The organism is Mycobacterium persicum (genome assembly GCF_002086915.1).
GTDB classification, from domain to species: domain Bacteria; phylum Actinomycetota; class Actinomycetes; order Mycobacteriales; family Mycobacteriaceae; genus Mycobacterium; species Mycobacterium persicum.
The window spans coordinates 3,679,892-3,737,562 of the sequence record NZ_MWQA01000001.1 but is presented as its reverse complement, the minus strand read 5'-3'; the positions used below and the strand labels follow the sequence as shown (position 1 = coordinate 3,737,562).

Annotated in this window: 47 protein-coding genes and 3 pseudogenes (1 of these 50 cut by a window edge); 25 read left to right on the top strand and 25 right to left on the bottom strand. The window is 66.0% G+C overall.

Features of this window, described 5'->3' with window-relative positions:
• Positions 1-10 carry the start of a trehalose monomycolate transport factor TtfA gene (gene ttfA, locus B4U45_RS17035; protein WP_075546387.1) on the bottom strand. 848 nt of this gene lie to the left of the window's left edge, so only the first 10 of its 858 coding nucleotides appear in the window; it begins with the start codon at positions 8-10; its stop codon lies off the left edge, out of view.
• A 177-nt stretch (positions 11-187) separates the two neighbouring features.
• Here ttfA and B4U45_RS17030 point away from each other — a divergent pair, with 177 nt between their 5' ends.
• Both B4U45_RS17030 and B4U45_RS17025 read left to right on the top strand, forming a co-directional pair.
• Positions 188-628 carry a DsrE family protein gene (locus B4U45_RS17030; protein WP_075546409.1) on the top strand — a complete coding sequence of 147 codons (441 nt, stop codon included), beginning with the start codon at positions 188-190 and terminating at the stop codon, positions 626-628.
• Positions 629-781: 153 nt separating this feature from the next.
• Complete coding sequence (locus B4U45_RS17025) at positions 782-1,204, top strand: enoyl-CoA hydratase/isomerase family protein (protein ID WP_241780204.1); 423 nt, start codon at positions 782-784, stop codon at positions 1,202-1,204.
• Here B4U45_RS17025 and clpB read toward each other — a convergent pair.
• Positions 1,170-3,716, bottom strand: a complete 2,547-nt coding sequence (gene clpB, locus B4U45_RS17020; RefSeq protein WP_075546386.1) for an ATP-dependent chaperone ClpB — start codon at positions 3,714-3,716, stop codon at positions 1,170-1,172. The two genes, B4U45_RS17025 and clpB, sit on opposite strands and share 35 nt — an antisense overlap.
• Positions 3,717-3,966: 250 nt before the next feature.
• On the opposite strand from clpB, the gene B4U45_RS17015 reads away from it, so the two are divergent.
• The 6 genes and pseudogenes from B4U45_RS17015 (at position 3,967) to B4U45_RS16995 (ending at position 9,532) form a co-directional block, all read left to right on the top strand.
• Positions 3,967-4,614: a GAP family protein gene (locus B4U45_RS17015; RefSeq protein WP_075546385.1), complete on the top strand. Its 648-nt coding sequence runs from the start codon at positions 3,967-3,969 to the stop codon at positions 4,612-4,614.
• Positions 4,615-4,741: 127 nt separating this feature from the next.
• The gene (locus B4U45_RS17010; RefSeq protein ID WP_075546384.1) at positions 4,742-5,908 is read left to right on the top strand and encodes an FAD-binding oxidoreductase; all 1,167 of its coding nucleotides are present in this window, start codon (positions 4,742-4,744) and stop codon (positions 5,906-5,908) included.
• Positions 5,909-5,998: 90 nt separating this feature from the next.
• Positions 5,999-6,889, top strand: coding sequence for an aldose 1-epimerase (locus B4U45_RS17005; protein ID WP_075546383.1), 891 nt, complete (start codon positions 5,999-6,001; stop codon positions 6,887-6,889).
• Between the two features lie 177 nt (positions 6,890-7,066).
• A pseudogene (locus B4U45_RS30705) lies at positions 7,067-7,810 on the top strand (PPE family protein); the annotation flags it as partial.
• Positions 7,736-8,922 (top strand): annotated as a pseudogene (locus tag B4U45_RS30700) (hypothetical protein); the annotation flags it as partial. The pseudogenes B4U45_RS30705 and B4U45_RS30700, both read left to right, overlap by 75 nt.
• Before the next feature lie 163 nt (positions 8,923-9,085).
• Entirely contained in the window at positions 9,086-9,532 is a 447-nt protein-coding gene (locus B4U45_RS16995) for a hypothetical protein (protein ID WP_075546380.1), read from the top strand.
• A gap of 202 nt (positions 9,533-9,734) precedes the next feature.
• Here B4U45_RS16995 and B4U45_RS29915 read toward each other — a convergent pair whose 3' ends face one another.
• From B4U45_RS29915 to dnaK, 5 genes are read right to left on the bottom strand one after another with little or no spacing between them, the layout of a single operon-like run.
• Complete coding sequence (locus tag B4U45_RS29915) at positions 9,735-9,866, bottom strand: hypothetical protein (RefSeq protein ID WP_258174359.1); 132 nt, start codon at positions 9,864-9,866, stop codon at positions 9,735-9,737.
• Positions 9,867-9,877: 11 nt separating this feature from the next.
• Positions 9,878-10,249, bottom strand: coding sequence for a heat shock protein transcriptional repressor HspR (locus B4U45_RS16990; protein WP_075546379.1), 372 nt, complete (start codon positions 10,247-10,249; stop codon positions 9,878-9,880).
• A complete protein-coding gene (gene dnaJ / locus B4U45_RS16985; RefSeq protein ID WP_083156147.1) occupies positions 10,249-11,436 on the bottom strand; it encodes a molecular chaperone DnaJ in 1,188 nt (395 codons plus the stop codon). The genes B4U45_RS16990 and dnaJ overlap by 1 nt, the downstream gene beginning before the upstream one ends.
• A 58-nt stretch (positions 11,437-11,494) precedes the next feature.
• The gene (grpE, locus tag B4U45_RS16980) at positions 11,495-12,160 is read right to left on the bottom strand and encodes a nucleotide exchange factor GrpE (protein ID WP_075546377.1); all 666 of its coding nucleotides are present in this window, start codon (positions 12,158-12,160) and stop codon (positions 11,495-11,497) included.
• Positions 12,157-14,022, bottom strand: coding sequence for a molecular chaperone DnaK (dnaK, locus tag B4U45_RS16975; protein WP_075546376.1), 1,866 nt, complete (start codon positions 14,020-14,022; stop codon positions 12,157-12,159). The genes grpE and dnaK overlap by 4 nt, the downstream gene beginning before the upstream one ends.
• Positions 14,023-14,538: 516 nt before the next feature.
• On the opposite strand from dnaK, the gene B4U45_RS16970 reads away from it, so the two are divergent.
• On the top strand, positions 14,539-15,969 hold the full coding sequence (locus B4U45_RS16970; RefSeq protein WP_075546375.1) for an amino acid permease: 1,431 nt from the start codon (positions 14,539-14,541) through the stop codon (positions 15,967-15,969).
• A gap of 12 nt (positions 15,970-15,981) precedes the next feature.
• Here B4U45_RS16970 and B4U45_RS16965 read toward each other — a convergent pair whose 3' ends face one another.
• Positions 15,982-16,533 (bottom strand): nucleotidyltransferase family protein, encoded by a 552-nt coding sequence (locus tag B4U45_RS16965; protein ID WP_075546374.1) that lies wholly within the window; start codon positions 16,531-16,533, stop codon positions 15,982-15,984.
• A 52-nt stretch (positions 16,534-16,585) separates the two neighbouring features.
• On the opposite strand from B4U45_RS16965, the gene B4U45_RS16960 reads away from it, so the two are divergent.
• The 7 genes from B4U45_RS16960 (at position 16,586) to B4U45_RS16930 (ending at position 23,902) form a co-directional block, all read left to right on the top strand.
• Complete coding sequence (locus B4U45_RS16960) at positions 16,586-18,925, top strand: xanthine dehydrogenase family protein molybdopterin-binding subunit (protein ID WP_075546373.1); 2,340 nt, start codon at positions 16,586-16,588, stop codon at positions 18,923-18,925.
• Positions 18,922-19,809 carry an FAD binding domain-containing protein gene (locus B4U45_RS16955; RefSeq protein ID WP_075546408.1) on the top strand — a complete coding sequence of 296 codons (888 nt, stop codon included), beginning with the start codon at positions 18,922-18,924 and terminating at the stop codon, positions 19,807-19,809. The genes B4U45_RS16960 and B4U45_RS16955 overlap by 4 nt, the downstream gene beginning before the upstream one ends.
• On the top strand, positions 19,802-20,305 hold the full coding sequence (locus B4U45_RS16950) for a (2Fe-2S)-binding protein (protein WP_075546372.1): 504 nt from the start codon (positions 19,802-19,804) through the stop codon (positions 20,303-20,305). The genes B4U45_RS16955 and B4U45_RS16950 overlap by 8 nt, the downstream gene beginning before the upstream one ends.
• A 58-nt stretch (positions 20,306-20,363) precedes the next feature.
• Entirely contained in the window at positions 20,364-20,912 is a 549-nt protein-coding gene (locus B4U45_RS16945) for a hypothetical protein (protein ID WP_075546371.1), read from the top strand.
• Positions 20,913-20,948: 36 nt separating this feature from the next.
• Positions 20,949-21,509, top strand: coding sequence for a hypothetical protein (locus tag B4U45_RS16940; RefSeq protein ID WP_219859466.1), 561 nt, complete (start codon positions 20,949-20,951; stop codon positions 21,507-21,509).
• 70 nt (positions 21,510-21,579) lie between these two features.
• Positions 21,580-22,065 (top strand): oligopeptide transporter substrate-binding protein, encoded by a 486-nt coding sequence (locus B4U45_RS30460; protein ID WP_371686752.1) that lies wholly within the window; start codon positions 21,580-21,582, stop codon positions 22,063-22,065.
• 88 nt (positions 22,066-22,153) lie between these two features.
• On the top strand, positions 22,154-23,902 hold the full coding sequence (locus B4U45_RS16930; protein ID WP_075546368.1) for an Hsp70 family protein: 1,749 nt from the start codon (positions 22,154-22,156) through the stop codon (positions 23,900-23,902).
• Between the two features lie 4 nt (positions 23,903-23,906).
• Here B4U45_RS16930 and iniC read toward each other — a convergent pair whose 3' ends face one another.
• From iniC to B4U45_RS16910, 4 genes are all read right to left on the bottom strand, one after another.
• Positions 23,907-25,388 (bottom strand): isoniazid-induced dynamin-like GTPase IniC, encoded by a 1,482-nt coding sequence (gene iniC, locus B4U45_RS16925; RefSeq protein WP_075546367.1) that lies wholly within the window; start codon positions 25,386-25,388, stop codon positions 23,907-23,909.
• 16 nt (positions 25,389-25,404) lie between these two features.
• Positions 25,405-27,228, bottom strand: coding sequence for an isoniazid-induced dynamin-like GTPase IniA (gene iniA, locus B4U45_RS16920; protein WP_075546366.1), 1,824 nt, complete (start codon positions 27,226-27,228; stop codon positions 25,405-25,407).
• Positions 27,229-27,330: 102 nt separating this feature from the next.
• The gene (locus B4U45_RS30455) at positions 27,331-29,694 is read right to left on the bottom strand and encodes an IniB N-terminal domain-containing protein (protein ID WP_219859465.1); all 2,364 of its coding nucleotides are present in this window, start codon (positions 29,692-29,694) and stop codon (positions 27,331-27,333) included.
• 271 nt (positions 29,695-29,965) lie between these two features.
• Positions 29,966-30,514, bottom strand: a complete 549-nt coding sequence (locus B4U45_RS16910) for an Rv0340 family IniB-related protein (RefSeq protein ID WP_075546362.1) — start codon at positions 30,512-30,514, stop codon at positions 29,966-29,968.
• 254 nt (positions 30,515-30,768) lie between these two features.
• On the opposite strand from B4U45_RS16910, the gene iniR reads away from it, so the two are divergent.
• From iniR to B4U45_RS16885, 5 genes are all read left to right on the top strand, one after another.
• Positions 30,769-33,177 carry an isoniazid response ATPase/transcriptional regulator IniR gene (gene iniR / locus B4U45_RS16905; protein ID WP_122526362.1) on the top strand — a complete coding sequence of 803 codons (2,409 nt, stop codon included), beginning with the start codon at positions 30,769-30,771 and terminating at the stop codon, positions 33,175-33,177.
• 150 nt (positions 33,178-33,327) lie between these two features.
• Complete coding sequence (locus tag B4U45_RS16900; RefSeq protein ID WP_099184514.1) at positions 33,328-36,132, top strand: heterodisulfide reductase-related iron-sulfur binding cluster; 2,805 nt, start codon at positions 33,328-33,330, stop codon at positions 36,130-36,132.
• Between the two features lie 30 nt (positions 36,133-36,162).
• A complete protein-coding gene (locus tag B4U45_RS16895; protein ID WP_036394632.1) occupies positions 36,163-37,452 on the top strand; it encodes a pyridoxal phosphate-dependent aminotransferase in 1,290 nt (429 codons plus the stop codon).
• Positions 37,453-37,635: 183 nt separating this feature from the next.
• Complete coding sequence (locus B4U45_RS16890; RefSeq protein ID WP_176357881.1) at positions 37,636-39,303, top strand: PE family protein; 1,668 nt, start codon at positions 37,636-37,638, stop codon at positions 39,301-39,303.
• 717 nt (positions 39,304-40,020) lie between these two features.
• On the top strand, positions 40,021-41,397 hold the full coding sequence (locus B4U45_RS16885) for a PE family protein (RefSeq protein WP_075546359.1): 1,377 nt from the start codon (positions 40,021-40,023) through the stop codon (positions 41,395-41,397).
• 121 nt (positions 41,398-41,518) lie between these two features.
• Here B4U45_RS16885 and B4U45_RS16880 read toward each other — a convergent pair.
• Positions 41,519-41,900: pseudogene (locus B4U45_RS16880) on the bottom strand (hemerythrin domain-containing protein).
• 68 nt (positions 41,901-41,968) lie between these two features.
• Positions 41,969-42,952, bottom strand: a complete 984-nt coding sequence (locus B4U45_RS16875; RefSeq protein WP_075546358.1) for an Acg family FMN-binding oxidoreductase — start codon at positions 42,950-42,952, stop codon at positions 41,969-41,971.
• 129 nt (positions 42,953-43,081) lie between these two features.
• On the opposite strand from B4U45_RS16875, the gene B4U45_RS16870 reads away from it, so the two are divergent.
• Entirely contained in the window at positions 43,082-43,831 is a 750-nt protein-coding gene (locus tag B4U45_RS16870; protein WP_083153933.1) for a helix-turn-helix transcriptional regulator, read from the top strand.
• On the top strand, positions 43,824-44,270 hold the full coding sequence (locus tag B4U45_RS16865) for a group III truncated hemoglobin (protein ID WP_075546356.1): 447 nt from the start codon (positions 43,824-43,826) through the stop codon (positions 44,268-44,270). Before B4U45_RS16870 ends, B4U45_RS16865 begins: the two co-directional genes overlap by 8 nt.
• 19 nt (positions 44,271-44,289) lie before the next feature.
• On the opposite strand, the gene B4U45_RS16860 is transcribed toward B4U45_RS16865, so the two are convergent.
• From B4U45_RS16860 to B4U45_RS16825, 8 genes are all read right to left on the bottom strand, one after another.
• Positions 44,290-46,131 (bottom strand): molybdopterin-dependent oxidoreductase, encoded by a 1,842-nt coding sequence (locus tag B4U45_RS16860; protein WP_082275328.1) that lies wholly within the window; start codon positions 46,129-46,131, stop codon positions 44,290-44,292.
• Between the two features lie 691 nt (positions 46,132-46,822).
• Positions 46,823-47,689, bottom strand: coding sequence for a glucose-1-phosphate thymidylyltransferase RfbA (rfbA, locus tag B4U45_RS16855; RefSeq protein WP_075546355.1), 867 nt, complete (start codon positions 47,687-47,689; stop codon positions 46,823-46,825).
• A gap of 10 nt (positions 47,690-47,699) precedes the next feature.
• Positions 47,700-48,074 carry a nuclear transport factor 2 family protein gene (locus tag B4U45_RS16850; protein ID WP_075546354.1) on the bottom strand — a complete coding sequence of 125 codons (375 nt, stop codon included), beginning with the start codon at positions 48,072-48,074 and terminating at the stop codon, positions 47,700-47,702.
• 11 nt (positions 48,075-48,085) lie between these two features.
• Entirely contained in the window at positions 48,086-48,841 is a 756-nt protein-coding gene (locus B4U45_RS16845) for a maleylpyruvate isomerase family mycothiol-dependent enzyme (RefSeq protein ID WP_075546405.1), read from the bottom strand.
• A gap of 88 nt (positions 48,842-48,929) precedes the next feature.
• A complete protein-coding gene (locus B4U45_RS16840; protein ID WP_075546353.1) occupies positions 48,930-49,220 on the bottom strand; it encodes a DUF4190 domain-containing protein in 291 nt (96 codons plus the stop codon).
• A 146-nt stretch (positions 49,221-49,366) separates the two neighbouring features.
• Positions 49,367-50,170 carry a nucleoside phosphorylase gene (locus B4U45_RS16835; RefSeq protein WP_075546352.1) on the bottom strand — a complete coding sequence of 268 codons (804 nt, stop codon included), beginning with the start codon at positions 50,168-50,170 and terminating at the stop codon, positions 49,367-49,369.
• On the bottom strand, positions 50,167-51,348 hold the full coding sequence (locus tag B4U45_RS16830) for an NAD(P)/FAD-dependent oxidoreductase (RefSeq protein WP_083153932.1): 1,182 nt from the start codon (positions 51,346-51,348) through the stop codon (positions 50,167-50,169). Before B4U45_RS16830 ends, B4U45_RS16835 begins: the two co-directional genes overlap by 4 nt.
• A gap of 180 nt (positions 51,349-51,528) precedes the next feature.
• Positions 51,529-52,128 carry a TetR/AcrR family transcriptional regulator gene (locus B4U45_RS16825; protein WP_075546350.1) on the bottom strand — a complete coding sequence of 200 codons (600 nt, stop codon included), beginning with the start codon at positions 52,126-52,128 and terminating at the stop codon, positions 51,529-51,531.
• A gap of 90 nt (positions 52,129-52,218) precedes the next feature.
• Here B4U45_RS16825 and B4U45_RS16820 point away from each other — a divergent pair, with 90 nt between their 5' ends.
• Complete coding sequence (locus B4U45_RS16820) at positions 52,219-53,562, top strand: cytochrome P450 (RefSeq protein WP_219859573.1); 1,344 nt, start codon at positions 52,219-52,221, stop codon at positions 53,560-53,562.
• A 9-nt stretch (positions 53,563-53,571) separates the two neighbouring features.
• Here B4U45_RS16820 and B4U45_RS16815 read toward each other — a convergent pair whose 3' ends face one another.
• Positions 53,572-54,240 carry a class I SAM-dependent methyltransferase gene (locus B4U45_RS16815; protein WP_075546348.1) on the bottom strand — a complete coding sequence of 223 codons (669 nt, stop codon included), beginning with the start codon at positions 54,238-54,240 and terminating at the stop codon, positions 53,572-53,574.
• A gap of 240 nt (positions 54,241-54,480) precedes the next feature.
• Between B4U45_RS16815 and mddA the strand changes: the two genes are divergently transcribed.
• A complete protein-coding gene (mddA, locus tag B4U45_RS16810; RefSeq protein WP_075546347.1) occupies positions 54,481-55,245 on the top strand; it encodes a methanethiol S-methyltransferase in 765 nt (254 codons plus the stop codon).
• A 23-nt stretch (positions 55,246-55,268) separates the two neighbouring features.
• Here mddA and B4U45_RS16805 read toward each other — a convergent pair whose 3' ends face one another.
• Positions 55,269-55,946 (bottom strand): Rv0324 family HTH-type transcriptional regulator, encoded by a 678-nt coding sequence (locus tag B4U45_RS16805; RefSeq protein ID WP_075546346.1) that lies wholly within the window; start codon positions 55,944-55,946, stop codon positions 55,269-55,271.
• A gap of 125 nt (positions 55,947-56,071) precedes the next feature.
• Positions 56,072-57,421 carry a UDP-glucose dehydrogenase family protein gene (locus B4U45_RS16800; protein WP_075546345.1) on the bottom strand — a complete coding sequence of 450 codons (1,350 nt, stop codon included), beginning with the start codon at positions 57,419-57,421 and terminating at the stop codon, positions 56,072-56,074.
• Between the last annotated feature and the right edge of the window lie 250 nt (positions 57,422-57,671).

The following is a 57,671-nucleotide window of genomic DNA, read 5'->3' as shown; positions in this document are numbered from 1 at the left end:
GCGGGACCACGGGAGACAGCCTATCTGCTGATGGGCCCGAATAAAGAATCCGAGCAGGTCACAACCGAATCACAGGAGTCAATACCAGGCGCGTCGGATGTCCGGCCGCATGGGGCGGCAAACGCATTTCACTGTCGGGTGGATCATTGCCGACATCGAATCCGCACTTTCGAGACGGGAGTCATCTGTGTCCCCTGCAGACGAGACGCTGCATATCGACGTTCCGGTCGAACTCGAGGAGGTGAAGGTCGTATTCAGCGTGGCATCGCTCACCTTCGAAGGCGACATGCCGGCCGTCCTGTTCCACCTCGGAATCGTCGCGGCCGACGCCACCGCCTGGCAGGCCAGCTCGCACGTCGTCGCCGTGTTCCACACGAATGCCGGACACGTGACACTCGACGACCAGGCCTACAACGCCAACCGGCACGTCAGCACCGGCAATCCGTACAAGCCGGTGCTGGCCGACCTGATAGCCAAGGGCGTGCACGTCGAGTTGTGCGGAGCCACCGCCAGGGCCAACGGTTGGCGCAATGCCGACCTCATCCCCGGGACCAGGATCAACAGGAATGCCATGGCCCGACTGACCCAGCTGGTGCAGCAGGGGTACGTGAAGATCTCGGAGGCTTAGACGTATGAGGGATTACCGGCTCATCCGCAGCTCCAGGGCGAACGGTGTCTGCCGGGCGACGATCGGTCATCCACCGATCAACTTGCTGGACATGCCCCTGCTGACTGAGATCGACCGGCTCTTGGGGAAGTCGCCGGCGACGACGGGGTGCGGGTGCTGATCGTCGACTCGGCCGATCCGGAGTTCTTCATCGCGCATGCGGACGTCTCGCTGCTCGGCGACTTGCATGGCCGTCCCGAAACTGCGGACACCGCACTGCACGACGAACTGTCGTTCTTCCACGCGATGACGGAGCGGATCCGAACCCTGCCGAAGGCAACCATCGCGGTCATCGAGGGAATCTGCCGTGGTGGTGGCTGCGAGTTCGCGATGGCTTTCGACATACGTTTTGCCGCGCTCGGCACGACCGTGCTGGGCCATCCCGAGGTTTCGGTGGGAATCATTCCCGGTGCGCGGCGCGCCGGCTGCTCCGGGCGGTCATCGACGCCGGCGCCCAGACCCGAGACTTCGAGCGGGGCGCCGCGCCGAAACCGCCCCCGTCTTAGCCCAGGATCAGTGCGTCGCCGTCAGCGCTGACATTGACCGGCACCACGTCGCCGTCGTGCACCTCGCCGGCCAGCAGCATCTTGGCAAGCTGGTCACCGATGGCCTGCTGGACCAGCCGCCGCAACGGACGCGCGCCGTACACCGGGTCGAATCCGCGATGCGCCAGCCACTGCTTGGCTTGCAGCGACACCTCGAGCTGCAACCGCCGTTGCGCCAGCCGTTTCTGCAGCTGCGCCAACTGGATGTCGACGATCTGCACCAACTCCTCGGGGTTGAGGCCCTCGAAGATCAGCACGTCGTCCAGCCGGTTGATGAACTCCGGCTTGAACGTCGCGCGCACCGCGGCCATCACCTGCTCCTCGCTGCCGCCCGATCCCAGGTTGGACGTCAGGATCAAGATGGTGTTGCGGAAGTCGACGGTGCGGCCATGGCCGTCGGTGAGCCGGCCTTCGTCGAGCACCTGCAGCAGCACGTCGAACACGTCCGGGTGGGCCTTCTCGACCTCGTCGAACAGCACCACGGTGTAGGGACGGCGGCGCACCGATTCGGTCAGCTGACCACCGGCCTCGTAGCCGACGTACCCGGGCGGGGCGCCGATCAGGCGGGCCACGGTGTGCTTTTCGCCGTACTCGCTCATGTCGATGCGGACCATCGCCCGCTCGTCATCGAATAGGAAGTCGGCCAGCGCCTTGGCGAGCTCGGTCTTACCGACACCGGTCGGTCCGAGGAACATGAACGCCCCGGTCGGCCGGTTGGGGTCGGACACGCCGGCCCGGCTGCGGCGCACCGCATCCGAAACGGCTTGCACCGCCTTCTTCTGCCCGACGACGCGCTTGCCCAGCTCGTCTTCCATCCGCAGCAGCTTGGCGGTCTCGCCTTCCAGTAGCCGCCCGGCCGGGATCCCGGTCCAGGCCGATACCACGTCGGCGATGTCGTCGGGACCGACCTCTTCTTTGAGCATCACTTGCTCGCGGGCCGTCGCCTGGGGCAGCGCCGCGTCGAGTTTCTTCTCCATTTCCGGGATGCGCCCATAGCGCAGCTCGGCGGCCTTGGCCAGGTCGCCGTCGCGCTCGGCGCGCTCGGATTCCCCGCGCAGGGCTTCCAGCTGCTCCTTGAGCTCACGGACGATCTCGATGGCGTTCTTCTCGTTCTGCCATCTCGTAGTCAGTTCGGCGAGCTTCTCTTTCTGGTCGGCCAGCTCGGCACGCAGCTTTTCCAGCCGCTCCTTGGACGCCTCGTCCTCCTCCTTAGCCAGCGCCATCTCCTCGATCTCCAGTCGGCGCACCAGCCGCTCGACTTCGTCGATCTCGACGGGCCGGGAGTCGATCTCCATCCGCAGCCGGCTGGCGGACTCGTCGACCAGGTCGATGGCCTTGTCCGGCAGGAAGCGGGCGGTGATGTACCGGTCGGACAGGGTGGCCGCGGCCACCAACGCCGAGTCGGTGATCCGCACGCCGTGGTGCACCTCGTAGCGGTCTTTGAGCCCGCGCAGGATGCCGATGGTGTCCTCCACCGATGGCTCGCCGACGAACACCTGCTGGAAACGGCGCTCCAGCGCGGCGTCCTTCTCGATGTACTTGCGGTACTCGTCCAGGGTGGTGGCACCGACCAGCCGCAGCTCGCCGCGCGCCAGCATCGGCTTGATCATGTTGCCGGCGTCCATCGCACCCTCACCGGTCGCGCCGGCGCCCACGATGGTGTGCAGCTCGTCAATGAACGTGATGATCTGCCCGGCCGAGTTCTTGATGTCGTCGAGGACGGCCTTGAGCCGTTCCTCGAACTCGCCGCGGTACTTCGAGCCGGCGACCATTGAGCCCATGTCGAGCGCGATGATCGTCTTGTCGCGCAGACTTTCCGGTACATCGCCGTCGATGATGCGTTGGGCCAGACCCTCCACGATCGCGGTCTTGCCGACGCCGGGCTCGCCGATCAGCACCGGGTTGTTCTTGGTGCGACGGGAGAGCACCTGAATGACGCGGCGGATTTCGTTGTCCCGCCCGATGACTGGGTCGAGCTTGCCTTCACGAGCCCGCGCGGTCAGGTCGGTCGAGTACTTCTCCAGCGCCTGATAGGTCGCCTCAGGTTCGGGGCTGGTAACGCGCGCGCTGCCGCGCACCTTGACGAACGCCTCTCGTAAGGCTTGCGGCGAGGCACCGTGCCCGTTGAGCAGCTTGGCGACGTCTGAATCACCGGTGGCCAAGCCGACCATCACGTGCTCGGTGGAGACGTACTCGTCATCCAGCTCGGTGGCCAGCTGCTGGGCGGCGGTGATCGCCGCCAGCGACTCGCGCGACAGCTGCGGTTGCGAACTGGCGCCGCTGATCTGCGGCAATCGATCGAGCAGACGCTGCGCTTCGGCGCGGACCGCGGCGGGCTCCACGCCGACGGCCTCGAGCAGCGGCGCGGCGATGCCGTCGGCCTGCGTCAACAGGGCCATCAGCAGGTGTGCAGGCCGGATCTCGGGATTGCCGGCAGCCGATGCCGCTTGCAGGGCCGACGTCAGCGCCGCCTGCGTCTTGGTGGTCGGGTTGAAAGAGTCCACGACAACTCCGTTCGGGATTTACGTTCGGTGAAAAATGCCTGTCGGGTTGTGCAACGCCGTCAATGTTGAGTCTGTTCCGCTCAAGGTTAGGTTGTTGGCGAACGCCGCGCCCATATGTCTGATACCACTGAGCTCAGCTTGGTAACAAGAGACCGCCGAATTCTGGGAACCCGGCGGTAGCAACGACGGCGGGTGCAACACCACGACGTCAGCTACCGTTCTTCGCGTGACGGTCGGAGAGCCTTCGTAAATGGTTGAAGTGGTACCGCTCGCCCTGGTGATCACGGTTTCGCCGCTATCGATCATCCCGGGAGTGCTCGTCTTGCACGCGCAACATCCGCGGGAGAGCGGTCTGGCCTATCTCGCCGGCTGGCTGCTGGGGCTGGCAGGGCTGACCTCGCTTGCCATCAGCATCTCCAACCTGCTGGGCGGTCTGCGCGAGACGCCCCCCGCATGGGCGTCCTGGCTGCGGATCGTCCTGGGCATAGCGCTGATCGTGTTCGGCGTCATCCGCTGGCTAACCCGCCGCGGTCACGACCACATACCGGCCTGGATGCGAACGCTCACCTCGGTCACCCCAACGCGGGCGGCGCTGACCGCAGCGGCACTGACGGTGCTCAATCCCAAGGTGTTATTCATCTGCGCGGCAGCCGGATTGGCAATCGGCACCGATGCACTGGGTAACAGCGGGACGGTGATATCGGCCACGCTCTTCGTGGCTGTCGCCGGCTCGTCGGTCGCGCTTCCGGTGTTGGCCTATACCGTCGCCGGGGAGCGCCTCGACGCTCCGCTGGAGCGACTGAAGAATTGGATGGAAAAACACAACACCGCAGTAGTGGCAGCGATCTTGGTGGTGATCGGGTTAGCGGTGCTGTACAAGGGAATTCACGCCCTGTAAGGCGTGGCGGGTTGCGCTCGCCGCTGGTTTCCCCGGCTCAGGGCGGTGTTGCCCGCAGTCAGCTTCGATGTTCGAGGATGTTCGAGATCGCTGAGCACCACGCCCGGCGAGCCTAGAATCGGGGTCCGTGGGCCTCGAGGACCGAGATGCATTGCGGGTGCTGCGCGACGCGTTCGCCCCTTCCGAGGGCCCCAACGAACTCGTCCGCCGGTTCTACACCACCTGGTTTGCCCTCGACGTTTCGGTGCGCGACCTGTTCCCTCCCGAAATGGACAGTCAACGAGCAGCTTTCGCGCACGCGCTGCACTGGGTGTATGGCGAACTCGTCGACCAGCACGCCGAAGAACCGGTGGCCTTCCTGGCCCAACTCGGCCGGGACCACCGCAAACACGGCGTGCTCCCAACCCAATACGACACCTTGCGCCGCGCCCTGTATCAGACACTGCGCGGCTATTTGGGCAGCTCCTGGACTGACAACGTCGAGCGGGCCGCCGACCAGTCGCTGAACCTGATCACCGGGGTGATGAGCGGCGCCGCCGACGCCGAGCAGGGGCCCGCGTGGTGGAACGGAACGGTCGTCGAACACGCCCGGGTGTCGCGTGACCTCGCGGTCGTCCGCCTGCGTCTGGACCAGCCGCTGGACTACCACCCCGGCCAGTACGTCAATGTCCATGTCCCGCAATGCCCCCGCCGCTGGCGATACCTCAGCCCCGCCATTCCCGCCGACCCCGACGGCCGGATCGAGTTTCACGTCCGCGTGGTGCCCGGCGGCCTGGTGAGCAACGCCATCGTCAACGAGACCCGGCCCGGTGACCGGTGGCGATTGTCCAGCCCGCACGGCGGCTTTCACGTGACCCGCGACGACGGCGATGTGCTCATGGTCGCCGGCAGCACCGGCCTGGCACCGCTACGGGCGCTGATCATGGACCTCAGCCGGTTTGCGGAGAACCCGCGAGTCCACCTGTTTTTCGGGGCTCGCTATTCCTGTGAGCTCTATGACCTGCCCATGCTGTGGCAGATTGCCGCACACAACCCGTGGCTCTCCGTCTCGCCGGTCTCTGAGTACTCCCGCGACCCGTCGTGGGCCGCGGAATACCCCGACGTGTCGCCGCCTCGCGGCCTGCATGTGCGTCAGACCGGGCGGTTGGCCGACGTGGTCACCAGGTATGGCGGTTGGGGCGACCGGCAGATCCTGATCTGCGGCGGCCCGAACATGGTCCGCGCCACCAAGGCCGCCCTCATCGCGAAAGGCGCTCCGCCGGAACGTATTCAGCACGACCCGCTGTCGCGGTAGGGCAGCGCCGGGCCGCGTTGCCGACCCACACCAGAAACGCCGGCAGCAGAAGCCGCCGAGCAGGCCGGGCCGGCCGATTAGGCTGGCGGGGTGCACGTCGTCACGCTGCGCGACCCGTCCTCCCCGGTGGCGGCGCAATTCGTGCCCGCGGCCGGGATGATCGGCAGCGCCCTAACCGACGCGGGTGTGCAACTGCTCGGTCAGCGAAGAGGTCTGGACGCCTACATCACCGCGGGAAAGACGATGGGGATACCGATTCTGTATCCGTGGGCGAATCGGCTGGGCGCCAACACCTATACCGCCGAAGACGCGACGGTAACCCTGACTCCGGGAGCAAACGGAGTCCGCACCGATCCCGCCGGGTTACCCATCCACGGCGTCTTGGCCGCATACCCGGGCTGGCGGGTGACGGCCGAATCGGCGAACGAACTGACCGCCGAGCTGGATTTCGGCGCCGAGCCAAAGTTGCTGGCCAGCTTCCCGTATCCGCATGTGCTTGCGATGGCGGTGCGGCTGGCGGACCGGACGTTGACGGTGCGCACCACGGTCACCGCGACCACGGACCGGGCGGTGCCGCTGTGCTTTGGTTTCCACCCGTACCTGCACGTGCCGCATGTCGCGCGCGGCGACTGGACAATCGAGACACCGCCGCTGCGGCATTTGTATCTCGACGAGCGGGGATTACCCACCGGCAAGACGGCCGAGCGGCCGGCGATGTCACAGCAACTGCGTGACGAGGCTTTTGACGACTGCTACGACCAGGTCGCCGAGGGATCGGTCTTCGCGGTCCGCGGCGGCGGCCGCCGCCTCGAAGTGCGTTTCGAACACGGGTATCCGGCGGCGCAGATCTTTGCGCCCCCAGGCGAGGACGTGGTCTGCTTCGAGCCGATGGCGGCGCCGACGGATGCGTTGCGCCGCGGCGGCTATCGGGTTGCGCGGCGCAACGAACCGGCGGTCGCCCAATTTTCCATCCGTGTGTGAGCGCTATAAATGCAAAAAGACCCGCGTACACCATTTTTGAAGTTTTTGTCCGAATCAAAGACGGTCCGCTGTCGCACTTCTGAATAATCGTTACGCTGGGACACTCACGGACCCGAGGGATGCGACGGCATCACCTGCCTCTGCGACGGCGACCAACGGTTCCAGGCAGGAGAGCTGATGAATTTCGCGGTCTTGCCACCGGAGGTCAAATCGGCGCGTATGCATCTGGGCGCCGGGTTGGGGCCGATGCTGACCGCGGCGGCGGCCTGGGACGGGCTGGCCGCCGAGCTGGGTTCGGCCGCCACCTCTTTTTCCGTGGTGACCACCGGACTCACGGGTTCTCTCTGGCTCGGTCCGTCCTCGGCGGCGATGGCCGATGCCGCCGCACCCTACCTGGGTTGGTTGAACGCCGCGGCGAACCAGGCCGAGCAGGCAGCCGTCCAGGTACGGCTGGCAGCGGCCGCGTTCGAGGCGGCGCTGGCGGCCACGGTGCATCCGGCCCTCATCTCGGCCAACCGCAGCCAGTTTGTGTCGCTGGTGTTGTCGAACCTGTTCGGGCAAAACGCCACCGCGATCGCCGACGCTGAAATTCACTACGAACAGATGTGTGCCCGGGACGTGGCCGCGATGTTCGACTATTACTCCGGGGCGTCCGCGGCTGTGTCGACGTTGACGCCGTTTCCCTCGACGCTGCGGGGTCTGGCCAACCTGGCGGGTCCGACGGCGGGCGCGTACGGTGCTGCCGCTGCCACCGTCACTGCGGCTGCGGCCGCCGCGCAGGACATTGTCGTCCCCTTCCGCAACGTGGGCTTGGCCAACGTCGGCCAGGGCAATCTCGGCAACGCGAACATCGGCGACTTCAATTTCGGCTCGGGCAACACCGGCAGCGGCAATATTGGCAGCGGAAACATCGGCAGCGGAAATGTCGGCTTCGGCAATACCGGCAACGGGAACAGCGGTATCGGACTCACCGGGGATCACCTGCGCGGGTTCGGCGGCATGAATTCCGGCACCGGTAACGTCGGCTTCTTCAACTCGGGCACCGGCAACGTGGGAATCGGGAACTCGGGCATCGGAAACTCGGGCAACGGCTACAACACGGCAACTACAACACCGGCATCCTCAACGTGGGCGATGTCGACACCGGCGCTCTCATCGACCTGGCGGGATTGTTCCGCGACGGAACGAGCACGCTGTTCAACGTCGGGCTGGCCAACCACGGCATCGTGAATTTCGGCAGCGCCAACATCGGTAACGACAACTTTGGTAACGGAAATATCGGCAGCTTCAACCTGGGTAACGCCAACATCGGGGACCACAGCGTCGGCAACGGCAACCTCGGCAGCGCCAATGTCGGCAGCGGTAACCTCGGCAGCGGCAACATCGGGTTTGGGAATGTCGGTAGCTCGTTGACAGCGGGGTTGAACAACCTCGGGATGGGCAACACCGGAAACCACAACTTCGGCTGGGGCAATACCGGAGACGGCAATATCGGCTTCGGTAACACCGGCAACGGAAATATCGGTTTCGGGCTCACCGGCGACAAGCAACGCGGCTTCGGTACGTTGAACTCCGGCACCGGCAACATCGGGTTGTTCAATTCCGGAACCAACAACATCGGCATCGGCAACTCCGGTACTGGAAACTGGGGCATCGGCAACTCCGGCGACTACAACACCGGCATCGGCAACACCGGCAGCACCACTACCGGATGGTTCAACTCCGGCGCCGCCAACACCGGGATCGCCAACGCCGGCAACTACAACTCCGGTTTGTACAACGCGGGTGAAACGAACACGGGCAGCTTCAACAGCGCAGACCACAACTCGGGTGGCTTCAACTCGGGAATGTACAACACGGGATACTTCAACGGCGGCGACTACAACACCGGCATCGGCAACACCGGTGACGTCAACACCGGCGCCTTCAACTCGGGCAACTACAACAACGGCTTCCTCTGGAGAGGCGATTACCAAGGTTTGGTTCGACTCTCCTACCACGTGACCATTCCCGAATTTCCGTACCAGGGCGATGTGCATGGCCTCGTCGAACTACCAATCCAGGGCACCATCAACGAAATCACCCAGGATGCGTTCACCATTTCCAAGATCCGGATCAAAGTCGTTCTGCACCAATGGCCGGGCATAAATATCACCGTCTATGACGGCGACCTAGGCCCTTGGACCATTCCTGCGAATGTGTTATCGGCTCCAAATAAATATCGATGACATCGTTCGCACAACCTTCGAAAAGTCCGGCGGTGGCACGGCGGGCCCGTACACCTTCGGTTTTGACTTCGTCCAGGGACCGGGATTCTTCAATTCAACGACCGCTCCGTCGTCAGGCTTCTTCAAACTACGGCAGTGGCACGTCTCGTCCGGGTTCTTCAACTCCGACGACGGTCTATCGGGAATCATCAACACCGGCACCAACCATTCGGGCATCTGGAACGCCGGCGCACTGGAAGACTCGGGCTTCTTCAACTACGGCGCGCTGACATCGGGCCTGTTGAACAAGGGCAATACCATCTCGGGCATATTCAATACCAGCACAGTGGATCTCGCGACGCAGGCATTTGTATCCGGCATCGCAAACATCGGCACCCAAGTGTCTGGCTTCTTCCACAACGTCAGGCTGCCGTAACTGTCTCATCGTCCGCTCACGCGGGCGGTGGCTGATCGCCTCCCGGGTTGACCCGAATTGGTGCACACGGTCGCCGGACGCTACCACGCTGAGTCGCGCGGCCGGGCCAACTGCGCTCAGTGCGCGCGTCGGTCGCCGCCCTGAACGCCAGCGGGCGCACCGAGCGTGACCTGGCGACGAAAATCCGGCCAACTTCTCACCGTCAGAACACGTTCGGCGACATCGCGGTGACGACGCTCACCGGCTCCAGCTGGATGGCGCCGTTCGCTCGCCCGCTCACGCGGGCTCCGCTCACCGGCTCCAGCTGGATGGCGCCGTTCGCTCGCCCGCTCACGCGGGCTCCGCTCACCGGCGCGGTTGCCAGAGGACGAGGGCCGTGCTCTTGGGCAACACCGCAAGCTCACGACGTTGGTTGGCGCGCAGGACCGCCAATTCCTCGGCCATCTCCTTGAGCCGCGCCTGCAGCGCTTCGACCTGATTCGTCAGCTCGATGATGCGCTTGATGCCGGCGAGGTTGACGCCCTGTTCCTGCGAGAGATGCTGCACCTGACGCAGCAGGTCGACGTCACGCTCCGAATAGCGCCGCCCCCCACCCGAAGTGCGCCTCGGACTGACCAAACCCAGCCGGTCATAGGTGCGCAGCGTTTGCGCGTGCATGCCGGCCAGCTCGGCAGCCACCGAGATCAGAAACGTCCGAGACTCGTCCTTCTTGGCCATCAGCGATGACCCGCCCAACCGGCCCTGGGGTTGAACCCGCTGGACCGCTCAGCCGCCGCGTAAGCCTGAAGTGCCTCTTCGGCGGCGCCTTCCAGGTTCGGCGGAACGGCCACCTTGACCGTGACGAGCAGGTCGCCGCTACCGCCGCTGCGCTTGGGCACACCACGTCCGCGCACCCGCAAGATGCGACCGTCGGCGGTGCCCTTCGGCACCCGAACGCCGACGGTCCCGTCCAGCGTCGGTACGGAAAGTGTTGAACCCAAAGCCAATTCGGTAAAGCTGACCGGAACTGTGACGGTCAGGTCATCACCGTCGCGCCCGAACACCGGGTGCGGTCGAACATGCACCGTCACATACAGGTCTCCCGACGGCGCACCGCGCAACCCGGCTTCGCCTTGCCCGGGCAATCTGATCCGCTGTCCGTCCTCGACGCCCGGCGGGATCCGCACATTGATGGTGCGGGTACGGGTGGTGACGCCGGTGCCTTTGCACTCATCACACGGGTGCTCGATGATCGAGCCGCTACCCCGGCAATCGGTGCAGGGCTCGGAGAAGCCGAACGCGCCCTGATTCCGGTTGATCACCCCGGCGCCGTTGCAGGTCGGACACACCTTAGGGCTGGTGCCCGGGCGCGCTCCGCTGCCGTGGCAGTTGGTGCACGGCGCCGGACTCGTCAGCCGCAACGGCATCGCCACGCCCTTGGCGGCCTCGACGAAATCAAGCTCGGTCTCGGTCTCCAAGTCGTTGCCGCGACGCGGCCGGCTGGGACGGGCGCTGCCGCCGCGGCCGAACAACCCGCCGAACAAGTCACCGATATTGGTCCCGCCCGAACGGCTGGCGGCGTCGAACAAATCGTTGAGGTTGAACTCGGCGCCATCGGAGCCGTAGCTACCTCCCCCGAAGCCCCCAAAACCGCCGGCGTCGAACCTACGACCGCCGAAACCGCCGCCGGCGAAAAGCCGGCGCGTTTCGTCGTACTCCTTGCGCTTGGCCGGATCGGTGAGCACTTCCTTTGCCTCGGAGACCGCCTTGTAGCGATCCTCGGCCGCCTTGTTGCCCGGGTTTCGGTCGGGATGATTCTCGGCGAGCAACTTTCGAGCCACGCGTTTGATTTCATCAGCGGTGGCGTCAGAGGAGACGCCCAACTCCTTATAGAAGTCCTTCTCGACCCATTCTCGCTGGGCCATGTTGCGTCACCTCCTCACCTTCGTCTGTGTAGTGTTGCCTCGCCTGTGATTCTCGGCCTTATTCACCGGGCACGTCGGCGTTATCGCTCGTGTCGGGCTGCTCGGTTTCGACGGGCTCGTCAGACGCGGGCGGTGCGTCCGATTCGGCCGTGTCGTCGGCAACCGTTTCGACGACGGCAACCAAGGCATTTCGCAGAACATGCTCACCGAGCTGGTAGCCCTGCCGCATGACGGTTCCGATCACCGGCTTGGCGTCTTGTCCGCCATCGCCCTCGTGCTGCACCGCCTCGTGCAGCACCGGATCGAAATCCTCGCCCTCAGCGCCAAATGGCTTCAGCCCCAGGCCGGTCAACGCGCTCATCAGCTTGTCGGCGACGGCCTTCAGCGGCCCGGAATCCAAGTCTCCGTGCTTGCGTGCCCGTTCGATGTCGTCCACCGCATGCAGCAATTGGCTGACAACGGCGGCCTTGGCCCGGTCCGCCGCGGCCTGCTGGTCACGCAGCGCACGCTTGCGATAGTTGGCGAAGTCGGCCTGCACCCGTTGCAGGTCGGCCGTCAACTCGGCAACCTTTTCCGCCAGTTTGTCGCTGCCGACCGCCGAACCTCCGGGTACCGTCCCTCCCGGCGTATCGCCGGGAGGGACATGACGTACCTCGCCCGTTTCCGGATCGATGCGCCGCTTGTCGGTGACCGTCACCTGTTCGTGTGGGTTGCTTTCGGTCACTTGGACTCCCGGTCGTCGTCGACCACCTCCGCGTCCACCACGTCGTCAGCCGAGCCCGACGGGCCGCCACCCGGCTGCCCCGCGCCGGCAGCGCCAGCCTCAGCCTGAGTGGCCTCGTAAATCGCCTGTCCGAGTGCCTGCGATTCGTGGCCGAGCTTTTCCATCGCCGACTTGATCGCGGCAATATCAGTGCCACCAAGTGCGGTCTTGGCCTCTGCCACCGCGGCTTCGACCTTGCTCAGCGTGTCCTCGGGCACCTTTGACCCGCCTTCGGCCTCACGCTGTTCCTTAACGAACTTCTCGGTCTGGTAGACCAGCGTCTCAGCCTGGTTGCGGACGTCGGCCTCTTCGCGACGCTTGCGGTCCTCCTCGGCGTGCGCCTCGGCGTCTTTGATCATCCGGTCGATCTCTTCCTTGGACAGGCCCGAGCCTTCCTGGATCCGGATGGTGTTCTCCTTGCCGGTGCCCTTGTCCTTGGCCGTGACGTGCACGATGCCGTTGGCGTCGATGTCGAAGGTGACCTCGATCTGCGGGACGCCGCGCGGCGCCGGCGGGATGCCGGTCAGCTCGAAGGAGCCGAGCAGCTTGTTGTGCGCGGCGATCTCACGCTCACCCTGATAGACCTGGATCTGCACCGACGGCTGGTTGTCGTCGGCGGTGGTGAAGGTCTCCGACCGCTTAGTCGGGATCGTGGTGTTGCGCTCGATCAACTTGGTCATCACGCCACCCTTGGTCTCGATACCCAGGCTCAGCGGCGTAACATCAAGCAGCAGAACGTCTTTCACCTCACCCTTGAGCACGCCGGCCTGCAGAGCCGCGCCGACTGCCACCACCTCGTCCGGGTTCACGCCCTTGTTGGGCTCCTTGCCGCCGGTGAGCTCCTTGACCAGGTCGGTCACCGCCGGCATCCGGGTCGAGCCGCCCACCAGCACCACGTGGTCGATGTCCGACACCGAGATGCCGGTGTCGGCGATCACCGACTGGAACGGCTTGCGGGTGCGGTCCAGCAGGTCCTGAGTGATGCGCTGGAACTCGGCCCGGGTCAACTGCTCGTCGAGGAACAGCGGGTTCTTGTCGGCGTCGACGGTGATGTAGGGCAGGTTGATCGAGGTCGACTGGCTCGAACTCAGCTCGATCTTGGCCTTCTCGGCCGCTTCCCGCAGCCGCTGCATCGCCATCTTGTCCTTGGTCAGGTCGATGCCGCTGGTGCCCTTGAACTTGTCGACCAGCCAGCTGACGATGCGGTCGTCCCAGTCGTCGCCGCCCAAGTGGTTGTCACCGCTGGTGGCGCGGACCTCGACCACGCCCTCGCCGATCTCCAGCAGGGAGACGTCGAAGGTGCCGCCACCGAGGTCGAAAACCAGGATTGTCTGTTCCTTCTCGCCCTTGTCCAAACCGTAGGCCAGCGCGGCGGCGGTCGGCTCGTTGACGATCCGCAGCACGTTGAGGCCGGCGATCTGGCCGGCGTCCTTGGTGGCCTGGCGCTGGGCGTCGTTGAAGTAGGCGGGCACGGTGATCACCGCGTCGGTGATGTCCTCACCGAGGTAGGCCTCCGCGTCGCGCTTGAGCTTCATCAGGACGCGCGCGCTGATCTCGGGCGCGGTGTATTTCTTGCCGTCGATTTCGATGGACCAGTCGGAGCCCATGTGTCGCTTGACCGAACGCACGGTGCGGTCGACGTTGGTCACCGCCTGGTTCTTGGCGGGCTGGCCGACCAGCACCTCGCCGTTGCGCGCAAACGCGACGACGGACGGAGTGGTCCGTGAGCCCTCGGAGTTGGCGACCACGACGGGGTCACCACCCTCCAGCACGCAGACGACGGAGTTGGTGGTCCCGAGGTCGATTCCGACCGCACGAGCCATGGTGATTCCTCCTGAGTATGTAGACCTTCGGTACTGCACTATGCTGAGTGAACCCCGCTCAAGCCTGCTCCCAGCAGGACCTGCTGTCAAACAGGGTTGAGCTTGGTCCACTCAACTTGTCGATCATGCTAACGGTGCCGGTTGCCGACTTGTTCCCGGGGTCGGCATCTTGGTTCTGGCCGGCGCGGCGCTCTTCGTTCATTGACTGACACGATGCAGCGAAGTTGGCCAATTCGAGCGTCTTCGTTCAACGACTGTGCACGTAGGGCGTCGACTGAGCACTGGCGGCGTCGACTATGCGCGTAGGGCGTCGAGCGTGCGCGCAGGGCTGAGTCCGTCCCGCTCAGACACGCCGCCAGCGCACACCCGAAGCCACCAATGCACCCTCGACGCCGCCACCACACACTCGACGCCCACTCAGCCGGCCACGCTTGACGGTGTGTCAGATGGCGGGAGTGGGATAGCCTGGCACCCAGTCTCGCTGCGTTTCCGCAAGCTACGGCGATAAGGAATTCGATGGCACCGCCTCCTAGCATGCTTACCCGCGAAGACTCCGGCTACCACAAGACCCTCAACAATCGGCAGCTGCAGATGATCGCGCTCGGCGGCGCGATCGGGACCGGACTTTTCCTCGGCGCCGGCGGCCGGCTCGCGTCGGCAGGACCGGGGTTGTTTCTGGTCTACGGGGTCTGCGGAATCTTCGTCTTCCTGATCCTGCGCGCGTTAGGCGAACTGGTGCTGCACCGCCCGTCGTCCGGATCGTTCGTTTCGTACGCCCGCGAATTCTTCGGCGAGAAGGCGGCTTTCGTGGCCGGCTGGATGTACTTCCTGAACTGGGCCATGACCGGGATAGTCGACACCACGGCGATCGCACACTACTTCCATTACTGGACGGCGTTTCACGTGATTCCGCAGTGGGCACTCGCGTTGAGCGCGCTGCTGGTGGTGTTGTCGATGAATCTGATCTCGGTGCGCCTCTTCGGGGAATTGGAGTTTTGGGCCGCCTTGGTCAAGGTGCTGGCGCTGGTGGTGTTCCTTGTCGTCGGCACGGTTTTCCTGGCCGGACGTTTCAAAGTCGACGGTCAACAGACCGGGGTATCGCTGTGGAGCAGCCACGGCGGACTGCTGCCGGCCGGGCTGCTGCCGCTGGTGCTTGTCACCTCCGGCGTGGTGTTCGCCTACGCCGCCGTCGAACTGGTCGGGATCGCCGCCGGGGAAGCGGCCGAGCCGGAAAAGGTCATGCCACGGGCGATCAACTCGGTGGTGTTCCGTATCGCGGTGTTCTACATCGGCTCGACCATCCTGCTGGCGCTACTGCTGCCCTACACCGCCTACCGCGAACACGTCAGCCCGTTCGTCACCTTCTTTTCCAAGATCGGTTTTGCCGGCGGCGGCAGCCTGATGAACCTGGTGGTCCTCACCGCCGCACTTTCGAGCCTGAACGCCGGGCTGTATTCCACGGGACGGATCCTGCGATCGATGGCCATCGCCGGCAGCGGCCCGAAATTCACCGCACCGCTGTCGAAAAACGGTGTGCCGTATGGCGGAATCCTGCTCACCGCCGGAATCGGTCTGTTCGGCATCGTCCTCAACGCCGTCAAACCGAGCCAGGCGTTCGAGATCGTGCTGCATATCGCCGCAACCGGAGTCATCGTGGCCTGGGCGACCATCGTGGCGTGCCAATTGCGATTTCACCGTTTGACGACCGCCGGGACGTTGCAGCGTCCGCATTTCCGGATGCCACTGTCCCCGTACAGCGGCTGGCTCACCCTGGTTTTTCTCGCGACCGTACTGATCCTGATGCTGTTCAACGAGGCATACGGTCGCTGGATGCTCGCCGCGATGCTGGTGGGCATACCCGCCCTCATCGGCGGCTGGTATGTGGTGCGCCACCGCGTGCTGACCACCGCCCAGCACGCCGCGGAAACCACCCAGCCCACCCAATAGCGCAATAGCGCATCACCGCGGTTCGTCGATGTCGACGCCGCTGGCGAGGTCGCCGCAGTCGACGATCTCGACCTGCCGCGCCGCCCGCAGATAAGCGGCCGCCCCCTGGTCCCCGGAGATCGTGGCCAGCACTGCCGGCCAATGCCCGCGGGCGATCACCACCGGATGTCCGGGCCGTTCGCCGAAGTACGCCCGCGCCAGACCACTGCGGGACGCCAACGCGCGGTTGACCACTCGCGCCACCACCGAGGCGTCGACATCGGGTGTATCGATGACGTGTAAGACGGCGTAGTCCGCGTTCATGCGATCGGCCTGCGCAAGGCCCTCGCGCACCGACGCGCTCAGCCCCTGTTGCCAATCCGCAGCGGTGATCGCGGTGACACCGGGTGGGACCGCCACCTGGGCAGCGCCAAGAACCACGACGATTTCGGTGCAACCACCGCCGGTCAGCGCATCCAGCGCGGCGTCGAGCCAACCTTCCACGAGGACCTTCGGACGTCCATACCGCCGTCCGGCACCTGCCGCTAAGAGGAGTCCGATCACTATCGACTCCGATAACGCCACTCTCCTATGATGACATCGGGCTTCTCAAAAGGCGACAACCAGATGGAACGCCATGACTCAGGACTTGCAACCGACCAGCGCTACCCCGGCACCCCGCTACGCCGGCACTCGCGTGCAGCGCGTCGAAGACAGCCGGCTGCTGACCGGGCATGGCAGTTTCGTCGACGACATCTCGAGGCCTGGCATGCTGCACGCCTGCTTCGTACGCAGCCCGTTCGCGCGGGCCCGGATCAATGGCATCGACGCCTCGGCGGCGCTGGCACTGCCCGGCGTCCACGCGGTGTTCACCGCCGCCGACCTCAATCCGGATGTCCGGGAGGCCTGGCACGCCGTCGCGGGTAAGGACGTCCCGGACACGCCGCGGCCCCCGCTGGCCAACGGCGAAGCGAAGTTCGTCGGCGACCCGGTTGCCTTGGTCGTCGCCGAGAACCGCTACCTCGCCGAGGACGCGCTCGAACTGGTCGACGTCGACTACGAGCCATTGCCGGCAGTGGTCGACTTCAGGCAGGCGCAGTCCGCCGAGGTGCTGGTACACGACGGCTACCCGAACAATGTCGCCGGCGGTATGGGCGGGGTGCGGCCGGACGAAAACGTCTTCGCCACATCGCCTTATGTCGTGGCAGAGCACCTCTATCAGCAGATCCATCTGCCGGTGCCGATCGAGACCCGCGGCCTGGTGGTGGAGTGGGTGGCGGCTTCGGGAGAATTGACCGTCTGGGCGTCGACCCAGACTCCGCACGAACTGCGCGCTTTCTGTGCCCGCCTGTTAGGCATTGCGGCACAACGGGTTCGGGTGATCGCGCGGGACACCGGCGGGGGTTTCGGCCAGAAGGTCGTCCCGATGCGCGAAGACATGTGCATCATGCTGGCCGCCCGCAAGGTGCCCGCGGCGCTCAAGTGGATCGAGGACAGGCGCGAAAACCTGATGTCGGCCGGGCAGGCGCGTCACGTCGACGGCAGGGCCAGGATGGCGTTCGACGACGAGGGCAAAATCGCGGCCGCCGACATCGACTTCGTCCAGGACATCGGGGCTTATCCGACGCCGTACCCGGTGTTGACCACCGCGGCCATCGGCATGTTCTTCCCTGGGCCGTACCGGGTGCCCAAGGCCAGCTTCAACTACAAGGCGGTGTTCTCCAACACCGCCGGGTTGGCGGCCTACCGCGGTCCATGGCAGTTCGAAACCCTCGCGCGCGAAATACTTTTCGACATCGCCGCGCGCAAGATGAATATCGATCCCGTCGAGCTGCGCCGGCGCAATCTGCTGCGCGGTGACGAGATGCCGTACGTCAACCCCAACGGCATGCCGTACGACCACGTCGCTCCGATCGAGACGTTCGAACAAGCCGTGAAAATCGTTGACCACGAGGGATTCCGCAAAGAACAGGCCGAGGCTTTGGCGCGCGGGCGCTACCTGGGCCTCGGCTTCTCGGCGTACATCGAGGCCACCGGCGCTGCCACCGGTCATATGGCCACCGAAGGCGCCACCATCCGGATGGGGCCGACGGGCAAGATCACCGTCTACGTAAACGGCGGTTCGAGCGGAAACAGCCTGGAAACCACTGTCATTCAACTGACTGCCGACGTGCTGGGGGCAGATTTCGATGACGTGGGCACCATTCAGGGCGATACCGCGACCACGCCGTACGGGGCCGGGACCCAGGGCAGCCGCAGCGGACCGATGACCGCCGGGGCCGTCACCGAGGCGGGGACCATGCTGCGCGAGAAGATCGTCAAACTGGCCGCACATCGCCTGAAGGTGGCCGAATCCGAAGTACAACTGGGTCATTCGCGCGCTGCCGTACGCGGGGACCCAGCAACCCAGGTGTCGTTCGGCGAGCTGGCCTACCTGGCCCACTACTCACCGCAGCAGTTGCCGCCGGGAATGTCGCCCACATTGGAGGCGACCGCTCGGTTCAACTCGCCCAACCCGATTCACTGGGCCAACGCGACCCACGCCTGCACTTGCGAAGTCGACACCGCGACCGGCAAAGTCACACTGCTGCGCTATATCGTCAGCGAAGACGTCGGGCCGATGATCAACCCGGCGATCGTGGAAGGACAGATCGCCGGCGGAACGGTGCAGGGCATCGGCGGCGCACTGCTGGAAAACCTCGTCTACGACGACGACGGCAACCCGCTGGCCACGACATTCGTCGACTATCTGCTGCCGACCGCCACCGAGGTGCCGCTGATCGAATATGGCCACGTCGAAATCCCGGGCCCGGGCCCGGGCGGATACAAGGGCGTCGGCGAAGGCGGGGCGATCGGATCGGTGCCGGCAGTGATCAACGCGATCAACGATGCCCTGGCGCCGCTGGGCGTGGCCCTAACGCGGCTGCCGGCCAGTCCGGCGTCGATCGTCTCGCTCCTGGAAGAGGCCTCGTGGTGAAGCCCGCATCGTTCGACTACCACCGCCCCGATACCGTCGACGCGGCCGTGGGCCTGCTGGCCGAGTTCGGCGAAGAGGCGAAAATCCTTGCCGGAGGCCAAAGCCTGGTGCCGATGTTGTCGATGCGGCTGGCCTACTTCGATCACCTCATCGACATATCCCGGCTGCCCGAGCTGCACGGTGTCGAAGCCCGCGGCGACCAACTGTGGATCGGAGCGGGAACCACCGAGGCCGTCGTTGGTGCCGATGCGCAAGTGCGCCAATCGGTTCCGTTGCTGAACTTGGCGACGCCGTTCGTCGGGCACTTCCAGATCCGCAACCGCGGCACGCTGGGGGGATCGATCGCGCATGCCGATGCCGCCGGTGAATACCCGGCGGTGGCACTGGCCCTGGACGCGGTGATGGAGGTGCTTTCGCCGCGAGGGCGACGAGAGATCGCTGCCGCGGACTTCTTCGCCGGCCTGTGGCAAACCACCATGGAGCCCGACGAGGTGCTCACCGGTGTCCGGTTTCCGGTGTGGAATGGCCGATCCGGCTTTGCGGTACGCGAATTTGCGCGCCGGCACGGCGATTTCGCGATCGCCGGGGCAGTCGTCGGGGTGCGGCTCGACGACCATGACCGGGTGTCGCGCTGCGCGATCGGCTTGCTGGGCCTGGGTGCCACGCCCACGCGCGCGACGGCGACCGAAACCGCGGTCACCGGCCTGCCGCTGCACGAGGTGATACCCGAGGAAATCGGCCGGGCAGCCATGTCGGAACTCGACGACATTCCGTCGGACCTGCAAGGGTCCGCGTCGTACCGCAGCCGGGTGGGTGCCGCCATGACGGCGCGTGCCTGGACCCAAGCAGCCCAGCAACCAAGCCTCGGAGCCAGTTATGCATGAGCGATCAGTCCAGTTCTCGGTCAACGGAAATTCCGTCGCCGCCAGCGTTGAACCGCGGATGACGTTGGCGGACTTCCTGCGTGACAAATGTGGGCTCACCGGCACTCATCTCGGGTGCGAACACGGTGCGTGCGGCGCGTGCACGGTGTTGCTGGACGGCGCTGCCGTGCGCTCGTGCCTGCTGTTCGCGGTCCAGGCCGACGGCATGGAGGTGACGACGGTGGAGGGCGTCGCGTCAGCGAGCGGCGAGCTTTCACCGGTGCAGGCGGCGCTGCGGGAGTGCCATGGACTGCAATGCGGCTTTTGCACGCCGGGTTTCGTCATGTCGATCACCGCGCTGCTGAACGACAATCCCCAGCCCTCCGACGACCAGATACGCCAAGCCCTGGCCGGGAACTTCTGCCGATGCACCGGCTACCAGGGCATCGTCGCGGCCGCGCGCCGGGCCGCAGACGTAATGGGCCACACCGAAGCCGAAGGCGCGTCACTGCGGTAACTTGCGTCACCTGCTGCGTAATCTGAGCTTTGGTCTTTGAGAATCTCGGGAGTAGCGCGTGCGGTTATTGCAGATCGGAGCGGCCCTGCTGGCGGCGGGTGCGCTGGGCGCCGGATGCGATTCCACCATTGACGGCAGGCCGATCGCCGGACCGGGCGCCGGGCCGATCGAGCCGTCGTTCCCGACGTCGCGGCCCAGTACCTCGCCACCGAGCGGCACGGCGCCGCTGCCGCCGACAACGCCGAGCCCGACTACGCCGGCCGGTGCCATCCCGTTGCCGCCCGACCAGAACGGTTACGTCTTCATCGAGACCAAGTCCGGCCAGACCCGCTGCCAGATCAACAAAGACAGCGTCGGCTGCGAGGCGCCGTTCACCAATTCCCCGATCAAGGACGGTGAGCACGCCAACGGCGTGCACATCACCGCCGCCGGCACCGTGCAGTGGGTCCTCGGCAATCTCGGCGCGATTCCGACCGTCACCATCGACTACAGGACCTACGACGCGCAGGGCTGGACCATCACCTCGACCACCGAGGGCACCCGCTTCCAGAACAACAGCACCGGGCATGGCATGTTCGTCAGCATCGACCGGGTCAGCACCTTCTGAGCTGGGAAGCACCCCGGCGTCAGTACCATCGGTTTTGTGGCACGCTACGGACCACCCGAAGACTTCCACAACCAGCCGACCCAGTATGGCGGCTTCGGAGCGCGGGGATACCCGCCGGCCGGCCGTCCTCCGCCAAACCAGCCCTACCAGCAAGGGCCGCCGGCTGAGCAACTCCCCCCGCCCGACCAATCCGACCCCCCCGAGCAATCCGACCTCAACGAAGAGCCCAAACCCTGGTACCGCAAGCCGGCGACGCTGATCGGCTGGGCGCTGCTATGCCTGATCCTGATCGCGTTGATCATCTACGGCATCACCCAGCTGATGAGTGATCAGCAGGGCAGCAGCCCGACCCCGACCACCACGACGACGACGGCCCCCACGACCACCACCACGACAGTGGAGTCGACCACGACCACAACTGAGCCGCCCCCCCCCACACCCGAGGCTCCGCCGGCCCCCACGCCGCAAGGCCAGCCGCCGGCTCAGCAACCGACCCACGCCCCGACGCGGCACTTCCCACATCTGCCGCCGTTGCCCTCGGTAATCACCATCCCGGGAATGCCGTCCCCGATCACCCTGCCGCCGAACCTGCCATAAGACTGCTGATCGGTAACGGTCCGCGTGGCTGCCGTATGCCGGTAGCCGTCGCGGACTAGCATCTGCGGCCGTGGCAAGGTACGACCCGCCCGACTACGGCGGCGGCGACCCGACGGTCTATGGCAACTACGGATACGGCGACGGCCCGGGCGGATACGGGCAACAGCCTCAACCTGCGCCCAGCATCCCGGGATGGCGCAAACCGCTGGCATTGGTCGGCTGGGGCGTACTGATCGCGGCCCTCATCGCGGTGATCGTGTACGGCATCATCCAGCTTGCGCACGGACGCCCCACCCCCGCGTCGGTCACCACCACCGTCACCACCACGACCATGCCACCGACGACCACCACGGCGCCGACCACGACCACCACGACTTCGCCGCCGACGACGACCACTACCACTACCAGCACGACCACCACGACCACGACCACCACGACTTCGCCGACGACGACGGGGACGACGGGGGCCAACCCGTCGCCCGGGGCGTTGCCGACTCTGCCGCCGCAGATCACGCTGCCGATACCGACCGTGATCAACTTGCCGCCCGGCCTCTGAGCAGATCGCTGCGTTTCGGCGGCGGCTATCGTGGGGAACGGCCGTCGGCCACCGATCGCCGCACGCAATGGACCACAGGGGGTGCTAGATGAGCGTTTCGCTCGGGTTGTCCATCGGGGTGGCCAACCTGGTCGCGGCCCGGGCGGACGGCACCCCGGTGCGACGGGCATCGGTGTTACGGCTGTTCGAGCATCGGGCTGCCGAAGTGGGCCTGCCAGAAGAGAACCCGGACTTCGCCGAGCCGGGACTGGTGCTGCGCGGTTTCGTCGAGCGGGTCGGCGACCCGGCTCCGCTGGTGGCCGCCGACGGGACCAGACATCAGGGCGAGGCCCTCACGGCGCAAGCACTCAACGCCATCGCACGAACCGTCGGCTACGGCGCCCCGATCACCATCGCGGCTCCGGCCTACTGGTCCGAAGGCCAGTTCGCCGCGCTGCGCGGAGCACTGCTCAGCCAGCCCGCATTGGCGCCCGACGGCGTCCCGGCGACGGTGATCTCCGACGCAACGGCCTCACTGGCCGCGCTGCACGCCAGGCCCGGATGCCCGACGAGTGGTGTCGTCGCGCTGTGCGACTTCGGCGCCGGTGGCACGAGCGTAACCTTGGCCGACGCCGGTTCGAATCTGCGCCAGATCGGCCCGACGTTTCGGTACCGCGAGTTCTCCGGCGACGAAATCGACCAGCTTGTCCTGGGCCACCTGCTCAGAGCGGCCCCCGATGTCGACAGCACCGAAGTGTCGGGCACCGCCACCCGGATGGGGTCGGTGACGCGTCTGCTCGGCGGATGCCGGGCCGCCAAGGAGCAACTGTCGGCGCTGACGACGGCCACTATTGCCACCGGCGCCGGCGAGGGGGTTCGGCTGTCGCGTAACGATTTTGAGCAACTGATCGTCACCCCGCTGGACCGTTTCGTCGGCTTTGTCGAAGAGATATTGCAGCGCAACGAGTTTCGGGCCGCACTGGCTGCCGTGGCCACCGCCGGCGGCGGCGCCGCGATCCCGCTGGTCACCGCCCGCCTTTCGGAACGCTTGCAGGTGCCCGTCTTCACCACGCCGCAACCGTTGTCCAGCGCCGCGATCGGTGCGGGCCTACTCGGCCAGGCACAGTCGTCAGCGGGTGCCCCGACCGGTGCCGGACCCGCCGTCGACGCACCGACCCACATCGTCGGCCCGGTCGTCCCCACCGAGGCGGCGCCGACGGCGTGGGTCAACCCACCCGCCACCGAACCGGCCAACGTCCCGCTGGCCTGGTCCGAGGACGCCAACACCGGCAACGAACCGGTCCCCTACACCGGACCCGATGCCACTGGTGAATACGGTCGCACCGCAACGGCTTTCGACCAACAGCGTGATCAGCCGCAGGCTACCGAGGCCGAACCGCTGCCGTGGTACAAGCGCGCCGCCGTGGTGTTCAGCCTGGCCGCGGCAGGCTTGGCGATATTGGTGGCGGTGGTGTTGGGGCTGACACTGGGCCCGAGCAAGAGCAAGCCGGTCAACACCACATCGCCGGTACCCCCGCCGACACCGCAGACCGTGACGGTGGTCGGGCCGAACAACAGCCCGACGGTGACGGTGATAACACCAAGCACCACAACGCCCCCGCCACCGCCGGCCACCACGACAACCGCCCCGCCGGTTACCACCACGACCACGACGTCGCCGCCTACGACCACCACCACCACGACTGCTCCGCCGACCACCACAACAACCCAGCCGACCACCACCAAGCCGACAACGACTACCGCGCCGCCGACGACTACCGCGCCGCCGACGACCACTCAGCCACCGACAACGACAGCCGCGCCCGTCACGCCGACCACGGTGGCACCGGGGGCCTAAAGGGTCAGCGCCGCGCGGCGAATCCGGCCACCATCGCTTCCGCACTGCGCACCGCCGCGCGACAGGCCCTGGTGGTGAATGGATCGTTGAGCGGATGTTCGGCTCGGCGGCGCCAGCGCTGCACGGCTGCGAGCGCGGCACGTGGACCGTCATGGTAATTCTGCGGACTCAGGCCCAGCCGGGCTGCGGGACTGGTTCCGGAGCCACCGATGATGCGGCGCAGCGACGAGAGTTCATCTTCGTTCAATGTCGTTGTCCTCGAAGGTAACAGGCTCAGCACCCGGAGTTCCTCGAAGGCGTGGGTGTCGGCCAACAGCGGGTCGATGTCGGCGATCACGTACGGCGTCGCCATGACCGGGTGCTGCTGCACGAACCGGCGCAACGACACCAGCGCGGTATGCGCCTTGAGCATGTCGGCGCGTTGCTCGAACTGCTGATCGATCACCTTGCGTAGCTCCACCAGCCCGCTACGCTCCAGCAATTCGGCCGCCAGTCCTGACGAATCGGCGATACCGGCCGCGAGCAGGGCGATCGAAATGCGGATGCCGAACATGCCGAACCGTTCGAGCAACTGCGCCCGCGTGCCCGCATCCACCGGTAACGGACTGTCCGGCCGGACAAAACGATCCACGCTCAACAGGGCTTTGTTGAGTTCGGCGCTGTCGGCTCCGGCCAGCTTCTTCAACGCGGAAAACTCGGCCTGGCGCAGCGTGCGCGCGGTCAGCGCAAGTAGCCCGGATACCGGCACCACCGCCTGACAAACGCCCGTCCGACTCAGCTCATCGGTGAACCGGATGGCCACATCCTTGGCCGAGACCATCGCATCAATGCGCCCCGCACCTATCTCATCGGCCCGCGACGCCACACCGATGATGCCCAGCGCTCCCGCCGAGCCACCGACGAGCCCGCCAATCTGCTTGAGCAAGGCGACGTCTGCGGCGGTGAGAGTGCGTAACAAGAACACCACCGCATCCACCCGCGGCACCCCGTCGGCGGGCACCAGGAGCCGTAGGGTGCGCTCGGAGGTATCGCGCGCCAGCGACGACGTTCCTGGGGTGTCGATGATCGTGGCGCCGGCCAGTTCTTCTGCGGGCCACTCGACGTCCAGGTCGACGATGTCGGCTGGATTGAGCCGGCTCAAGTCGAAACTCAGACCACCCCGATGCGTGATCGGCACATTCGTGCGCCGTCCGCCGCGGTGGTTGGCGGTCACCCTCGGAGCCGGACCGTGCCGGAACCAGGTCACGATCCGGGTTGCCTCGGTGGCATCAGTCGGGGCGATGTCGTCGCCGACAAGTGCGTTGACCAGAGTGGATTTGCCCGCCTTGAGCGTGCCGGCCAGGGCGATCCGGATCGGTTCGCCCAGCCGCGCCGTGATGCGCTCGAGCTCGTAGAAGACGTCGGCCCGCTGCCGGTAGGCCGGCTCACCCCGGTAGGCCTCGATGGTTCCGCCCAGAATCGCGCGGACCCGATCGGTTGTGCTCACACTGGTCCCAGCGGCGTCAGCATGGCTTCAACTTGCGCAGGTTGTCGGTCACCTGGTTCAGGATGTCGAGCTGTCGTTCGAGTTCGCGAATCCTGTTGTCGCGCTGGGCTTCTTCCAGATGTGCCGCGGTGACGGTGGCTTGCAGCGATTCGTTCAACGATCGGGTAAGCTCGTTGGCGATCTCCCGGTAGTGGTCGCGTAACGTGCGCTGGATCATCTTGAGCCGGTCGCGAGACTCCTTGCCGACTACGAATGAGATGTCGTCGACGAAGCGGCGCACATTGGTCTTGGCCTCGGCGCGCGCCCGCAGCAGCCGGTTCTCCTTGTCCTCCTTATAGGCCATGCGGCCGAGTATCAGCCCAGCCCCCACCGACACGGGGTTGAACAGACCGAGACCGGCCACCGAGGACAACATCCCGATCATCACCACGCCGCCGTAGGAACCCCGCAATCCGCTGACCATTTTCTGGGCTTTGCCGGCTGGCTTGGATTCCAGCCGGGCCAGCGCCTTGAGCTGGCCGAAATCGGCGCCCATGGCCCGCTTGCTCAGCTCCGGGGACATCACCGAATCCAGCCCCGCGTCGGCGAACGAGCGGGCGACGTCGTCAGCCAAAGCCTCGGCGCGATGATATGCCCAGACGAAGTTGTCGCCGACGGCGGTGGCAATCGCGTTTTCCACGTCGGCGCCGATCTCGGCCCAATGCAGCGTCGGGTCACACGAATCGATTTGCCGCTCAGCATCTTCGGTGACCGCGCGGAAGCGCGCCCGCAAATCGTGGTCCACGTCGGTGCTCAGGTCAGTGAAACCGTCATTAAGCACCTGCTGCCATAACGCGGTCTGCTGCAACGCATCCTGGGCTTCGCGCTTGCGCCGCTCCAAGTCGGAAGCCAGCCGGTCCCGCACCGCTGGGTCGTTGATGACTGACAATTCCGAACCGACCGATATCGCTAATTGCTCTGCCGCCGAATGTATTTCACGTAGAACTTCGTCGCGGACCCGGTCGGTCTCTCGGGACAGAACCTTCTCGCTGAGAAACTTCACGATCGCCGGGAAGTTGGATTCTTCGTTGAGTTCCTTGTCGTTCAACGTGACGGCATGGCTGCGCAATAATGACGAAACGGGGATGATCGGCATGGGCACGCGGGCCCGCTGCAGGTGCGCGGCATTGGTGTTGACGATCTCGCGCCAATGCGGGTACAGGTCGGTTTTGGTGGCCACCACCGCCCCAACGGGACAGACCTGGTGTGCCTTGCGCAGAAACCACATCTCCGGTTCGGTGAATTCCTGGCTGGCATCGCTGACCATCAGCAGCGCGTCGGCGTCGGGCAGCAACCCCAGCGTTGCCGACAGATGCGGCTGCCCGTGGCCGCCCACTCCGGGAGTGTCGATAAACGTCAGCCCGCCCTGAAGCAGCGGACTCGGCGCGCCGATCTCTACTCGCAGTACGGCGCGGCCGTGGGCCTGGGGCGCCCGACGCAGATCGGTGGTGATGTCGTCCACCGGGATGTCAACGGCGGTCGTCTCGCCGTTGGGCCCCGCAGCCAGGATGATCCGAGCCGACGGCTGGGCGCTGTAGCTGACGACGGTGATCACGACGGTGGCCTCGTCGTCTCCCACCCGCGCGACCGGCAGATTGAGCAACGCATTGAGCAGTTGACTCTTCCCCTGTTTGAGCTGGCCGGCGATCACCACCCTGATCTGCGGGTCGGTGATCCGCGCACGGGCACGCCTCAACCGTCGCACCAAATCACCGCGTTGGTTGAGTTCTGCGACCGCGATGGTGTGATCGATCAGCTCGACGATCACACCGACCCGACGCGGGTCATCGGGTTGAGTCACCGCACTGCCCCACTTTCTCGATCGCCTGCAATTACGGTAGGCGCACGAACCGGCGGGGACCACGAAGGTCCCCGCCGGTTTTGCCGCGCCGGTTCCGCCGAATCAGAACCCGTGCGGACCCATCGGCCCGTGCGACGGCGGCTCGGTGTGCATCGGCGGCGTGTGTGGCACCGGCGGCTCATGGCCGAACACCGAGGGACTCGGCGGCTCGTGCTGGACCGGCGGCTCGACCGACACATGCTCCTGCGGCGCTATCACGGGCGCGTGCTCAACCGGAGGAGTGTGCGCCGGCGCGGGCGTCGGCGTCGGCGCGTGCGGCGCCGGTGCGCTGATCACCGGAGGTTGCGCGCCCCCGAGTCCGGCAGTGCCCGGGCTGTGGACGACGGGACCACCAGCCGACGGCGGCGTCACGTGGCCGTCAGCCCCGGCGCCCGCGCCTGCCTGCATGACGGGGCCGTGGACCGTGGGGACGGTCGGGCCATGCTCGGCCGGCGCGCTACCAGCGCTAACGCCACCGCCGAGTGCGGCGCCTTCGTGGCCGAGGATGTCGCCATGCGCCCCGCCGGCGGCGGTCCCGCCTAGCCCGGCCTGACCACCGAGGCTGGTATCGCCGCCGACGCCGGCAGCGGTGCCGCCGAGCCCGGCAGCAGTGGCGCCACCCGGGCCCGTCGCCGCGCCCCCGAGTCCGGCAGCTGTGCCGCCGCCCGCGCCCGTCGCCGTGCCCCCGAGTCCGGCAGCTGTGCCGCCACCCGCGCCGATATGGGTGCTTTCACCGCTCACGATGTCGCCGCGGCCGACCGCTCCAAAGCCCAGGCCGGCACCGGTGGTAACGCCAGTTTGACCGCCCACGCCGACGCCACCCAGCGGACCTGAAATATGCGGGGTAGCAGCGCCGTTCAGGGCAGCGCCTTCGCTGGCGATCAACCCAGCCTGGCCGCCCAGGCCGAGACCGGCCTGGCTTGCGATACCTGCCGAACTAGCGATTCCGGCCTGGCTCGCGATACCCGCCTGACTGGCGATACCCGCCTGACTCGCGATACCCGCCTGACTGGCGATACCCGCCTGACTGGCGATACCCGCCTGACTCGCGATACCCGCCTGACTGGCGATACCCGCCTGACTGGCGATACCCGCCTGACTGGCGACCGCGGCCTGGCCAGCGATACCCGCCTGACTGGCGATACCCGCCTGACTGGCGACACCGCCACCGGCAGTTACAGCCGCCTGGCCTCCAATACCCGCCGCTCCGCCAACAGCGCCACCGGCCTGGCCGCCAATGCCACCTTGGCCGCTCACACCGACCTTGCCTACAAGGCCGCCACTGGCCTGACCACCAACACCAGCACCAATCACGCCACCAGCCTGACCACCAACACCAGCATCGATCACCCCGCCGGCCTGACCACCAAGGCCGCCACCGATCGCGCCACCCGCCTGACCACCAAGGCCGCCACCGATCGCGCCACCAGCCTGACCACCAAGGCCGCCACCGATGCCACCACCAACACCAGCACCAATCACACCGCCAGCCTGACCACCAACACCAGCACCAATCACACCACCAGCCTGACCACCAACACCGCCGCTGACGCCGCCACCAATCACCCCACCAGCCTGACCACCGAGGCCAAACCCGGCATCACCACCGATGACGGCATCACCACCGATGCCGCCGCCAAGGCCCCACCCCAGTCCGGCAGCAACCTGACCACCAACGGCGGCCTGGCCTCCAAGACCAAAGCCCACACCGGTCTGCAGCCCCAGACCCGTCTGAGCACCCAGGCCTAGGCCGGCTCCAACTTGGGCTCCAATTCCGGCCTGAAAGCCGGCGGAAAAACCCAGACCAGCCTGGGCGCCCAAGCCCGTCTGCGCACCAAGGCCAAGGCCTAACCCAGCACCAACCTGGGCACCGATCGCGCCCTGGACGCCGGCACCGAAGCCCAGGCCCACCTCACTGCCAAAGCCTCCGGTCGGGGCGGCAAACACGACACCGGGAACCAATCCGCTCGCACCCGTCTGCCAACCCAGCCCGCTCTGGCTCCAGACCCCGGCACCTAAACCACTGGTCAGCCCGGCGGCCAAACCGGCGCCCACATCGGTCGCGATGACGTTCGCTGCGGAGGCGCCGACCTCGCCCGCGAACAGGCCCTCGCCGCCGGCGACGGCGCCCGCGTCGCCCATGACGGCTCCGGCATCCTGGGCAACCACAGCGGACGACAGGCCGCCCCCGTCAGCCGCCAGCGCAAGGCCGTGCCGATCGGCCACCGCCTGCTGTAAGCCGCCGATCGGGTCGCCGGCGCCAAGATCGAGGAAAGGCAGCGCGCTGGCCGCGGCCGACGAGAACTCCGCGGGCGACACATTGATCAAACCGGCGTTGGTCATGGCCTGCCCGGGAGCAGCGACAAACGCCCTTGCTGCGTCTTCACTGCGGAACAGATTCAGGATGTAGTCGACCAGCGAGGTCATGTTCATGTCCCTTCAATTCAATGTGTGGAGTTGTTCGCCGAGAAGGCCGGCGCTCTGCCATCAACGCTATGGAGTCAGCATCCCGCCGAAATCGGGGTCAGATCCCCCGGTCAGTCAGGTACCCACCGGGATCGGCCAGGCCACCACATTAGGGGATTAGGGGAAATCGACGCTCCCCTACGCGACACCGAAAACAGCCCCCATGAACCGCATTTCCGGATGTCAAATGCCGCCCGTCACGCCATCACCGGACGATCAGACAGATCAGTAACTAATGAATTTCACCGTGGAGACCGAACCCGTGGTGATCGGGGTCGACGGTGTGCGGGTGAATGATCGGGTGGTCCCAGATCGCCGGGTCGTCCGCCGGGACGCCACCGTGGTCGAACGTCGAATCGGGCAGGTCAGCGCCGCTAAGCAGCACCGACGGCTCATGCGGTTCGATCCCGACCGGATGGGGATCGGTGGGCATTTCGCCGGCCCCCGGCAAGACCGGCTCGTTGATCACATGGCTTACCGGGCTGTGCTGTTGGAACGCGGGCGCCGGGGTGTGCGGCGAGAACGCATCGAGGGCAGCCGCCGCCGCACCGCTTGCCCAGACGTTGCCATGGCCGACGATTTGGGTCCCGGCAGTTGCGCCTGCCGAACCGGCCATTGACAGCGAATCCGACACCACTGGGATCAGATTGTTGACGTCGACGCTGGTCACATTCGTAAGGTGGGCATCAGCGATTGCCTGAGCAGGGTCGGCCGCATAGCGCGCGGCCGCCTCGGGATCGCGTACCAGCGAGATGACGAAGTCGAGCAACGAGTTTGCCATCTCGCCTCCACATCGCACATCTCTCGTGCTGGTCTCGCGTTAGCACGATGCTATCGGTTGACTGCGCCTCTGTGTTCGGTGCGAAACCCGCGGACCCCGCGATCCCATTAGGGGGTGTCACGTTAGGGGAATACCGGGGTTATGGGGACGGACGGGCTATGGTGAAACCGCTGCCGACAAACCTGTGAGCTGCGAAGAATCCGAGGACGCGAAATGAGCCACCGGCCGGACTCACGCAATACGGCGACGCATCCGTGATCCCAGCTCCTGCCGACGTCCCGCCCACCGCACGCGGTGTCGTCGATGACTTGACCCATGCGGCCACGGCCCCCGTCAAAGCCCTGGTCTGTGGTGGAATCGGAACCGGCAAGACATCCCTGCTCGCCGCGGGCCGCGAGGCGCTGCGCCGCGCCGGGTTGACGGTCCTGACCCGACCCCCCCGGGACGGTGATCCGTCCGACGCCGCGTTCGTCGTCGACGACGCCCACCTACTGATCGACGCCGAACTCGTTCGGCTGACCGAGCGGGCCCTCGAGCCTGGCGCCACGGTCGTGGTAGCCACCGAAGACCACCAAGAGGACCCGGCGCTACGCGCCCTGACGACGGCCATCGAACGGGAGCGGCCTCGAATATCGCTGGGTCCGCTGCCGGTCGCCGAGCACCTGCGTGATCACACGGCCGGGTTGCCGTTCCTGATCCATGCACTGTCCGACGCGGCACATCCACCGGCACAGGCCGCCAAGGTCACGCTCGTCATGCGGTTGCGCCGACTCGACGAACCCACACTGGACGCGCTGCTGCTCATGTCGCTGAGTCCAGGGTTAGGGGTCACCGATATCGCTGCGGCGCTTGGGGTTTCGACGGCAGACGCCCGCCGGCTGGTCGATCGTGCGCACGCCGGCGGACTCGTCCTACCCTCCCATCCTCCGGCGTTCCTACAGGCCGTGCATGACGCCGTCGCCCAGATCATCGGCAACGCGCACCACCATCAGATCGAAACATCGCTGTTGCGTACGCAATTCGACATCTCGCCGATATCGCGGGAGCTCGCGTTACAACTGGCCGAACATGGGTTGCATGACGGCCGACTGGCGGCCATCCTCAGCCGATATGCCGTGGCCGAAGGCGACTCGGCCCGCAGCGCACGGCTGTACCGGGCGGCGGTCACTGCGGGTGCCGCCGGACTGACCTCCCGGTTGGCCGATGCGCTTGCTCTCACCGCCGATTGCCCAGCAGCGGCAGCACTGGCCGACGATCTGCTCAGCTCGTCCGACTCCGCCGAACGCGCCGCGGCGGTGCGCATTGCGGCCAGCGTCGCCACCCATGACGGCAATACGGCTCAGGCCGCCGAGTTGTTCCGCTGGCTGGGCCCACACCCTGACGCGGTGGTCGGTTCGGCCGCGGTGATCGTGCTTGCGGCCACGGGCGATCTGACGGCTTCGCGAGGTGCGTTGCGTCTCAAGGATTCTGGCCCACCGACGATGGCTGCGCGAGCTTCGCGAGGCCTAGCCGAGGGGCTACTTCTGACCATGGATCAGCCCTATCCGGTCGCGATGGCAAAACTGGGCCAGGCCCTTGCGGCCCAACCATCGGTGACCGAAGCCCTGCCGGACAGCCCGGCCGCACTGGTTGCCTTGGCCGCAATACACGGTGGCGACCCGGTCCGCGCCCGCAGCGTGATCGGACGGGCGGTGCGCGCCGGTGGCGACGCAGTGTTCCGGAGCCGGCACCTACTGCTGTCCGCCTGGATCAAGATGCAAGACGGCCAGCTGCCGTCGGCCGCCGCGGATGTCGCCGCCGCCGGCACCGAGCTTCACCGGCGTGACGCGTTATGGGCCGCGGCACTACACATTGCGATCGCGCGCCGCAGTGGCGATACCGGTGTGCTGCACAAGCAGTGGTCCACCGCCATGGAAGTGCTCGCCGAATATTCGATCGATCTGTTCGCGCTGTTGCCACTCGCCGAGTTGTGGGTGGCCGCCACCCGAATACGCCAGGTGGACCAACTGGAATACCCCGTGAATGTGGCGTTCGCACTTCTGGATTCGCTGGGCAACCCGCCGTTGTGGTCCAATTCACTGCATTGGGCCGGCGTGCACGCCGGAATACTGGCCAGCTCACCAGAATCGGTCGCGCCGCACGGGCAGGCGCTCGCTGCGGCGGCGGCCCACAGCGGCCTCGCGCAGATCATGTCCGGTGCCGGCCGGACCTGGCTCAGGGTGCTCGCCGATCAGGTCGACGCCGACGAAGTCACCGCGGCGGCACGGTCGCTGGCCCGCGTCGGTCTGACCTCGGACGCGACCAGGCTGGCCGGGCAGGCCGCCCTGCAAACCTCGGATGCCAAGGTTTCGGGGGCGATGCTGCAACTGGCCCGAGACCTGAAGCTGGGCACGGGTTCTGAGGAGGTCATCGACCTGGACCCGGCTGCAGGCGCGTCGGCCGCACCACGCCAGCCACCGGCGGGCACTCCGCTGTCCGATCGGGAACGCGAAGTCGCCGAGTTGCTGCTGCTGGGGATGCCGTACCGCGACATCGGCAGCCGGTTGTTCATTTCGGCCAAGACCGTCGAACATCACGTCGCACGGATCCGCCGACGGCTCGGCGCCGAGTCCCGCTCGGAAATGTTGTCGATGCTGCGCGCAATGTTGACCCCACCGGAGTGAGCCGCCGATGAGACGCAGCGCCGACGGCGAAGTTAGGACAGCCTATCTCGCGTCGAACACGGCAAAGATGTCAGTATGGGCAGGTTGAGCAGGCAATAAAGCACGCCAGAGTGACCCCAGAGTGATGACTAGGCATTGGAGAGACTTTCGGTGACCACGCAGACGCTCATCAGACTGGTAGTCGGCCTGGGCATGACCGCAATAGTGGGCGCGTTCGCGCTGCGGCGCGTCTGGTGGCTCTACAAGCTCGTCATGTCCGGTCAACGGGCCAGCGACCGCACCGACAACCTCGGGACCCGGATCTGGACCGAGATCGCCGAGGTGTTCGGCCAGCGCCGGCTGCTGAAATGGTCGATCCCGGGCCTGGCGCACTTCTTCACCATGTGGGGTTTTTTCATCCTGCTGACGGTCTATATCGAGGCCTACGGGTTGCTATTCCAGCCCAACTTCCACATTCCGATCATCGGCCGGTGGGACGCGCTGGGCTTTCTGCAGGACTTCTTCGCGACCGCGGTGTTCCTGGGGATCGTCACCTTCGCGATCATCCGGTTGCGGACGGAGCCCAAGGAGTACGGCCGCAGCTCACGGTTCTACGGCTCACACACCGGCGGCGCGTGGCTGATCCTGTTCATGATCTTCAACGTCATCTGGACCTATGTGCTGGTGCGCGGGTCGGCGGTGAACAACGGCACACTGCCCTACGGCAACGGGGCGTTTCTATCTCAGTTGTTCGGCGCGATCCTGCGTCCGCTGGGCCACACCGGTAACGAGATCCTGGAGACGGTGGCCCTGCTGCTGCACATCGGCGTCATGCTGGCCTTCCTGATCATCGTGTTGCACTCCAAGCACCTGCACATCTTCCTGGCGCCAATCAACGTCGTGTTCAAGCGCCTGCCCGACGGGCTGGGCCCGCTGCTGCCCATCGAGGCTGACGGCAAGCCGATCGACTTTGAAAACCCGCCCGACGACGCCGAATTCGGCCGCGGCAAGATCGAAGACTTCACCTGGAAGGGCATGCTCGATTTCGCCACCTGCACCGAATGTGGGCGCTGCCAATCGCAGTGCCCGGCGTGGAACACCGGCAAGCCGCTGTCCCCGAAGCTGGTCATCATGGACCTGCGCGACCACTGGATGGCCAAGGCGCCCTACCTCCTGGGGGAGAAGGATCCAGCCACCGAGGGCGGCTACGTCGAATCCGGTCGCGGCGAACACCACCACGTTCCCGAGTCTGGATTCGGCCGGGTGCCCGGCTCCGGGCCCGAGCAGGCGAACCGACCGCTGGTCGGCACCGCCGAACAGCGCGGCGTCATCGACCCCGACGTGTTGTGGTCCTGTGTGACCTGCGGCGCCTGCGTCGAGCAGTGCCCGGTGGATATCGAGCACGTCGACCACATCGTTGATATGCGCCGCTACCAGGTGATGATGGAGTCGGAGTTCCCGTCCGAACTGTCGGTCTTGTTCAAAAACCTTGAGAACAAAGGGAATCCGTGGGGGCAGAATGCCTCGGACCGCACCAACTGGATCGACGAGGTCGACTTCGACGTCCCGGTGTACGGCGAGGATGTCGACAGCTTCGACGGCTTCGAGTACCTGTTCTGGGTGGGCTGCGCGGGCGCCTACGATGACAAGGCCAAAAAGACCACCAAGGCCGTCGCCGAACTGCTGGCGATCGCCGGAGTGAAGTTCCTGGTACTGGGTGCCGGGGAGACCTGTAACGGCGATTCCGCACGCCGCTCGGGCAACGAATTCTTGTTCCAGCAATTGGCCGCCCAAGCCGTCGAGACCCTGGACGGCCTGTTCGAGGGTGTGGAGACCGTCGACCGCAAAATCGTGGTCACCTGCCCGCACTGCTTCAACACCATCGGCAAGGAATACCGGCAGTTGGGCAGCAACTACACCGTGTTGCACCACACTCAGCTGCTCAACCGGCTGGTACGCGACAACAAGTTGGTGCCGGTGACTCCCGTTTCTCAAGACATCACCTACCACGACCCGTGCTACTTGGGCCGGCACAACAAGGTGTACGAGGCACCGCGTGAGTTGATCGGCTTCGCGGGCGCCAACCTCACCGAGATGCCGCGCCATGCCGAGCGCAGCTTCTGCTGCGGCGCGGGCGGCGCGCGGATGTGGATGGAAGAGCACATCGGCAAACGGATCAACCACGAACGCGTCGACGAGGCGCTGGCCACCAACGCCGCCACCATCGCCACCGGCTGCCCGTTCTGCCGGGTGATGGTGACCGACGGCGTCAACGACCGGCAGGAAGAAGCCGGCCGCAGCGGCGTCGAGGTGCTCGACGTGGCCCAGGTGTTGCTCGGGTCGCTCGACCGAGACGCGGTGAAGCTGCCGGAGAAGGGCAGCGCCGCCAAAGAGGCTGAGAAGCGGGCCGCTACGACGAAGAAGGTAGCGAAGGTAGCGCCGAAGGCCGCCGCGCCGACCGCTCCGACCGCTCCGGCTGAGGCTCCAGCCAAGGCACCGGCTGGGACATCGACCGCCGCCCCCGCCCCGCCGGTCAAGGGGCTGGGCATAGCAGGCGGAGCCAAGCGACCAGGCGCCAAGAAAACAGCCCCCGCCCAGGAAGCCGCCAAAGCACCCACTGAGGAAGCGGCCAAAGCGCCCGCAAAGGGGCTCGGCCTGGCCGCCGGCGCTAAGCGGCCCGGCGCCAAGAAGGCGTCCCCTGCCGCTGGCGTCGACAAAGAAGCCGCCACGCAGCCGGAAGCGGCGCCGGCCGCCCCGGCCAAGGGGCTCGGCATCGCCGCCGGCGCCAAGCGGCCGGGAGCGAAGAAGGCCACCACAGCGACGGCTCCGGCGCCGGCGGCCCCCGCCGAACAGCAACCCGAGGCAAAGCCGGAACCCGAGCCGACCACGCCGGCCGATCCGGACGCCGCTCCCCCGCCGGCGCCCGTCAAGGGGCTGGGCATCGCCCCCGGCGCACGTCCACCGGGGAAACGCTGACCCACGATTTGACACCTGTCAGCAAATTCGCTGGACAGCGATGAGACCATGGTTGACGTGACTACTCACCAGCTGCCCTGGCACGCCTCCGCACATCACCGGCAGCGCACCTTCGCGCAGTCGTCCAAGCTGCAGGACGTCCTGTACGAAATCCGCGGCCCGGTACACCAACACGCCGCGCGGCTGGAAGCCGAGGGTCATCGCATCCTCAAGCTCAACATCGGTAACCCGGCGCCGTTCGGTTTCGAGGCGCCCGACGTGATCATGCGCGACATGATCCAAGCGCTGCCCTACGCTCAGGGATACTCCGACTCTCAGGGCATTTTGTCGGCCCGCCGTGCGGTGGTCACTCGCTACGAGCTGGTCGAGGGCTTCCCGCGGTTCGACGTCGACGACGTCTATTTGGGCAACGGGGTATCGGAGCTGATCACCATGACGTTGCAGGCGCTGCTGGACAACGGCGATCAGGTGTTGATCCCGTCACCGGACTACCCCCTGTGGACGGCGTCGACCTCGCTGGCCGGCGGCACGCCCGTGCACTACCTGTGCGACGAGACCCAGAGCTGGCAGCCCGACATCGCCGACCTGGAATCCAAGATCACCGACCGCACCAAGGCCCTGGTCGTGATCAACCCGAACAACCCCACCGGTGCGGTCTACAGCCGCGAAATCCTCACCCAGATGGTCGATTTGGCGCGCAAGCATCAATTGCTGCTGCTCGCCGACGAGATCTACGACAAGATCCTCTACGACGACGCCAAACACATCAGCGTGGCCTCGCTCGCCCACGACATGTTGTGCCTGACCTTCAACGGTCTGTCCAAGGCATACCGGGTCGCCGGATACCGGGCCGGCTGGCTGGCGATCACCGGGCCCAAAGACCACGCCAGCAGCTTCATCGAGGGCATCAGCCTGCTGGCCAACATGCGGTTGTGTCCGAATGTCCCGGCGCAGCACGGAATTCAGGTAGCCCTCGGCGGACACCAGAGCATTGAGGACCTGGTGCTGCCCGGCGGCCGGCTGCTCGAGCAGCGCGACGTCGCCTGGACCAAGCTCAACGAGATTCCCGGGGTCTCCTGCGTCAAGCCGGCCGGAGCGCTCTACGCGTTTCCCCGGTTGGACCCCGAGGTCTACGACATCGCCGACGACGAGGAACTCGTCTTGGACCTGTTGCTGTCCGAGAAGATTCTGGTCACCCAGGGCACCGGATTCAATTGGCCGGCACCGGATCACCTGCGCCTGGTGACATTGCCGTGGTCTCGTGATCTCGCCGCCGCGATCGAGCGGCTGGGTAACTTCCTGGTCAGTTACCGCCAGTAGCTTCGCGAAACTCGTTGCTGGGCAGAGCGATCGAGCTGGAGACGGCGCGCCTGCTGGCTTCGCCGACTCGGCAACCGTGGTCGATGTCTGCAAAAGCCGACCGCGGCGTGTCGGTTTGGCATACGCTGCGCGGGTTAGTCGTCGATGGTGGCCGCTATCGGCCACGGCCAGCGGGAGGTTTACGTGTCGTTTCTGATTGTGTCGACGGAGGCGCTGGAGGCGGCGGCCTCAAATGTTGCCGGGATCGGGTCGGTGCTCAATGAGGCAGGCGCGGCCGCGGCGGTCCCGACCACCGCGGTGCTCGCCGCCGGTGCCGACGAGGTGTCGGCGGCCATTGCGACACTATTTAGCGCGCACGGCCAGGCCTACCAGGCACTCAGCGCCCAGGCGGCGGCGTTTCATAACCAGTTCGTGCAGGCACTGAACGTCAATGCGGGCTCGTACGCGGCCGCGGAAGCAACCAATGCGGCCCAAAGTATCCTCTTGGACCCGCTGAACGGAATCAGCCAGGTGCTGACCGGGCGCCCGCTGATCGGCAACGGCGCCAACGGGGCGCCAGGAACCGGGCAAAGCGGCGGGGCCGGCGGCTGGTTGATCGGTGACGGCGGTAACGGCGGATCCGGCCAATCCGGAGTGTCCGGCGGACAGGGCGGCAATGGTGGGGCCGCCGGACTGTTCGGCAACGGCGGCCTGGGCGGCGGCGGTGGCAGCGGCTCGATCAACAACGGCGGCAACGGCGGCCAAGGCGGCGCCGGCGGGCTGCTGTACGGCACCGGCGGCGCCGGGGGCGCGGGCGGATTCGGCACCGCCAACGGGGGAATCGGCGGCAACGGCGGCAGCGCCGGACTGATCGGCAACGGCGGCGTCGGCGGCGTCGGCGGTGTGGGCAGCGCAGGGTTGCAGTTCGGCGGTGGGAACGGCGGCCAGGGCGGAGCCGGCGGCTGGCTCCTGGGCAATGGCGGCGGTGGCGGCGCCGGCGGGCTGGGTGGCGCCGCAGCCGGTGGGTCCGGGGGCAACGGCGGCAACGCCGGGTTGTTCGGCGGCACCGGTGGCACCGGGGGGGCCGGCGGAAGCTCCGTGGAGAGCATCGGCGGGTCCGGCGGTACGGGTGGCCACGCCGGGTTGTTCGGCTCGGGCGGTACCGGTGGCGTCGGCGGGGTGGGATCTGCCGGAGGTGGATTCGGCGGGTCCGGCGGCGCCGGCGGTCGCGGCGGCCTGATCTTTGGTGCCGGCGGTGACGGCGGAGCCGGCGGAGCAGGCAGCCTTACCAACTCGCCGTTGTTCATCAGCGGAGGTCAGGGTGGTAACGGCGGGGACGCCGGCCTGTTCGGCATCGGCGGCGCCGGCGGCACCGGTGGGCTCGGCTACGTCGATACGACCGGCGCCACCGCCACGGGCGGCGCCGGCGGTGCCGGCGGGAGCGGCGGCACGCTATTCGGCATCGGCGGAGTCGGTGGCATCGGTGGTGCCGCCTTCGCCGACACCGTCGCCGGTGCCACCGCCACGGGCGGCAACGGCGGCGCCGGCGGGACCGGTGGGAGGCTGTTCGGTAACGGCGGGGCCGGCGGCACCGGCGGTGCCGGCTTCGAAAGCTTCGGCGGCGGCGGCGAGGGCGGTAACGGCGGCAACGGCGGTCAGGCCGCGCTGATCGGCAACGGCGGCAGCGGTGGCAACGTCGGGGTCCCCGGACCGAACGGCGTCGGCATCGGTATCGGCGGTAACGGCGGCAATGCGCAGCTGATCGGCAACGGCGGCAACGGCGGCAACGCCGCGACACTGCTCTCCGGCACCCCAGGCAACCCCGGCTCCGGCGGGCTGCTGTTCGGCGAGCCTGGGCAACCCGGGCTCTAGCCCGATAGGCCGGCCCAGCTGCGGCGTTGGCCGCGGCTAAGGATAATTTCGCTACCGCCTGGCCACCCAAGGCGCTGAATCATGTTGGCAGGCAATTGCTCTGGGCGTGATAGGGGCTTATGACGTCTGCGCCCGTCCCACCATCTCGCGGCTACCACGGAACCGCTCGGCAATTTGCCGGCACTAACCGCCTCACTCGGAAATTCATCGTGACCACGCTCCGTTTTCGGCACACCTCGGCATTGTTTTCCGCGCGCCGATACCGCACCGTCGCTCAAACCGCTTGTGATGGTGGGTGATCGGGGGATGTTTCACGTGCTCACCGAATCGGCTGTCATGCCGTCGCATCGAGTGTGCAGTGACGGCTTTGACTGTGTATGTAGGGCGGTAACCGCCGCGATCGGCCACCCTGATGGCACGCTCGGCGCCACCAGCACACACTCGGCGCCACCAGCGCGCACTCGGCGGCGCCGACCACCGACCCAACCGCACCAGCACGCGATTTCCATCTCCCCATACCGGGGCATAGCCCCACGACCGCTCTCGTAGTGGCGGTGGTGTTGTTGTGCGCGGCCCGGCCGGCCCGCGAAACGGTGGCGAAAGCCGGGCCCACTGTCGCACAAACAGAGGTCGAAATGCCCTAACAGGCACGATCGACTGCGCGCGACGCTGTTGTCTTCCGACACGTGCTGGCGATGGCCGGGTAGGAGGACAGCGATGTCGTATGTGGTGGTGGCACCGGAGATCGTGGGCGCGGCGGCGACAGATCTGACGAATATCGGTTCGGCACTCAGCGAGGCCAGCGCCGTCGCGGCGGCCCCGACTACAGCGATACTGGCGGCCGGTGCCGACGAGGTGTCGGCGGCCATCGCGGCGTTGTTTGGGGCGCACGCGCAGGTCTATCAGGCGCTGAGCGCCCAGGCGGAGGTCTTTCACGCCCAGTTCGTGCAGGCGCTGACCGCGGGCGCGGGCGCGTATGCCAGCGTCGAGGCCGCCAGCGCGTCGCCGCTGCAGTCGCTCCTGGACCTGCTCAACGCACCCACTCAGGCGGTTTTCGGGCGCCCGCTGATCGGCAACGGCGCCAACGGCGCCCCGGGCACCGGGGCAAACGGCGGAGACGGCGGCATCCTGTTCGGCAACGGCGGGGCCGGCGGATCCGGCGGCCCCAACCAAGCCGGCGGTAACGGCGGGGCCGGTGGCATCCTGTTCGGCAACGGCGGAACCGGTGGTGCCGGCGGAGCCTCATCGACCGGGGTTGGCGCGGGCGGCGGGGCCGGCGGGATCGGCGGACTGTGGGGCACCGGTGGCACCGGTGGCGCCGGCGGGCCATCAACGGTCTCCGACGGCGGTCCCGGCGGGCCCGGCGGGCGAGCACTGTTGTGGGGCCTCGGTGGCACCGGCGGCGTCGGCGGGGCCTCCCCGGTCGGCACCGGTGGGGCCGGCGGTGCCGCCGGTGCCGGCGGGCTGTTTGGGGGTCCGGGCGGCACCGGTGGCACCGGCGGGTTCGGCGTCGTGCACGGTGGGCGCGGCGGCGACGGGGGTGTCGGCGGATTGTTCGGCGTCGGCGGGGCCGGCGGCACCGGCGGGGCCACTACCACCGGCGAGGGCGGGTTCGGCGGGAACGGCGGCACCGGGCTGTTCAACACCGGCGGTGCCGGGGGCAACGGCGGTTCGGCGAGCGGCGGCACCAGTATCGGTGGGGGCGGCGGGGTAGGCGGGTTCGGATTCTTCGGTGACGGCGGGCCCGGCGGCACCGGCGGTGCTAGTAACACCTGGAACGGCGGGTTCGGCGGGGTGGGCGGTTCGGGCTTCTTTAACGGCGGCACCGGTGGGGCCGGCGGCTACGGCGCCAATATCGGCGGGACCGGTGAAAGGGGCGGCAACTCCGGGCTGTTCGGCAATGGCGGTGACGGCGGGGCCGGCGGCACCGGCGGGGTGACGGGCGGGCCCGGCGGACGGGGCGGCTCAGCCGCGCTGATCGGCGACGGCGGAAACGGCGGAAACGCCGGAACCGGCCCAACCCCGGGCAGCCCTGGCGCAGGGGGCACCGGCGGGCTGTTAATAGGCGCGAACGGGTTGAACGGGCTGCCGTAGGCCCGCGACGGCGCGGGCATACGACTTGGCCGGGCCGATGGCGCAAAGGTTCTGGTCGACCGGGTTTGGCCGCGAAGTCCGATGTCGGGCAATTGCCGACCAGGGCAGGTTCGCCCAAACCTCACCCACTGGCGTGTTGGCACACCCACCCATCGGGGGTGTGGCCGGATTCGATGAACCGGGCCAATTCCGCGGTCCTTTGGGGTGGTAGGACGTCAGCGTGCGGATAGACGACCGGCTCCTCCTTGGAGTTGTGCTGTTCGAGTTGAGCCAGCAGCTGACGGCAGCTCTGCGGCAGCCGCCGCGGGCATGACCATCCCGGCTTGGCGGATCGGCGGGAAAAGGAAGACCTCCTCCACGTAGATGTGCCGGCGCAGCGCGTCCAACGCGGCGGTCAATGCTTCGGGCGGCATGTAGCCAAGCTCAAGCTCTTCGACGAACGTCTCTATCACACAGTCGATTTCGTGGTGTTCTCGCTTCAGCGACGGTAGAAACAGCCAGATTGGGCATCGTATGCTCCTCTGAGTCCGGGGACGCCGATTTCGGCACGATGGATTTCCTCGCTCAACGGTCACTCACGGTTCAGCCGCAACACGTCGGCAAGCGGACGCCGCGGTGTGGGCGGCGGCGCCTTGTCCAGTGCGGGTACGTTGCCCACCCGGATCAGGACCTGGGGTAGGTCGGTGTGACCGGTCAGCGCCGCGAGCAGTTCGCGGCTAGCTGACAGCTCCGTCAAATGCGTTACCGGACAGGTGGCTAAGCCGGCCGTCGTACATTCCAGCAGGACGGTCGACAGGGCCTCGCCGCATCGCAGTGCGTTACCGTGACTGTCATCATCGGTGGACAGCATCAGGATCTTCGAGTGGTCGCTTCCGACCCCGGTCCGCCTTTCGGGGTTGCGGGTAAATGGAAAGGCGCGATTGAGCCCCACCCGGCCGAACTCGACGGCCGAAACCAGAGAACTAAAGGGAATGCCCTCGGAGTCCTCGAATGGCGCCGTCCACCAATCAAGTTCGCGGTGATATGACGAATCGTACCGGCGCAGCGATTCGGTGAGTTCGGCCGCTTCGGCCAGTCGGGGCCGCAGCTCTTCCGGCAACACGTCCAGGCGGACGTCGTCGGCGTCCACGCTGTTAAGCAGCACGGGCTCAACCGATTCCCACGTGGTCGGCGCCAGGAACGGAAGTCGATCGGTTCGCCGCCTCAGAATCGCGTCGGCACGCTGCCGCTGCTCATCGGTGACCCGATCGATGGGTGTGAACTCCACCGTGGCCAGGTGCAAGGGGTTGTCCGGGTTGGGAAATCGGTCGACACCAGCGCGCCACCCTGCGGCCGCCATTGCTACCCGCAAGTGGTCAAGTACGGCGCCACAGCCGATATGCGCTTGCCGCATCGTTCGATCCGCGCGCAGGAGCCGAGTGGGATCCAGGGTTAGCTCCAACCGGCCACCCTCGGCCGCCCACCGCCACGGTTGACTGTTATACAGCGAGGGAGCCCGGCACGCCAGTTCGATCGCTTCCTCGATGGTCTTGGTTTCCACCGCGGTGTCCAACACGGCGCGCCTCCGATTGCTGTTCTGCCCCAAGCCATCTCCGAGATCATGCGGAGACGGACATCAAGTGCTATATTAATGAATAATATCCTCTAAATAGGGGCTAGGCAATGTGACGAGGAGCGCCCTGGGATGAACGACCGAAACGAGCCGGCGAGCGGACCGCCGCATCGCATGGGCCACAACCGGCAGCGGCAACGAGTGCTCGAGTTGGTGCGCATGCACTCCCACGCGGTCGACGCAGCCGAGCTCGCCGCCCAGATGGGACTGCATCCGACCACGGTGCGCTTTCACCTGGACGCGTTGTGCAATGACGGAGTCGTCGAGCGCACCCGGATCGCCGGCTCCGGCGTCGGTCGTCCCCGCACCGGTTACCTCGCGGTCCGCGAGCGGCTCGACTATCAGATCCTGGCCGAGATCCTGGCGCTGGAATTGGGCGACACCCCCGACAAGCGTCGCCGCCGCGCCGAGGCCGCCGGCCGGCGATGGGCCCGGCGGATCTCGGGGGACTCGACAAGCGAAGACGTTGCCCGGCAACATGCTTCCGGCGATGTCGAGACCAAGGAAATGCTCGGAACGCGCGCAGCGCTGATCGCGAGGGTTTTCGCCCGCATGGGGTTCGGCCCTGAGCTGCAGCCGGCCGCATCATCGAACAGGGCCACCCAGCAGACCATTCGGCTGCACAGCTGCCCCGTGCGGGAACTGGCCCGAGCCCACCCGGAAGTGGGCTGCGCCCTGCACCAGGGTCTGCTGCAGGGCCTTTTCGCGGATTGGGCCGCAAGCGAACGTGATCCGGCTGCATCGCGGCCGGCGATAAAGGCCGAACTCGAGCCATTCGTCGAGCCGGAACTATGTCTTGTCAGGATGACCGGGCATGACTGAACCGCGTGTGCCGCCGGGCCACCCTGTCGCAGATGTCCGCGACCGCACGGACATTGAGGCGCTGCTGCGCCGGTTCTACGGTCGGGTGATGATCGACGACGTGCTCGCCGCGCCCTTCGACGATTTGCGGAGCAAGGGTCTGGATATGCACATCCCGGTGATGGCCGACTTCTGGGAGACCGTGCTGTTTCGCGCCGGACTCTACCGGGGCAGCGCATTGCACGCCCACCGGAGCGTCCATCAACGAACACCATTGAGCAGCCGTCATTTCGTCCGCTGGCTGACGGTATGGAACCACACGGTCGACGAAATGTTCCGAGGACCCGTCGCCGAGCACGCGAAAGTCCAGGGCGCCAGGATCGCCTGGGCCATGCACCGACGTCTAACGGGCACGGACGCACCGGAACTCGACGAGCTGATCACCCGCCAAACCGGCTGAGTCCGTTGACTGGCCCACCCTAGATGGTCTGGTGACGTCCGAAGAATTCATGGTCTTCGTTGTAACCGCCGTAGCCGCTGCCGAGTTCGGAGTAGTGCGCGACGAACTCGATGCCCTTGAGCCACTTTACATGTCGAAAGCCGTGCTGCAATTCGTTACGCAGTCGCAGCGGCGCACCGTGACCGTAGCTCACGGGTTCGCCGTTCATGTCGTAGGCCAGCATGCTCAGGTGATGGCTCATCTGCTGGATCGGGTGTGCCACGTAGTAGATTCCGCCGTCGGCCCCGGGCCCTAATGAGTAGAAGACCACCCATTTGGCCCCCGGCAACGGTTTGACGATGTCCATGATCGTCTGCATCGACACGCCACCCCATTTCGCGACTCCCGACCAACCCTGGATGCAGAAATGCTGGGTGATCTGTTCGTGGTACGGCAGGTGATGCAAGTCGGCCAACGAGAACTCGGTGGGGTTCTCGACGAGACCGTAGACCCGCAGTCGCCAATCCACGAAGTTGTTCTTCTCCAACTCTTTGTACTCAACCGTTTCCGGGTAGGTGCCGTTGTGCCAGAAGTACGGCGAGATGTCCTTCTCGGTGAATGCGCCGGGCTTGGGGTTGGTGTGCTCGAACAACCGCTGCAGCGGCCCGACGAGCGCGTAACCGACTCGCTGCACGGTGCGGGGATGGCGAAAAGTGAACGGCGTGGCCATCACCCAGCCGACGGCTACCACGACCATGGCCGCCGCGAAGGTCCAGAATCCGACCCAGCCGTTGTCGTCGCGGGCGGCGAACATGTGGTTGAGATTGCGCAACGCCTCGGTGGCGAACACCAACGTGACGTGCACGAGAATGAAGAACAGGAAATACACCAGCACCAGGAAATGCAGCGAGCGTGCGGTCTGAATGCTCAGCCGCTTGCTGATCACGGTGAAACGCATCGAGAGCGCCGGCGACATTCCGAGACCGCTGATGAGGGCAAGCGGTGCGGCGATGAAGACGGTGGTGAAGTAAGCCAGCAGCTGCAACGCGTTATATGCCACCCAGGTGTTGTCGATCGGCCAACTCAACGACAGATATTGGATAGCCACCGACGCGGCGTTGGGGAAGACGTCCCAACTGGTGGGCACGATGTGTCGCCATTGACCGGTTGCGAACAGCAGCACATAGAAGACCACGCCGTTGAGCAACCACAAGACGTCGACGCCCAGGTGCCACCACCGCGCCAGCCCAATCGAATGCCGAATTCCCGGCAGTCCCAATTGACCGGGCAGGGCAACCGAATCGTCCTTGGCCGTCCACAGCGGGTCATCGGGCACCGGCTTTGCCACCCGGAGCCACTCGTCCTTACCCGGCGTGGCATTGCGACTGAAATACAGCCGTGGATGATCGCACAGGATCTGAATCCCGGAGCGGATGATGAACATCATCAGAAACAGGTTGAAGAAATGCGTCCAGCCCACCCACGCGGGAATGCCCGGGCCGACGCCGGACGGAGCATGGGTACCGGGATATCGCTGGATGAATGCCTGCACGGCCGGCATGTTGTGCAGGCCCTTGCCCACCGCCACCGCCAAGACCAACAGGGCGAACCCGATGGGAATCAGCCACAGTAGGTTCAGCCACCGGTCACGACCGATACGCAACCGCGGAGCGATCGCCCGCTTGTCTTCTATCCCGCCGGCCCAGGTCTCCGGGTTGACAATGTTCTCGGCGAGGCGCAGTTCGGCGCGGTAGCCGAAGTCCAGCTCGCCGTCGCCGCGCGCGGCAGCGACCGTCGCCGACAAATCGACGTGCTTGACCGCGCTGCGACTCTCGTCAGGAAGGTTTCGGACATCGAGGTCATGGCGGTCTCGGTCGGTCATCAGGTCGCACCCCCGTCCGTTTCTACAATATGCACTGTGAAAACTGTACGCCATGGTAAGCATGCTCGAGAAACCGCGGGTTGACTTCCTGAGTTCGGGATCCAGCCCAGTGCCGCGGACCGGCGGTGGGTTACGAGTTATCCTGCGGCACTGGGCCTTTGTGAACTCACCGCGGCGCACTGCGGCCTCGTCCGCACCGCCGGCCCGGGGTTGCGGGTGCGGCCGCGCCGGCCGCCGTTGCGCGCCGGCGACTGATCACGTCAGTCACATGAGCCATCTGAATGGTCCGGGTATCCGTTGTGCCCGGCTACGCGCGACAAATCCGTTGCACCGGCCGTGGCTTGTCGCTGCAAGCGGCGCCGACTGTGCGCTGGCGGCGTCGACTGTGCTCCGACGGCGCCGACAGTGCCGTCGGGGCGGCCGATCGCGGCGGTTCCCGCCCTACATACACAGTCAAAGCCCTGACTGCACACTCGATACAGCCGGCATGACCGCCGATTCGGTGAGCACGGGAGATATCCCCCGAACGCCTACCATCACAGGAGGTTTGACCGGAGCCGACGGGCAGCCACGCCCGCGCAAGAGCACATCGTTGACCGCGGCACTCCTGCTCCCCATGAAAATTTCCGAGTGAGGCGAGCAAATTGTGCGCCGCCTGTTGCCGGCAAGTCATGCGCGGAGTTGACCGAAATCAGTTGCGTTCCAACAAATCCAGTAAGTAGCTACCGTATCCGGACTTGGTCAGGCTGCGCGCATGCCGTGCCAGTTGCTCATCGTCGATCCAGCCCAGACGCCACGCCACTTCCTCGGGAATGCTGACCTTGAGTCCCTGCCGACGTTCCAGCGTCCGGACGAAATCGGCGGCATCCAGCAGCGAGTCGAATGTCCCGGTGTCCAGCCACGCCGTGCCCCGGGCCAGCACCTCCACCGCCAACCGGCCCTGGTCGAGATAGACCTGGTTGACCTCGGTGATCTCGTACTCCCCGCGGGCCGACTTCTTCAACCCCCTGGCGATCTCGATCACGTCGTTGTCGTAGAAATACAGCCCCGGCACCGCATAATGCGACTTCGGGGTGGCCGGTTTCTCCTCCAACGACAACGCGATGCCATCGGCACCGAACTCGACCACTCCGTATGCCGACGGGTTGGCCACCCAATACGCGAAAATCGCCCCACCACTGACGGATTGGAATCGGCTCAGACTAGTCCCCAGCCCGGGACCATAAAAGATGTTGTCTCCCAATACCAAACCCACCGAATCAGTACCGATGTGATCAGCACCGATCACAAACGCCTGCGCCAGTCCCTCGGGCCGACCCTGAGTCGCATAGCTGATATTGACCCCAAAGTTCCTGCCGTCGCCGAGCAGACGATGAAACCCCGGCGCATCATGAGCCGTCGTGATCACCTGAATATCGCGGATACCGGCCATCATCAGCGTGGTCAACGGATAGTAGATCATCGGCTTGTCATAGACCGGCAACAGCTGCTTGCTGATCCCCATGGTGATCGGATACAACCGGGTCCCCGAACCACCGGCCAAGATGATTCCGCGCATCAGCGGCTCCTCAGTCCACCAGGTCGTCGTCGGTGAGTTCGGTGGCCGCCAGCGCCGAGGCCAAGTCGTCATGACGAAAGACCGCGGTGACATGGTCACGTACCACGCGGAATGCCGACGCGGCGGTCCTGACGGCCCCGGGATCGTCACGGTCGGTGATCTCCTGTTCGACGACCACGACGCCGTCGTGCACATACATCTGCCCTAGCTCCGCCGCCACCACGACCGAGCCGGCCCATCGGCGTAGCGCCTCATGACCCTGCACCGCCCCATGCGCATCACCGATGTCGATATCGTCACTGGACAACGACACCAACGTCTCCACATCACCGGCATTCAACGCGTCGTGCCAAGCCAACACCGTGGCGATCTCCGAAGTGGTCATGGTCTGCCAGTCTAAAGAGGCGTGCCATCCAGCCATTTCCGCCACACGGCATCATCACCGAACACCTCGATACCGGTGTCGGCGACCGGAACTCGGCGCACCATCGCCAGCAGCAGCTCGGCGGCACTGCCGCGAAGCGCCACCGTTCCCTTGCCGTGCTCGTGGGACCACGTGATCCGGCCCTCGTCGACGCCGACCGTCCATTCCCCCGCGGCACCCAGCCCCGGATCGGTGGCGTGCAGATGTAAGGTGTCGCCGGCCTGCAGCGGCAGAGCAGCACCGGCGCCCCCGGCCTGGATCGCGATGCGCTCCAGAAATTCACTGATTCCGTCGGCTGCGATGTCCGGTTGCAGCGTGAATTCGCTCCCGATGGCGATTGCCGCATCAACGCGATGCACCGCCACCTCGTGCAGCCGACGCCGGATCCACCAGCCCGCCGGCCTACGACCGAGAAATGTCCACACCGGCGTTTCCGTACCGGTCTGCTCGACGGCATCGACGAGACGCTGCGCTCCACCGCGCAGCCAGGCGATGGCGTCGTCCATATCCGGTGGCGGCTTTCCCTCTTCGACACTGCGCGGGTCCAAGAAGCTGTCCAGTCGATCGCGCACTATCTGCGCCGCCCAGCGGTCGCCACGCCCGACGTGGCGGAACAGCTGTCCGACGTTCCAGCCCGGACAACTCGGCACCGGCGTCGATTGGTCGGCGTTGCGGACGAGGTCACCAAATTCGCGGGTCTGGTCAAGATATGCCGACGGGTAATCCACGGCGGTCACGCTACTCGCGGCCCGAAGTTATCCGCGGCGCGGAGTTCGGTCATAGCGCCCCGAGTGCCGAGGCGCTCGAGGCATGAGCTCAGCGCGGTTGGCGAACCGGACGCGTAAGCCACACGAGGAGTATTGCGACGGCAATCGCGACAAGGGAAGACAGCCACCATGCGGAGATCACCAGTGCGGCTATCGCAAGTTCACGACCCTGCTGCCGGCGGTGGGCGATCTGGTAGAGCGCGACGATTCCGAGGGGAATGCTCACATACAGCAAGCCCAGCACACTCGTCACCAGCGCCGCGATCGCAAAGCCGTTGATCGCCAGCGGGCTCACAGACTCAGCCCGGGGAAACGCAGTCGCCTGGCGGTCGTTGGTCATGTTCGGTACCCATCTCGTTGGCTGGCCGCCGCGGCCGCTTGGTTGACGAGAACGATTCTCGTGGCCACCGCTGCACGGATGCTTGACGAATTCTTGGAAGCGGCACTGTTGTTCAAGCAGCCGCAACGCCGAAAGAAACGTCAGACCTACGGCGAGCCAAGGATCGCCGTCGCGACGGCAGAGGCCACCGCGAGCGAAAGGTTGACCCCGTTGTCGCTGCCCTTTTCGAAGTCGTCGCCGTCAACGGCCATGGTGTTCGTGATCTGCGCCAGGCAGACAACATTCCGGCCTGCCGCAGCTGCGTAGGCGTACAGCGCTGCTGCCTCCATCTCGACGCATGCGATTCCGCGCCGCTCCGCTTCCTTGATGGCCAGTGCCGTTTCGCGGTAAGGAGCATCGGTCGTCCAAGAACTTCCTGCCACCACGTGGATACCGTTCTGGTCGAAGGCATTTCGGAGCTTGTCTTTGAGCCCCGCAGCCAGATAGCTCCATTCACCGGGTGCGACGTAGTGCGCGCTGGTTCCTTCGTCGCGAAGCGCCCGCTCGATGAGCACGAAATAGGGCGGTGTCTCGGTGCCGCTGATGCGTCCCGCGGACGTGATGCTCACGAGCAATGATGCGCCGGATACGGACAACTGTTCGGCGACTAACACCGCGAACGGCGCGCCGACAGCCATTCCGACAACCCCGATTTCGAGCCCGTCGACCTCGACGACCCACATCTCGGTGTGGTAGCAGGCCCAGCCCGGGTGGCGATATCCGTTCCCGGCCCGGGCCAGGTGCCGTACTACGTCTCCGTCGGGATCCAGAACGCACACCGCCGGAACAGGATTGTCCGGCAACGACTTTTGACGGCGAGCCTCGCGCAGCAGATTTGCGGGGCGGAACACCGAAGGCGCGTCGAAGTCCTTTGGCGCAACCAGCGGGTAACCCTCTTGGCCGTCGGTCACCGTGCCGACGTTAGCGTATTCCAGCGGCCCAGCCAGGCCCTTTCTTGGGCAACTTTCTCGTCGTGGAATGCCACCGAGGGCGGGTACAAGGTCACCGAAGGTGCCGGAGCGCGCAGGAAGTTGCCCGCGCCCTTGGCGGCCCGGTGATCACCGGTCTCGACGTAGCAGGCACCCTCGCCGGTGAACAGACGCTCCGGCACGTCGTAGCCGAGATGGCGAGCGACGGCGTGCGCGACGACTCCAGCCTGGGATTGGGCGAACACCGCCGCCTTGGGCAGCGGCTTGCCATTCGGCAAAGTAAGCACAGTCGCGTCACCGAGAGCCCACACGCCGTCGACCCTAGTGGACAGCGTCTGCGGGTCCACCGGTATCCACCCAGATTCACTGAGCCCGGCTGATCGCGCCGCGGCCGACGGCGCATGCGGCGGAACCACCGCAAGCAGGTCGAATGGCTCGATCGTGCCATCACCGAATTGCAACGTCCGTTCCACCGCGTTGACTGCGGTGACGGACTTGCGGGCGTGAAAACCGATGCCACAATCCTCGAGCATCGTCACCAGAGCCTGGCCGACCTCGGGTCCTGCGACGGGCATCGGCAGCGGATCGGGGGTGAAGGTGTCGATGTGTACGGTGCCGTTGGCGAAACGGTCGCCGAGTTGGGCAGCCATGAGGAACGCCGCCTCGAACGGCGCGGCCGGGCACTTGAACGGCACCGTTGCCACCAGCACCACGATCCGGCCGCGGTCCAGCGCGTCGACCTTTCCGTGCAGTTCCGTCGCCCCGTCAAGCGTGTAGAACTGGCCCGCGACGCCGGCCTGGAGTGCCTGCGCCAATCCGGGTACCGCCGCCTCGTCGAGCGTGGCACCCAAGGCGATCACCAACGCGTCGTAGCCGAGGACACCGTTGCTGGTGTGCACCGCACGGGTGCCGACGTCGATGCGATCCACGGTAGCTGTGACCAGCTCGACGCCGGGTAGCGACGTCGGGGTCGCGCGGAAGCAGACTTCGTCGGGCCGGCGCCATCCCCGTAGCACCCAGAGCAGCGAAAGGCCGAGGGCTCCGTCAAAGCTCTTGTCCACCAATATGACCCGATCATCGGACGGCAGCAGCTGACGAAGGGTGTCGGCGGTGGTGAGACCCCCGACACCGGCCCCAAGGATGACAATCGTCTTACTCATGATGTTGGTTCCCTTCCGGTCGACACGTTGCCCATCTCGTGCCCGACGAGCAGTCCGCGCGGCTCGTTCCTCACGTGTTCTAAATATCTATGGAATAGTAGATACAGTGCGGAGTTCCGGCAAGGGTCATCCGGTTGGGCCGTCGATCATGCGTTCAGGAATAAGCGTCGAGGGTGCGATTCACGACGACTGGGACGCGACGGCGCCGATGTCGGTGAGTGCTCGCAGAACATCGGCCGATCGAGGGGTGGCCGCCGGGTCGGCAATCCACTGGATCATCAAGCCGTCGATGACGGCCATCAATACCGAGACGATGGCGGGCAGGTTCTCGGGCGGTTCGACATCGGAGCCGGCGAGGGCGGTGCGAGCCAGATCCACTGAATGTTGGCGCACTTCTGCATATCCAGCAGCAAGGCGCTCTCGTAGCCCCTCCGAGCGCAACGCCGGCGCGTACGACTCGACACAGGCATACACGGCGGGACGGATCTGCTCAAACGAGTCGACGGTCGCCTCCAGGACAGCGCGGATCTGTCCGGAAGGACCGGTCGCCGCCGATTGATCGAACGCCTCCCGGACCCGCTCGTTCCACGTCGAAAAGCACCTGCTGAGCGCGTCGTCGAGCAGAGCCTCCTTACCCCCGAAGTGATAGTTGATCGACGCGACGTTCACCCCCGCGGCGCGGGCAATGTCACGCGAGCTGGTATTTCCGTAACCGCGTTCCCGTAGGCAGGCGAGGGCGCCGTCGAGGAGTTTGTCGCGGTTGGTGCGCGGCTGTTGCACAGCCGCAGCTTACCGTGATAAGCATTCGTTTACATCAAACATTTGTTTAACTGACGCGGGAGCGTGATGGCAAACAGGGTTGTCCGGTTTATGGGAGCGTTCAACGGCGACACCGCGACCGCGAGCCTGCCACCAGGACCGCGGCTCCCCCGCCTCGTCCAAAGCGTGCTGTACCTGAAGTTTCGGGAATGGTTCCTGCCGGCGATGCACCGCAAGTACGGAGACGTCTTCTCGCTGCGCGTGCCGCCGTATGCCGACCACCTGGTGGTCTTCACGCGTCCCGAGCACATCAAGGAGATATTCTCGGCCAACCCCAGGACGCTGCACGCCGGCGAAGGCAACCAGATTCTCGGCTTTGTCATGGGAGAGCACTCGGTGCTGACCACCGACGAAGCCGAGCACGCGCGGCTGCGTTCGCTGCTGATGCCGGCGTTCAGTCGGGCCGCGCTGCGCGGATCCCGCGACATGATCCCTTCCGTTGCGCGCGAACATATCGCGCGATGGCCCGCCGATGCTCACATCAACAGCCTCGATTGCATGAACGCACTCACCCTCGACGTCATTCTGCGGGTCGTATTCGGGGTCACCGACCCAGAAGTCAAGGCGGAGTTGACCACTCGGCTGCCGGACATTGTCGACATCCACCCATTGATCCTGGCCGTGCTTCGCTATCCGTCGCTCAAGCACGTCAACCCGTGGAAGCGTTTCTTGGCCAACCAGCGCCGGATCGACGAGCTCCTCTACCGCGAAATCGCCTCCCGCCAAAGTGCTTCCGATCTCCAAGTCCGTACCGACGTGTTGTCGCGGCTGCTACAGACCGACGACGCGGCCACCACGCCGCTGACCGATGCGGAGCTTCGCGATCAGCTGATCACGCTGCTGCTGGCTGGGCATGAGACGACAGCCGCGGCCTTGTCCTGGACACTGTGGGAACTTGCCCGCAACCCCGGGATCCAAAGCCAGGTCGTGGCGGCCGCCGCTGGCGGTGATGACGGCTTCTTGACGGCGGTGTTCAAAGAGGGGATGCGCCGACACACCGTAATCGCCTCTACGGCACGCAAACTCACCGAACCCTCCCAGATCGGCGGATGGCGGCTGCCGGCGGACACGGTAGTCAACACGTCGATCCTGCTGGCTCATGCCAACGCGGAATCACACCCCGAGCCCACTGAGTTCCGTCCCAGCCGATTCCTCGACGGCAGCGTGGCGCCGAACACCTGGCTCCCCTTCGGCGGGGGTGTGCGCCGCTGCCTGGGCTCCGGATTCGCGCTGACCGAAGGCGCCGCTGTCCTGCAAGAGATTTTTCGCCAGTTCACCATCACCGCGTCGGGACCGACAAATGGCGAGAGTCCGCTGGTCCGCAACATCACGACCGTCCCCAAACATGGGGCACGCCTGCGGCTTACCCCGCAACGTGACGGCGCATTGGTCTAAAGACCGGCACTACTTCGGCTTGGCGACGGTGACGCACCACAGCCGCCTGGGCAATTCGCCTTCTTCGAAGGCGTGTACGTCGTCGAGTATCCAGTCGGCGACCAGGCTGTCGACCAGTTCGCGGGAGAAGAAATGTACGGCGAACCCGCCGCACTCGAAGATGTCGTCGCCATGACACTGGCCCATGCCGTAGTGCTTATCGCCGGTGTGCCGAACGGTGTAGACGAACTTCCCGCCCGGCTTCAGCACCCGCCGGACCTCGGCGACAACCGCATGAATTTCCTTGGTGGACAGTGCCATACATAACGCCATGTGGGCAAAGACGGCATCAAAGGACCCGATCTCGACGGGCAGTGGCGCGCGCAAGTCGTGCACGAGTGCCCGCACCCGACCATCCAGGCCCTGCGAGTGCGCGGTTCGGCGCAGCTGCGCAACCGCAACATCGCTGAAATCGGTGGCCAGCACCTGCAAACCCGCGCGGGCGAAATGAAGGCTGTCCCGGCCCTGGCCGGCCGCCAATTCCAGCACCCTGCTGCCCCCGGCACTCTGGAAGACCTCGAGTGCATACCCGGCCGGCAGCGACGGGCCCAACCCGTACATCGCCGGATGCGCCCGGTAGGTGTCCTGCCAGTGTTCGTGCTGCTCCACGGCCAGCTCCGGCTGCCCGGCGAAGAACATACCGCGTCCCTTCTGTTGCAGCCGGTAGGGCCGATCCGGCCGGGCTGGCCAAGTCTCTGTCAGTACTCTATTGAATTATAGATTAGTGGATTATAGTGACCTGGTGACCACTGCTCACCAGGTCAAACGTCACTTCACGAACCGCCCGCACGGGAGGCGCCTGGTTTCACGGCGAGCCGGCATCCACGTGCCCTGGAAAGCGCAAGACCGTCGCAGCACCACGAAACCAGGAGGGCAAACATGAGACGGGTACTGGTAGTCGGATACGGAGCGATCTGCTACCTGATCTTCGTAGCGGCATTCCTTTACGCGATCGGTTTCGTCGGCAATCTGCTCGTACCGCGCACCGTAGACAACGGCATCACAGCGTCCACGTCCGAGGCGGTTGTGGTCGATATCGTTCTGTTAGGGCTATTCGCGGTGCAACACAGCGTGATGGCGCGCCCGTGGTTCAAGTCGCGGTGGACCCGAGTCGTGCCGGCGACGGTGGAGCGCAGCACTTACGTGCTGTTGTCGAGCCTGCTGTTGTTGCTGTTGTTCTGGCAATGGCGAGCGATGCCTGCCGTCATCTGGGCCGTTAGTTGGCCGCCGGCGAAACTGCTTGTGCAGGGGCTGTTTTGGCTGGGCTGGGTCATCGCGTTCACGTCGACCTTCATGATCAACCATTTCGACCTGTTCGGCCTGCGGCAGGTCTATCTGGCCGCGCGGGAACGGACCTACACCCACCTCGAATTCCGCAGCACGATGCTCTACCGGTTGGTGCGGCACCCGATTATGTTGGGGTTCATCGTGGCATTCTGGGCAACGCCCACGATGACCGCCGGCCATCTGCTGTTTGCGGTAATGACGACCGGTTACATCCTGGTCGCCCTGCCTCTCGAAGAGCATGACCTGAGCCGGTCGCTGGGCGATGACTACCGGCGATACCGCAACCGGGTGCCCATGCTCATTCCCGGGCTGCTGCTGCGCAAGCAACGCCGTAGGCCGGGGACAGCAACCCGGTAATCCGCATCAATGTCGGGGCAGCGCTATGGGCTTCGGACTGCCGCCCCTTCGGCCACCGGCAGTCCGGCCAACCGCCATTCGAGCATTCCGTCGTCGAGACGCATCGCCGCGCGGCCCGCGCCGCGAGCAATACGGATTGCGTCGGGGGCCATGACGCAATAGGCACCACGGCAGTAGGCGACGATGTCGCAGTCGGCCGGAAGTTCGGCGAGCCGATCGGCCAGCTCGGCTACCGGGATATTGATGGCGCCCGGGATATGGCCGGCCCGGTATTCCTCGTGCGGTCGCACATCGACAAGCGTTACCTGGCCGGAGTTCTGCCGGCGCAGCAGCTCTTCGCGGGTGATCGCATCCTCGGGTGAGCCCAACACTGCGGCGGCCGCGACTGCCACGTCCGCCAGATGCTCATCGGCGACGACTTGCACCAACGCGAACAGCCTCGCCACGTCGTCCCCGGCGAGCCGGTAGTACTGGCGGGTCCCGTCGCGACGAGCCTCGACCAGGCCGCCGCTCTTGAGCGCCTGCAGATTTGCGGATGCCGTAGTCAGGTTCATCCCGGTCGCAGTCGCGATCGCCTCGACCGTGCGTTCACCCTGGGCGAGTAGGTCGAGGATCTGCAAACGCCGGCCGTTACCCAGCGCCTTGCCCACCCGCGCGATCTGCTCCAGTAGCGCCGCCTTGCGATTCGACTGTCCGGCCATTCAGCTGCTCCAAGACTCAGTGGAATACTGATATTCCATCGTTCATTGGAACTGCATAATACGCGGCGACGGTTGATCCGCACGCACCGGCCACGGCGGTCACCGCGAGGAACCGGCGATCTGGCTCAAGCGCCGTTCTGAGTGTCACCCATCGGCAGCCGGGCACCGAGGCGGAACACCCGCCAGCCCGAGCGCTCCCACCGGGAGACGTCGAGGCAATTGCGACCGTCGACAATGACACGGGCCCGCACCCTGTCGGCCAGGTCGTCGGGGTCCAGGTCGACGAACTCACGCCATTCGGTGAGCACCAGCACGGCGTCGGCGCGCTCGCATGCCTCCGCAACCGAGACCGCGTAGTTCAGGGTGGGGAACACTCGATGCGCATTGTCGAGGGCCTTCGGGTCGTACACGTTGACCGCGGCACCGTTGAGCTGCAGCTGGCCCGCGACGTTGAGTGCCGGCGAATCTCGCACGTCGTCGGATTCGGGCTTGAACGCCGCGCCGAGCACCGCGATGTTGGCGCCCAGCAGCGAACCGCCGCACGCTATTGCGGCCAGCTCGACCATGCGAGTGCGCCGGCGCATGTTGATGCTGTCTACTTCGCGCAGGAACGTCAGTGCCTGGTTGGCGCCGAGTTCGCCGGCGCGAGCCATGAATGCGCGGATGTCCTTGGGCAGGCATCCGCCTCCGAAACCCAAACCGGCGGTGAGGCATTGGCGTCCGATGCGCGGGTCGTACCCGAGCGCGTCGGCCAGCAGGCTGACGTCGGCGGCTGCGGCCTCGCACACCTCCGAAATCGCATTGATGAACGAGATCTTGGTTGCCAGAAAGGCATTCGCAGATACCTTGACCAGCTCGGCGGTCTGCAGGTCAGTCACCAGAAACGGCACGCCCGCCTGCAGCAGCGGGCCGTACAGCTCGCGAACCGCCGCCTCTGCCCGCGTCGAATCATCCTGTACGCCAAGGACTATGCGGTCCGGGTGCAACGTGTCCTGGACCGCGAATCCCTCGCGCAGGAATTCCGGATTCCACGCGACTTCGACGGTCGCATTCCGGGGACTCAGGGCCGCGGCCCGGCGCCCCAGTTCGGCAGCAGTACCCACCGGGACCGTCGACTTGCCGATGAGGACCGACGCCCTGCTCAGACGCGGCACCAGCGCGTCGATGACGGAGTGCACGTGACGGAGGTCCGCGCCGTATTCGCCTCTCTTCTGCGGTGTGCCGACGCCGAGGAAGTGCACGTCGGCGAAGTCGGCGGCCAGGTCGTAGTCGGTGGTGAATTGCAGCCGGCCAGCAGTCAGATTGTCGGTCAACAGCTTTCGCAAACCGGGCTCGTAGAATGGAATATCGCCGCCGGCCAATTTGGCAACCTTGCCGGGATCGATATCCACCCCCAGGACCTCGTGTCCCAATTCCGCCATTCCGACGGCGTGGGTGGCACCCAGGTAACCGGTGCCGAAGACGGTACATCTCACACCACCGTGTGTAGGTGCCCGCGATGAGCAGACCACATCGTGGCGCTGAACGACAGGTGACAGCTACCCGGCGAAATCAGAGGCCGGGGATAAACGGGATGTTGAAACCGCCGCGACCGTGCCCGTGGCCGCCACCGCGGCCGCCGCCGCGGCCGCCGCCATGATCGTCGTCATCGCCGCCGCCCGGGAAGCCGCCCCCACCGCCGGGACCAAAGATCGGGGGCACCGGTATCTGCACGGGCACCGGAAT

Excerpts from the sequence above, each read along its gene's own strand:
- B4U45_RS16865 (WP_075546356.1), top strand. The coding sequence starts at position 43,824 with ATGACTGAACCGCGTGTGCCGCCGGGCCACCCTGTCGCAGATGTCCGC.
- B4U45_RS16995 (WP_075546380.1), top strand. The coding sequence starts at position 9,086 with ATGTGTTATCGGCTCCAAATAAATATCGATGACATCGTTCGCACAACC.
- B4U45_RS16860 (WP_082275328.1), bottom strand. The coding sequence starts at position 46,131 with ATGACCGACCGAGACCGCCATGACCTCGATGTCCGAAACCTTCCTGAC.
- B4U45_RS16820 (WP_219859573.1), top strand. The coding sequence starts at position 52,219 with ATGGGAGCGTTCAACGGCGACACCGCGACCGCGAGCCTGCCACCAGGA.
- B4U45_RS16885 (WP_075546359.1), top strand. The coding sequence starts at position 40,021 with ATGTCGTATGTGGTGGTGGCACCGGAGATCGTGGGCGCGGCGGCGACA.
- rfbA (WP_075546355.1), bottom strand. The coding sequence starts at position 47,689 with ATGCGCGGAATCATCTTGGCCGGTGGTTCGGGGACCCGGTTGTATCCG.
- B4U45_RS30455 (WP_219859465.1), bottom strand. The coding sequence starts at position 29,694 with ATGACCTCGCTGGTCGACTACATCCTGAATCTGTTCCGCAGTGAAGAC.
- dnaJ (WP_083156147.1), bottom strand. The coding sequence starts at position 11,436 with ATGGCCCAGCGAGAATGGGTCGAGAAGGACTTCTATAAGGAGTTGGGC.
- B4U45_RS16970 (WP_075546375.1), top strand. The coding sequence starts at position 14,539 with ATGGCACCGCCTCCTAGCATGCTTACCCGCGAAGACTCCGGCTACCAC.
- mddA (WP_075546347.1), top strand. The coding sequence starts at position 54,481 with ATGAGACGGGTACTGGTAGTCGGATACGGAGCGATCTGCTACCTGATC.
- B4U45_RS16850 (WP_075546354.1), bottom strand. The coding sequence starts at position 48,074 with ATGACCACTTCGGAGATCGCCACGGTGTTGGCTTGGCACGACGCGTTG.
- B4U45_RS16870 (WP_083153933.1), top strand. The coding sequence starts at position 43,082 with ATGAACGACCGAAACGAGCCGGCGAGCGGACCGCCGCATCGCATGGGC.
- B4U45_RS16930 (WP_075546368.1), top strand. The coding sequence starts at position 22,154 with ATGAGCGTTTCGCTCGGGTTGTCCATCGGGGTGGCCAACCTGGTCGCG.
- B4U45_RS16815 (WP_075546348.1), bottom strand. The coding sequence starts at position 54,240 with ATGTTCTTCGCCGGGCAGCCGGAGCTGGCCGTGGAGCAGCACGAACAC.
- B4U45_RS16950 (WP_075546372.1), top strand. The coding sequence starts at position 19,802 with ATGCATGAGCGATCAGTCCAGTTCTCGGTCAACGGAAATTCCGTCGCC.
- B4U45_RS16960 (WP_075546373.1), top strand. The coding sequence starts at position 16,586 with ATGACTCAGGACTTGCAACCGACCAGCGCTACCCCGGCACCCCGCTAC.
- B4U45_RS16805 (WP_075546346.1), bottom strand. The coding sequence starts at position 55,946 with ATGGCCGGACAGTCGAATCGCAAGGCGGCGCTACTGGAGCAGATCGCG.
- B4U45_RS16990 (WP_075546379.1), bottom strand. The coding sequence starts at position 10,249 with ATGGCCAAGAAGGACGAGTCTCGGACGTTTCTGATCTCGGTGGCTGCC.
- dnaK (WP_075546376.1), bottom strand. The coding sequence starts at position 14,022 with ATGGCTCGTGCGGTCGGAATCGACCTCGGGACCACCAACTCCGTCGTC.
- B4U45_RS16840 (WP_075546353.1), bottom strand. The coding sequence starts at position 49,220 with ATGACCAACGACCGCCAGGCGACTGCGTTTCCCCGGGCTGAGTCTGTG.
- B4U45_RS17015 (WP_075546385.1), top strand. The coding sequence starts at position 3,967 with ATGGTTGAAGTGGTACCGCTCGCCCTGGTGATCACGGTTTCGCCGCTA.
- B4U45_RS16910 (WP_075546362.1), bottom strand. The coding sequence starts at position 30,514 with ATGGCAAACTCGTTGCTCGACTTCGTCATCTCGCTGGTACGCGATCCC.
- B4U45_RS16830 (WP_083153932.1), bottom strand. The coding sequence starts at position 51,348 with ATGAGTAAGACGATTGTCATCCTTGGGGCCGGTGTCGGGGGTCTCACC.